Origin of the sequence: Ottowia sp. (assembly GCF_047975795.1) — a bacterium.
Classification (GTDB): Bacteria; Pseudomonadota; Gammaproteobacteria; order Burkholderiales; family Burkholderiaceae_C; genus Ottowia.
On sequence record NZ_JBKEEE010000063.1, the window covers coordinates 1 to 57,067 of the forward strand.

Annotated in this window: 54 protein-coding genes, 1 tRNA gene and 1 pseudogene (1 of these 56 cut by a window edge); 16 read left to right on the top strand and 40 right to left on the bottom strand. The window is 60.4% G+C overall.

The annotated features are described in order from the left end of the window. Positions 1–234: 234 nt before the first annotated feature. Positions 235–636, bottom strand: coding sequence for a hypothetical protein (locus tag ACK5NW_RS09820; protein ID WP_416927523.1), 402 nt, complete (start codon positions 634–636; stop codon positions 235–237). Between the two features lie 93 nt (positions 637–729). Beyond that, positions 730–3,252 (bottom strand): ABC transporter permease, encoded by a 2,523-nt coding sequence (locus tag ACK5NW_RS09825; protein ID WP_416927525.1) that lies wholly within the window; start codon positions 3,250–3,252, stop codon positions 730–732. 325 nt (positions 3,253–3,577) lie between these two features. Here ACK5NW_RS09825 and ubiM point away from each other — a divergent pair, with 325 nt between their 5' ends. Together ubiM and bfr are read left to right on the top strand one after the other, a co-directional pair. Continuing rightward, on the top strand, positions 3,578–4,789 hold the full coding sequence (ubiM, locus tag ACK5NW_RS09830; RefSeq protein WP_416927527.1) for a 5-demethoxyubiquinol-8 5-hydroxylase UbiM: 1,212 nt from the start codon (positions 3,578–3,580) through the stop codon (positions 4,787–4,789). Positions 4,790–4,971: 182 nt separating this feature from the next. Continuing rightward, complete coding sequence (gene bfr, locus ACK5NW_RS09835) at positions 4,972–5,448, top strand: bacterioferritin (RefSeq protein ID WP_416927529.1); 477 nt, start codon at positions 4,972–4,974, stop codon at positions 5,446–5,448. A 110-nt stretch (positions 5,449–5,558) separates the two neighbouring features. Here the strand turns inward: bfr and ACK5NW_RS09840 are convergent, their stop codons facing one another. The 3 genes from ACK5NW_RS09840 to ACK5NW_RS09850 all read right to left on the bottom strand — a co-directional run bounded on the left by ACK5NW_RS09840 (position 5,559) and on the right by ACK5NW_RS09850 (position 8,323). Beyond that, entirely contained in the window at positions 5,559–6,350 is a 792-nt protein-coding gene (locus ACK5NW_RS09840; RefSeq protein WP_416927531.1) for an ABC transporter permease, read from the bottom strand. Continuing rightward, positions 6,347–7,195 carry an ABC transporter ATP-binding protein gene (locus ACK5NW_RS09845; protein ID WP_416927533.1) on the bottom strand — a complete coding sequence of 283 codons (849 nt, stop codon included), beginning with the start codon at positions 7,193–7,195 and terminating at the stop codon, positions 6,347–6,349. Before ACK5NW_RS09845 ends, ACK5NW_RS09840 begins: the two co-directional genes overlap by 4 nt. 99 nt (positions 7,196–7,294) lie before the next feature. Continuing rightward, positions 7,295–8,323, bottom strand: a complete 1,029-nt coding sequence (locus ACK5NW_RS09850) for an ABC transporter substrate-binding protein (RefSeq protein WP_416927535.1) — start codon at positions 8,321–8,323, stop codon at positions 7,295–7,297. Positions 8,324–8,626: 303 nt separating this feature from the next. On the opposite strand from ACK5NW_RS09850, the gene ACK5NW_RS09855 reads away from it, so the two are divergent. The 8 genes from ACK5NW_RS09855 to ACK5NW_RS09890 all read left to right on the top strand — a co-directional run bounded on the left by ACK5NW_RS09855 (position 8,627) and on the right by ACK5NW_RS09890 (position 15,514). After that, positions 8,627–10,897, top strand: coding sequence for a TonB-dependent receptor (locus ACK5NW_RS09855; protein ID WP_416927537.1), 2,271 nt, complete (start codon positions 8,627–8,629; stop codon positions 10,895–10,897). An 18-nt stretch (positions 10,898–10,915) separates the two neighbouring features. After that, on the top strand, positions 10,916–11,605 hold the full coding sequence (locus ACK5NW_RS09860; RefSeq protein WP_416927539.1) for a Fe2+-dependent dioxygenase: 690 nt from the start codon (positions 10,916–10,918) through the stop codon (positions 11,603–11,605). Positions 11,606–11,764: 159 nt separating this feature from the next. Further along, positions 11,765–12,913, top strand: coding sequence for an alpha-hydroxy acid oxidase (locus tag ACK5NW_RS09865; RefSeq protein WP_416927541.1), 1,149 nt, complete (start codon positions 11,765–11,767; stop codon positions 12,911–12,913). A gap of 106 nt (positions 12,914–13,019) precedes the next feature. Continuing rightward, positions 13,020–13,244: a (2Fe-2S)-binding protein gene (locus ACK5NW_RS09870; protein ID WP_416927543.1), complete on the top strand. Its 225-nt coding sequence runs from the start codon at positions 13,020–13,022 to the stop codon at positions 13,242–13,244. 153 nt (positions 13,245–13,397) lie between these two features. Further along, the gene (locus ACK5NW_RS09875; RefSeq protein WP_416927545.1) at positions 13,398–14,138 is read left to right on the top strand and encodes an energy transducer TonB; all 741 of its coding nucleotides are present in this window, start codon (positions 13,398–13,400) and stop codon (positions 14,136–14,138) included. Between the two features lie 7 nt (positions 14,139–14,145). Continuing rightward, positions 14,146–14,865 (top strand): MotA/TolQ/ExbB proton channel family protein, encoded by a 720-nt coding sequence (locus ACK5NW_RS09880; RefSeq protein ID WP_416927547.1) that lies wholly within the window; start codon positions 14,146–14,148, stop codon positions 14,863–14,865. Between the two features lie 6 nt (positions 14,866–14,871). Beyond that, entirely contained in the window at positions 14,872–15,294 is a 423-nt protein-coding gene (locus ACK5NW_RS09885; RefSeq protein ID WP_416927549.1) for an ExbD/TolR family protein, read from the top strand. Between the two features lie 19 nt (positions 15,295–15,313). Beyond that, the gene (locus ACK5NW_RS09890) at positions 15,314–15,514 is read left to right on the top strand and encodes a hemin uptake protein HemP (protein ID WP_416927551.1); all 201 of its coding nucleotides are present in this window, start codon (positions 15,314–15,316) and stop codon (positions 15,512–15,514) included. 116 nt (positions 15,515–15,630) lie between these two features. Here ACK5NW_RS09890 and ACK5NW_RS09895 read toward each other — a convergent pair whose 3' ends face one another. Further along, a complete protein-coding gene (locus ACK5NW_RS09895) occupies positions 15,631–16,320 on the bottom strand; it encodes a sulfite exporter TauE/SafE family protein (RefSeq protein ID WP_416927553.1) in 690 nt (229 codons plus the stop codon). After that, complete coding sequence (hemN, locus tag ACK5NW_RS09900) at positions 16,320–17,702, bottom strand: oxygen-independent coproporphyrinogen III oxidase (RefSeq protein WP_416927555.1); 1,383 nt, start codon at positions 17,700–17,702, stop codon at positions 16,320–16,322. Before hemN ends, ACK5NW_RS09895 begins: the two co-directional genes overlap by 1 nt. A 243-nt stretch (positions 17,703–17,945) precedes the next feature. On the opposite strand from hemN, the gene fnr reads away from it, so the two are divergent. Next, positions 17,946–18,665 (top strand): fumarate/nitrate reduction transcriptional regulator Fnr, encoded by a 720-nt coding sequence (fnr, locus tag ACK5NW_RS09905; RefSeq protein WP_416927557.1) that lies wholly within the window; start codon positions 17,946–17,948, stop codon positions 18,663–18,665. An 88-nt stretch (positions 18,666–18,753) separates the two neighbouring features. Here fnr and ACK5NW_RS09910 read toward each other — a convergent pair whose 3' ends face one another. From ACK5NW_RS09910 to sbcB, 26 genes are all read right to left on the bottom strand, one after another. After that, complete coding sequence (locus ACK5NW_RS09910; protein WP_416927559.1) at positions 18,754–19,245, bottom strand: DUF1178 family protein; 492 nt, start codon at positions 19,243–19,245, stop codon at positions 18,754–18,756. Beyond that, a complete protein-coding gene (locus tag ACK5NW_RS09915; RefSeq protein WP_416927561.1) occupies positions 19,242–19,820 on the bottom strand; it encodes an NUDIX domain-containing protein in 579 nt (192 codons plus the stop codon). The genes ACK5NW_RS09910 and ACK5NW_RS09915 overlap by 4 nt, the downstream gene beginning before the upstream one ends. Before the next feature lie 29 nt (positions 19,821–19,849). After that, entirely contained in the window at positions 19,850–20,152 is a 303-nt protein-coding gene (locus tag ACK5NW_RS09920; protein WP_416927563.1) for a DUF2818 family protein, read from the bottom strand. Positions 20,153–20,166: 14 nt separating this feature from the next. Next, positions 20,167–21,657: an NADH-quinone oxidoreductase subunit NuoN gene (gene nuoN, locus ACK5NW_RS09925; RefSeq protein WP_416927565.1), complete on the bottom strand. Its 1,491-nt coding sequence runs from the start codon at positions 21,655–21,657 to the stop codon at positions 20,167–20,169. A 12-nt stretch (positions 21,658–21,669) separates the two neighbouring features. Next, a complete protein-coding gene (locus ACK5NW_RS09930) occupies positions 21,670–23,145 on the bottom strand; it encodes an NADH-quinone oxidoreductase subunit M (RefSeq protein ID WP_416927567.1) in 1,476 nt (491 codons plus the stop codon). 19 nt (positions 23,146–23,164) lie between these two features. Next, positions 23,165–25,189: an NADH-quinone oxidoreductase subunit L gene (nuoL, locus tag ACK5NW_RS09935; protein WP_416927569.1), complete on the bottom strand. Its 2,025-nt coding sequence runs from the start codon at positions 25,187–25,189 to the stop codon at positions 23,165–23,167. 7 nt (positions 25,190–25,196) lie between these two features. Further along, a complete protein-coding gene (gene nuoK, locus ACK5NW_RS09940; RefSeq protein ID WP_416927571.1) occupies positions 25,197–25,505 on the bottom strand; it encodes an NADH-quinone oxidoreductase subunit NuoK in 309 nt (102 codons plus the stop codon). Next, the gene (locus ACK5NW_RS09945; protein WP_416927573.1) at positions 25,502–26,173 is read right to left on the bottom strand and encodes an NADH-quinone oxidoreductase subunit J; all 672 of its coding nucleotides are present in this window, start codon (positions 26,171–26,173) and stop codon (positions 25,502–25,504) included. Before ACK5NW_RS09945 ends, nuoK begins: the two co-directional genes overlap by 4 nt. 24 nt (positions 26,174–26,197) lie before the next feature. Next, entirely contained in the window at positions 26,198–26,707 is a 510-nt protein-coding gene (nuoI, locus tag ACK5NW_RS09950) for an NADH-quinone oxidoreductase subunit NuoI (RefSeq protein ID WP_416927635.1), read from the bottom strand. A 17-nt stretch (positions 26,708–26,724) separates the two neighbouring features. Then, on the bottom strand, positions 26,725–27,801 hold the full coding sequence (nuoH, locus tag ACK5NW_RS09955; protein ID WP_416927575.1) for an NADH-quinone oxidoreductase subunit NuoH: 1,077 nt from the start codon (positions 27,799–27,801) through the stop codon (positions 26,725–26,727). Then, the gene (gene nuoG, locus ACK5NW_RS09960; RefSeq protein WP_416927577.1) at positions 27,798–29,912 is read right to left on the bottom strand and encodes an NADH-quinone oxidoreductase subunit NuoG; all 2,115 of its coding nucleotides are present in this window, start codon (positions 29,910–29,912) and stop codon (positions 27,798–27,800) included. The genes nuoH and nuoG overlap by 4 nt, the downstream gene beginning before the upstream one ends. A 25-nt stretch (positions 29,913–29,937) precedes the next feature. Next, positions 29,938–31,284, bottom strand: coding sequence for an NADH-quinone oxidoreductase subunit NuoF (gene nuoF / locus ACK5NW_RS09965; protein WP_416927579.1), 1,347 nt, complete (start codon positions 31,282–31,284; stop codon positions 29,938–29,940). A gap of 3 nt (positions 31,285–31,287) precedes the next feature. Then, positions 31,288–31,806, bottom strand: a complete 519-nt coding sequence (gene nuoE, locus ACK5NW_RS09970) for an NADH-quinone oxidoreductase subunit NuoE (protein ID WP_416927581.1) — start codon at positions 31,804–31,806, stop codon at positions 31,288–31,290. Then, positions 31,803–33,056, bottom strand: coding sequence for an NADH-quinone oxidoreductase subunit D (locus ACK5NW_RS09975; protein WP_416927583.1), 1,254 nt, complete (start codon positions 33,054–33,056; stop codon positions 31,803–31,805). The genes nuoE and ACK5NW_RS09975 overlap by 4 nt, the downstream gene beginning before the upstream one ends. A gap of 35 nt (positions 33,057–33,091) precedes the next feature. After that, positions 33,092–33,709 (bottom strand): NADH-quinone oxidoreductase subunit C, encoded by a 618-nt coding sequence (locus ACK5NW_RS09980; protein ID WP_416927637.1) that lies wholly within the window; start codon positions 33,707–33,709, stop codon positions 33,092–33,094. 11 nt (positions 33,710–33,720) lie between these two features. Then, complete coding sequence (locus ACK5NW_RS09985) at positions 33,721–34,200, bottom strand: NuoB/complex I 20 kDa subunit family protein (protein WP_416927585.1); 480 nt, start codon at positions 34,198–34,200, stop codon at positions 33,721–33,723. Between the two features lie 47 nt (positions 34,201–34,247). Continuing rightward, positions 34,248–34,607, bottom strand: coding sequence for an NADH-quinone oxidoreductase subunit A (locus ACK5NW_RS09990; protein ID WP_416927587.1), 360 nt, complete (start codon positions 34,605–34,607; stop codon positions 34,248–34,250). Between the two features lie 57 nt (positions 34,608–34,664). Beyond that, positions 34,665–34,749: transfer RNA gene (locus tag ACK5NW_RS09995), tRNA-Leu, on the bottom strand. Between the two features lie 141 nt (positions 34,750–34,890). Further along, positions 34,891–35,373, bottom strand: a complete 483-nt coding sequence (gene secG / locus ACK5NW_RS10000; protein WP_416927589.1) for a preprotein translocase subunit SecG — start codon at positions 35,371–35,373, stop codon at positions 34,891–34,893. A gap of 38 nt (positions 35,374–35,411) precedes the next feature. Further along, entirely contained in the window at positions 35,412–36,161 is a 750-nt protein-coding gene (gene tpiA / locus ACK5NW_RS10005; protein WP_416927591.1) for a triose-phosphate isomerase, read from the bottom strand. Beyond that, the gene (locus ACK5NW_RS10010; RefSeq protein WP_416927593.1) at positions 36,158–37,177 is read right to left on the bottom strand and encodes an NAD(P)H-quinone oxidoreductase; all 1,020 of its coding nucleotides are present in this window, start codon (positions 37,175–37,177) and stop codon (positions 36,158–36,160) included. The genes tpiA and ACK5NW_RS10010 overlap by 4 nt, the downstream gene beginning before the upstream one ends. 80 nt (positions 37,178–37,257) lie before the next feature. Next, on the bottom strand, positions 37,258–39,492 hold the full coding sequence (pnp, locus tag ACK5NW_RS10015) for a polyribonucleotide nucleotidyltransferase (RefSeq protein WP_416927595.1): 2,235 nt from the start codon (positions 39,490–39,492) through the stop codon (positions 37,258–37,260). Positions 39,493–39,711: 219 nt separating this feature from the next. Beyond that, positions 39,712–39,978, bottom strand: coding sequence for a 30S ribosomal protein S15 (gene rpsO / locus ACK5NW_RS10020; protein WP_416927597.1), 267 nt, complete (start codon positions 39,976–39,978; stop codon positions 39,712–39,714). Positions 39,979–40,088: 110 nt separating this feature from the next. Continuing rightward, positions 40,089–41,054 carry a DMT family transporter gene (locus ACK5NW_RS10025; RefSeq protein ID WP_416927599.1) on the bottom strand — a complete coding sequence of 322 codons (966 nt, stop codon included), beginning with the start codon at positions 41,052–41,054 and terminating at the stop codon, positions 40,089–40,091. A 110-nt stretch (positions 41,055–41,164) separates the two neighbouring features. After that, positions 41,165–41,968: an AraC family transcriptional regulator gene (locus ACK5NW_RS10030; RefSeq protein ID WP_416927601.1), complete on the bottom strand. Its 804-nt coding sequence runs from the start codon at positions 41,966–41,968 to the stop codon at positions 41,165–41,167. 272 nt (positions 41,969–42,240) lie between these two features. Beyond that, a complete protein-coding gene (gene sbcB, locus ACK5NW_RS10035; protein WP_416927603.1) occupies positions 42,241–43,695 on the bottom strand; it encodes an exodeoxyribonuclease I in 1,455 nt (484 codons plus the stop codon). Positions 43,696–44,125: 430 nt separating this feature from the next. Here sbcB and ACK5NW_RS10040 point away from each other — a divergent pair, with 430 nt between their 5' ends. After that, positions 44,126–45,685, top strand: coding sequence for an ArnT family glycosyltransferase (locus ACK5NW_RS10040; RefSeq protein ID WP_416927605.1), 1,560 nt, complete (start codon positions 44,126–44,128; stop codon positions 45,683–45,685). A 120-nt stretch (positions 45,686–45,805) separates the two neighbouring features. On the opposite strand, the gene clpA is transcribed toward ACK5NW_RS10040, so the two are convergent. Further along, positions 45,806–48,151 carry an ATP-dependent Clp protease ATP-binding subunit ClpA gene (gene clpA / locus ACK5NW_RS10045; RefSeq protein ID WP_416927607.1) on the bottom strand — a complete coding sequence of 782 codons (2,346 nt, stop codon included), beginning with the start codon at positions 48,149–48,151 and terminating at the stop codon, positions 45,806–45,808. 120 nt (positions 48,152–48,271) lie between these two features. Further along, positions 48,272–48,649, bottom strand: a complete 378-nt coding sequence (gene clpS, locus ACK5NW_RS10050) for an ATP-dependent Clp protease adapter ClpS (RefSeq protein ID WP_416927609.1) — start codon at positions 48,647–48,649, stop codon at positions 48,272–48,274. A gap of 180 nt (positions 48,650–48,829) precedes the next feature. Between clpS and ACK5NW_RS10055 the strand changes: the two are divergent. Then, positions 48,830–49,030 (top strand): annotated as a pseudogene (locus tag ACK5NW_RS10055) (cold-shock protein); the annotation flags it as partial. 220 nt (positions 49,031–49,250) lie between these two features. On the opposite strand, the gene icd reads toward ACK5NW_RS10055, so the two are convergent. Next, positions 49,251–50,504 (bottom strand): NADP-dependent isocitrate dehydrogenase, encoded by a 1,254-nt coding sequence (gene icd / locus ACK5NW_RS10060; RefSeq protein ID WP_416927611.1) that lies wholly within the window; start codon positions 50,502–50,504, stop codon positions 49,251–49,253. Between the two features lie 371 nt (positions 50,505–50,875). Between icd and ACK5NW_RS10065 the strand changes: the two genes are divergently transcribed. Beyond that, on the top strand, positions 50,876–51,346 hold the full coding sequence (locus ACK5NW_RS10065; protein ID WP_416927613.1) for a DUF192 domain-containing protein: 471 nt from the start codon (positions 50,876–50,878) through the stop codon (positions 51,344–51,346). 1 nt (position 51,347) lies between these two features. Here the strand turns inward: ACK5NW_RS10065 and ACK5NW_RS10070 are convergent, their stop codons facing one another. Further along, a complete protein-coding gene (locus tag ACK5NW_RS10070) occupies positions 51,348–51,956 on the bottom strand; it encodes a hypothetical protein (RefSeq protein ID WP_416927615.1) in 609 nt (202 codons plus the stop codon). Further along, positions 51,949–52,623: a ribose-5-phosphate isomerase RpiA gene (gene rpiA, locus ACK5NW_RS10075; protein ID WP_416927639.1), complete on the bottom strand. Its 675-nt coding sequence runs from the start codon at positions 52,621–52,623 to the stop codon at positions 51,949–51,951. Before rpiA ends, ACK5NW_RS10070 begins: the two co-directional genes overlap by 8 nt. 57 nt (positions 52,624–52,680) lie before the next feature. Between rpiA and ACK5NW_RS10080 the strand changes: the two genes are divergently transcribed. Beyond that, the gene (locus ACK5NW_RS10080; RefSeq protein WP_416927617.1) at positions 52,681–53,748 is read left to right on the top strand and encodes a quinone-dependent dihydroorotate dehydrogenase; all 1,068 of its coding nucleotides are present in this window, start codon (positions 52,681–52,683) and stop codon (positions 53,746–53,748) included. 24 nt (positions 53,749–53,772) lie between these two features. On the opposite strand, the gene ACK5NW_RS10085 is transcribed toward ACK5NW_RS10080, so the two are convergent. Both ACK5NW_RS10085 and ACK5NW_RS10090 read right to left on the bottom strand, forming a co-directional pair. Continuing rightward, a complete protein-coding gene (locus ACK5NW_RS10085) occupies positions 53,773–54,861 on the bottom strand; it encodes a phospholipase (RefSeq protein ID WP_416927641.1) in 1,089 nt (362 codons plus the stop codon). A 111-nt stretch (positions 54,862–54,972) separates the two neighbouring features. Continuing rightward, complete coding sequence (locus tag ACK5NW_RS10090) at positions 54,973–56,145, bottom strand: asparaginase (protein ID WP_416927619.1); 1,173 nt, start codon at positions 56,143–56,145, stop codon at positions 54,973–54,975. Positions 56,146–56,279: 134 nt separating this feature from the next. On the opposite strand from ACK5NW_RS10090, the gene ACK5NW_RS10095 reads away from it, so the two are divergent. Beyond that, positions 56,280–57,067, top strand: partial view of a UvrD-helicase domain-containing protein gene (locus ACK5NW_RS10095; RefSeq protein WP_416927621.1) — the 5' end (the start) only. Its footprint extends 1,603 nt past the window's final position; only the first 788 of its 2,391 coding nucleotides appear in the window; the start codon lies at positions 56,280–56,282; its stop codon lies off the right edge, out of view.

Sequence of the window (57,067 nt, forward strand, 5' to 3'; positions counted from 1 at the left end):
AATCAGGGTCAAGCGAACCAAAAACAGCGCAAAACGATGAGAAATTCAACGCTCGTTTCGCCATGTGAACATTCACGCGTCACCTCGCCCTGCAGCGGGGGTTGTGCAGACCTTCCCTAGCCAAGCCACCCAAACAACCGCAACCACCCCGGCCACAAGCGGGTGCCGCGAGTGATTGTTCAATGCCAGCACACCAAGGCGGCATTGCCCATCAACACGTCTGCATCGCGTGATTCATGGCGCTGCGCCCCGGTCATCCGGTGCAGCGGTCAACGATTCTTTCAGCACGTTTTGGCACATGCCTTCGTACAGTTCCTGCGCAGCGGGGCTGAAACTTGACCAGTCTTCAGGTGCGGCCTGGCGGGCCATGTCTGCAAACTGAAAGCCGAGCGAATTCAGATAACGCTGGGTCGATGGCATCGCATCACGCTTGATCTGCGCCCACTCGGCGGTGAACTTGTCTGCATGCGCTGGAAAGCGCTGCGTGCACGCCAGCAGCAAGGCACGGATATACACGGCGTAGCCACGATCGCGCTCTTCAGCGCGGGCTTGCTCAGGCGTCAGATCAGGCGCGGGTGCATGGGCGCACGCCGTCAGCGCCACCATCATCACAGCACCCTGTGCGGCGCGGATCATGCGAGCGACATGGGCGCGCTGCAAGTTCAGTCGCTGAAAGCGCCATGCCTGCGTACACCAAGCTTGTATCGAACATACCGCCATGCCCTGGCCTTACTCCGCCGCGCGGCGCAGCGTGTCCACCACCGGACGGCGCAACACATCGCGCAAGCCCCACCAGCCCGCTGCCAGCGCCAGCGCCGCACCGGCTGCGCCCCCCACCAGCGGCACCCAGGGCGAGGCGCTCCAGTCAAAGTCGAACGCATAGCGCGCCATGGCCCAGCCCACGGCCATGGCCACCACGCTGGCCAGCACCCCGGCCAGCAGGCCCACGCCCGCCAGTTCCACCCGCTGCACGCTGCCCAGCAAACGGCTGCCCGCCCCCACGGCGCGCATGATGGCGAATTCGCGCGCGCGCTCTTCGCGTGTGGCGGTGACGGCGGCAAACAGCACGATCAGCCCTGCCGCCAGCGTAAAGCCAAACAAAAATTCCACCGCGCGAATCACCTGATCGAGCACGCGCTGCACCTGGGCGATGGTGCTGCTCATGTCCACGTTGGTGATGTTGGGAAACTGGCGCACCAGCGCATGGTCAAAACCTGCCTGCTCAGGCGCACGGTAAGCGGCGATGTAGGTGATCGGCATCTCAGGCATGGCCGCCAGCGGAAACATGGCGAAGAAATTGACGCGCATCGACGACCAATCGACCTTGCGCAGCGAGGTGATGCGTGCTTCGACCAGCATGCCCGCCACGTCAAAGCGCAGGGTGTCCCCCAGCTTCAGATCGAGTGCTTCGGCCAAGCCTTCTTCGATGCTGATGGCACCTGGCTCGTCGGCCTGCCAGCGGCCCGCCACCACCTCGTTGTGCGGGGGCTGCTCGGCCGCGTGCGAGAGGTTGAATTCGCGGTCCAGCAGGCGCTGCGCGCGGCCTTCAGGGTAATCGGCCAACACCACTTCTTTGTCGTTGATGGCCACCAACCGCCCACGAAACATGGGGTACCAGTCCGGCCGGGTGACGCCCGCGTCTTGCAAGGCGGCGCGAAACGCATCGCCCTGGTCGGGCATGACGTTGATGACAAAACGGTTGGGCGCATCGGGCGGGGTGGCCGCGCGCCAGCTATCGACCAGATCGGTGCGCAGCAGCACCAGCAGCACCAGCGCCAGCAAGCCCACCGCCAGACTGCTGACCTGCACCACCGCATACGCCGGACGAGCCGACATTTGCCGCGTGGCCAGCACCAGCCAGCGCGGTGCGGTTTGCTCGTTGACCAGGCGGCGCAGTCCTTTCACCGCCCCCCACGACAGCAGCGCAAACAGCGCCACCGCACCGGCAAAGCCGCCCACGGCAATCAGCCCCAGCGTCAGGTCAGAGCTGACGGCCAGCAACAAGGCCGCAAACCCGGCCACACCCAGCGCCAGCACCGCCAGCGAGGCGGGCCTGAGCTGCCCCACATCGCGCCGAATGACCCGCAGCGGCGGCACCTGCGCCAGTTGCAACACCGGCGGCAGACCAAAGGCCACCAGCAAGGTCAAGCCAATACCCAAGCCAAACAGCACCGGCCACACGCTGGGGGCGGGCAAGGTGGCATCCACCAGCCCTGCCAGCAGCCACACAAACACGTGGTGCACCGCATAACCGGCCAGCACGCCCACAGCGCTAGCCACCAGGCCGACCAGTACAAACTCAACCGCATAGGCGGCGGCAATGCGCCGCTGCGGCAAGCCCAGCACGCGCAGCATGGCGCAGTCGTCCAGATGGCGCGCAGCAAACCCGCGCGCGGCCAGCGCTACCGCCACGGCCGACAGCAGCGCCGCCAGCAGCGCTACCAGGTTCAAAAATTTCTCGGCCCGATCAAGCGTGGTGCGCATCTCGGGGCGGCCGCTGTCCAGCGACTCCAGCCGCACGCCTTGCACGCCGGGCTTGTCCAGCGCCTCTTTCACCCACGCGGTGTAGCGCGCCACGGCGGGCTGCGCGCCCGCCACCGCCAGCCGCCAGGTGATGCGGCTGGCCGGCTGCACCAGGCCGGTGGCGGGCAGATCGGCCGCGTTCATCAGCACGCGCGGCGCAAAGCTCATGAAGCCCGACCCGCGGTCAGGCTCCAGCGCAATCAACTGGCTGATGCGCAAGGCGCTGTCGCCCAGCAGCAAGGTGTCGTCCACACGCAGCGCCAGCGCTTCCAGCAAGGCGGGATCGACCCACACTTGGCCGGGCGCGGGAATATCGCGCGTGGGCGCACCGGTAGAGTCTTGCGCGTTGTGTGCCAGCCGCAACTGACCGCGCAGCGGGTAGCCCGCTTCCACCGCCTTCAGCGACACCAGGCGCGTGCCACCGCCTTGCGCATCGCTGGCGCGGCCCATGGTCGGAAAGCTCAATGTCAGCGCCGTTTGCAAGCCCTGCTGGCGTGCCTGCTCGGCCCATTGCGGATCGGGCAGCGTGTCGCTGACCACCACCGCATCGCCGCCCAGCAACTGGCGCGCATCGCGCTGCAAGCCGCCTTGCAGCCGGTCAGAGAAAAAGCCCACCGCCGTCAGCGCCGCCACCGCCAGCGTCACGGCCACCATCAACATGCGCAACTCGCCCGAGCGCACATCGCGCCACAAATTACGCCAGCCCAAAGTCCAGATTGATACGTTCATACCAGCGACTGTACGCAAAGCCGCCGTCCGGCGCTGAACGGCAGCGTCACACAGCCGCCGCAATCCGTCTGCAACCCGCCTTCAACCCACCTTCAACCACAAGAAAATTGTGGGTACTGCGGCCAGCGGCAGCGCTCAGTGGCGCATGGCACCAAGGCATTAAAACTACGATTTCAATAGCTTGATACGCCATACACACAGGCGCTACAGCCTGTTTGATAGCCAGCGGCGCGTTCACTGCATCACCCGGTCAGCGGGGCTGACCATCCGCAACTTTGATCGTCATCAACCACCCATCGGCCCGCCCCTGCTAGCCTGCCGGGCCATGAACTTCGATCTGCTGATTCTGGGGGCTGGCCCAGCCGGTTTGTGCATGACTCGCGCGCTGTCGGGCCACGGTTTGACCATCGGCGTGGTCGAGCAGCAGCCTGACTCTGCGCTGCGCGAGCCAGCCTTCGATGGGCGCGAGATTGCACTCACCCAGCGCTCAGCCGCCACACTGCGGCAACTCGGGCTGTGGCAGCGCATCGAGCAGACCGACCCCGCCGCACTGTCGCCGCTGCGCGATGCCCAGGTACTCAACGGCGCATCGCCCCACACCATGCGCATCAGCCACACGCTGACCCGGCGCAGCGAACTGGGCTGGCTGGTGTCCAACCACCTGATCCGCCGCGCCGCCTGGGACGCCGCGCAAGAGGCCACCCGCACCCACGGCGACGTGCACTGGTTCACCAGCCAGCCTGTCCGCCAAGCGCGCGTGCAACCCGATGCCGCGCACATCACCCTGGCCGATGGCAGCGCCCACACCGCGCGCCTGCTGATTGCCGCCGACAGCCGCTTTTCCAACACCCGGCGCGCCGTGGGCATTGGTGCCAGCCAACACGACTTTGGCCGCACCATGCTGGTCTGCCAAATGACGCACGAGGCAGACCACGAACACGTGGCCTGGGAATGGTTTGGCCACGGCCAAACCCTGGCCCTGCTGCCCATGAACGACGACCCGGCCACCGGTGCCCACCGCGCCTCGGCCGTGCTGACGCTGCCGCACCAGCAGATCGACGCCATGCTGGCATTGGATGAAGCCGCCTTTGGTGCCGACATGGCGCGCCGCTTTGGTCATCGCCTGGGGGCCATGCAACTGGCCAGCACACGCCACGCCTACCCGCTGGTGGGCGTGTATCCGCACCGACTGGTGGCCCAGCGCCTGGCCTGCGTGGGCGATGCCGCCGTGGGCATGCACCCGGTCACGGCACACGGCTTCAACTTTGGTTTGGCTGGCGTAGAAACACTGTCCGGCCTGCTGCGACAAGCGCATGCCAGCGGCCACGACATCGCCACAACCGACCTGCTGGCCCGCTACCAACGCCAGCACCGGCTTGCCACACGCCCGCTGTACGAAGCCACACGCCTGATCGCCCAACTTTACACCGCAGAATCACCCCCCGCCCGTCTGCTGCGCGAAGCCGCGCTGCGCGTGGCCGAACGCGTCACACCGTTCAAACGCATCGTAGCCGCATCGCTGGCCGGAGGGCATTGAGTGGGTTGAGCCATTTTGCTATTATTAATATAGCCTACAACACTGGTACAGACTGCATTTTTATATTGAAATCCTGCGAAAAAACCAATCACTCGTATTTCTAATGTCCTCACGTTTGGGTTCACCCCAGGTGCTACATAAAATCGCCCGCAATCACACATACCGCCCCCAAGGAGAAAAACATGCAAGGTGATACCCAGGTTATCCAGCATTTGCAAGCCCAGCTCAAAAACGAGCTGACCGCGATCAATCAGTATTTCGTTCACTACCGCATGCTCGACAACTGGGGACTGGAGCGCATGGCCAAGGTGGAATACAAAGAGTCGATTGGCGAGATGAAGCACGCCGATCGCCTGATGGACCGCATTTTCATGCTCGATGGCCTGCCCAACCTGCAAGACCTGGGCAAGCTGCGCATTGGCGAAGACGTGGCCGAAATTTTGCAATGCGATCTGGTGCTGGAAACCGCCTCACAAGCCACGCTGAAAGAGGGCATCACCCATTGCGAGAAGGTGCGCGATTACGTCTCGCGCGATCTTTTGGAAGACATTCTGCAAGACACTGAAGAGCACATCGACCACTTGGAAACGCAAATCGCCCTGGTCGATAAAGTGGGGCTGCCGAACTACTTGCAAAGCCAGATGGGCGAGCAGGATTAAGATGTAAAATCAGCCTATAACGCCCACCCACTAAGCGTTATTAGCTATATATTCAGTAGTAAAATAACCATTGGCCCGCCTTGCTGCCCAAGCCGGGCTGTGGCAGATATTCACAGTTTTTCGGTCTGTCCGCTGCTGGGCCGCCACTTCATCAGGTGGCGTTCAGCCACGCCCACCAGGCCGTCCAGCACCAGCGCAAACACCGTCAGCAGGACGATACCGGCAAACACGGTGTTGATGTCAAAGCTGCCTTCGGCCTGCAAGATCAGGTAACCCACGCCGCTGGCCGAACCTAGGTATTCGCCCACCACCGCGCCCACAAAAGCCAGCCCGACCGAGCTGTGCAGACTGGAAAACACCCAGCTCATGGCGCTGGGCACGTACACATGGCGCATCAACTGGCGTGCGTTGGCCCCCAGCATGCGGGCGTTGGCCAGCACCACCGGACTGACTTCGCGCACACCCTGGTAGACGTTGAAAAACACGATGAAAAACACCAGCGTCACCGCCAGCGCCACCTTCGACCAGATGCCCAAGCCAAACCACATGGCAAAGATGGGGGCCAGGATGACGCGCGGCATGGCGTTGGCCGCTTTCAGATACGGATCGAGCACAGCCGATGCGAATGGCGTCAGCGCCAGCCACAAGCCCACACCCAAGCCCAGCAAGGTGCCGATGGCAAAGGCCAGCAGCGTCTCCAGCAAGGTCACACCCAGGTGTTTGTAGATATCGGCGTCGGTGATGAACCAGCGCCACAGGCGCTCGCCCACTTCCAGTGGCTTGCCAAAGAAAAAGGCCACGTTGTCGGAAGCGTTGGACGAAAAATGCCACACCAGCAAAATCACCGCCAGCAGGCCCAGTTGCCACACGCGCATCAGGCCATGGCTCGTGTGCGGGTTCATGCGGCCTTCCTTTTTTGCTGGTCGTAGCCCTTGAGCACTTCGTCGCGCAGCACAGCCCAAATTTGCGCGTGCAACTGCACAAAGCGCGCCTGATCACGAATTTCAGCCACATTGCGTGGGCGCGGCAGGTCGATCACAAATTCACCAATGAGCCGTGTGGCAGGCCCGGCCGACAGCACCACCACGCGGTCAGACAGGGCAATCGCCTCATCCAGATCATGGGTGATGAACAGCACCGCCCTGCCCTGATCGGAGCCGCTGGCCGACGGGGCGGCCCACAGGTCGAGCAGCTCGTTTTCCATCAACTGGCGGGTCTGAATATCGAGCGCTGAAAACGGCTCATCCATCAAAATGATGTCGGGATCGAGGATCAGCGTTTGCGCCATCGCCACGCGCTTGCGCATGCCACCCGACAGTTGATGCGGATAACGGTCTTCAAAGCCCGCCAGCCCCACCCGCGCCAGCCAGGCACGGCCCAGGCGGTCGGCCTCGGCAGGTGGCGTATCGCGGAACACCAAACCGGCGGTCACGTTGTCCAGCGCGGTTTTCCAGGGCATCAGCGATTCGGTCTGAAACATGTAGCCCGCGCGGCGGTTCAGCCCTTCCAGCGGCTGGCCAAACACCTCGACCCGCCCGCTGGACGGGGCCAGCAAGCCCGCGCCCACGTTCAGCAGCGTGCTTTTGCCGCAGCCCGTAGGGCCAACGACCGAGACAAATTCGCCTGGAGCCACTGCCAGACTGGCGCTTTGCACCGCCGTGTAGCGCTGGCCGGGGGCGTCACGGCTGGTGAAAATGCAGGTGATGTCCTGCAAATCCAGCGCTGGTTTTGGGTTGGAGTTTGGCATTAAAAATCGCCTTCAACGCTAGAAATACAAGCGCTAATAGCCATCAATTTTGAATCACTCAAGCGCTATCGGGCATGCATGCAGGCTGTGCCGCCCAATTCAGGCGTACTTGGCAGCGGCCTTCTTGGCGAAGCTGTTGGTCGCCGTCTGGCCCAAGTCAATCTTGGCGGTCTTGAGCTTGTCGTCAAAGGTTTGCAGCACGCGCAGTGCGGTGGCCGGGCCAGCTTCGGGCATGAGGCCGTCGGGCGAAATAGCTTCACGCACGCGCTCCCAGGCAGCCAGATAGAGCGAACGGTCGCCCAGCAAGAATGACTCGGGCACGGTTTTCACAATCTCGGACGGCCCCGCTTTTTGCAGCCAGCGCAACGCCCGCACCATGACGTTGGCCAGCGCCTGGCAGGTGGCTGGGTTTTCCTGCACAAACTTGACCGGCGTGTACAGGCAAGCTGCGGGCATGGGGCCGCCGTACACCGCCTGCGTGTCTTTCAGGGTGCGGGTGTCGGAGATGATTTTGATGAGCTGATCGCGCTCCAGCATGGTGATGACCGGATCCAGGTTGGCAATGGCGTCCACCTGCCCCGATTTGACCGCCGTAATGGCCCCGCTGGACGCGCCCACGCCGATGAACGACACGTCAGTGGGCTTGATGCCCGCCTTGGCCAGCACGTAGCTGGCCATCATGGCGGTGGACGAGCCGGGTGCGGTCACACCAATTTTCTTGCCTTTCAAATCAGCGATTGACTTGAAGCCTGGCATGGTTTTGGTGGACGCCGCCAGCACGATTTGCGGTGCGCGGCCTTGCAGCACGATGGACTGAATCGGCTGGCGCTTGGCCTGCATGTTGATGGTGTGCTCGTAAGCGCCCGACACCACATCAGCACTGCCGCCCACCAGCGCCTGCAAGGCTTTGGAGCCGCCTGCAAAGTCAGGAATTTCCACCTCCAGCCCTTCGGCCTTGAAGTAGCCCAGTTGCTCGGCCACCGTGAGCGGCAGGTAATAAAACAGATTCTTGCCGCCCACAGCGACGGTGAGCTTGGATTTTTCAGGCTTGGCCTGCGCCCAAACCAAACCCGGCAAGGCCACGGCCGCCGGTGCGGCCAGCAAAGACTTCAAAACAGTACGGCGCATGAGATGTCTCCAAATGTATTCAAACTAGGGAACCGGCGACTTTAGCAAAGCCACACCCAAAGCGCATGACGATTCACATGGCGATTGGCGCACCAGAGACAGGTGCCTCCCGCACCGGTCATTGTTACAAAAATGCAACGTCATACAGAGAATAATCGCAATTCATTTGTATTTGCAAATACACTCCCTTTACTTTTCTTTGCACCAGCCAAGCCTGAATTTCAAGACTCGCCCTTCTCGGCGTGTCCTCAGGCGGTAGCCAGTCCATCCTCTTCTTCGTCTTTTATCAGGGGGCTGTCTGCCATGTCATCTGGCGTTTTCACTTCTTCGCTTGTCTACCGTGATGCGTCGTGCTCGGCAACGCATTCAGCCGCCGCCATCCGCCCCACCGTGTTGCCCCTGGGTGCCATGTTGCTGGCCGGATCGATCCATGCCGGCGCTTTGGCGCAAGAAAACACCACGCTGCCCACCGTCACGGTCAAAGACACCGCCATCGAAGGGGCCACCACCAGCGCCACCCAGTACCGAGCTACCAAGACTGAAATTGGAAAAGGCCAGCAAGAGCTGCGCGACATCCCGCAAAGCGTGACGGTGATGACCGAAAAGCTCATCGATGACCGCAACCTGGACGACTTCCGCGAAGTGTTGCGCACCACGGCAGGCGTGACTTTTCAGGCAGGCGAGACGGGCGAGGAAGACGTGCGCCTGCGTGGCTTTTCGCTCGGGCAGGCCGGTGACATCTACCGCGACGGCCTGCGCGACAGCGCTCTGTATGAGCGCGACACTTTCAACGAAGACCGGGTTGAGGTCATCAAAGGCTCGGCCTCCATGCTGTTTGGCAAAGGCTCGACCGGCGGCGTGGTCAACCAGGTCAGCAAACAGCCCTTTTTGCTGGATCAGCACGAGGTGGAAATGACCCTGGGCCAGGGCGACGAAAAGCGCCTGCATGGCGACTTCAACTTCAAAACAGGTCTGCACGAAGCCTTTCGCCTGAACGTGCTGGCCCACGACGCCAAAAACTGGGGGGCCAAGCAAAGCAAGCTGGGCATTGCGCCCACTTACCGCTGGGGCATTGGCACGCGCGATGAAATTTCGGTCGGCGCGTATTACCTGGACATCGACGGTCGCTCCAGCTACAGCCACCCGTGGTTCATTGAAAATGGCCGCATTCGCACCACCTTGCCCGCGCGCAACTTCTATGGCCTGGCCAGCGACAAACTGGACACCTCGGCCGCCTACGCCACCATCTCGCACACGCACCGCTTTGACCACGGCGGGCAGCTTAAAACCCAGTTGCGACATGGCCGCTACGCACGCGATCTGTGGAGCAGCGTGATCCGCTTTGGCACCACCAATGGCGATCGCACCACCATCGACAACTGGGGCGACAGCACCATCATCACCCGCACGCCCAAGGGACGGCTGGGGCGCAGCCTGCTGACCCAGGTGCAAAGCGATTATTCGGGCATGCACAAAATTGCGGGCATGGATCACCTGATCATGGCGGGCGTCGACTACACCTACGAAGACGCGCGCCGCAACAACAGCTTTGCTGGATCGCAAAGCGGGCTGACCACCACCGTCGACAACCCCAACAACAACGCCTGGCGCCCCGACGAACGGGGTGAACCCAACTACAACACCTTTGATGCGCGCAGCTTTGGCCTGTATGTGCAGGACATGGTGGCCATCACCCCGACCATCAAGCTGGTGGGTGGCGTGCGCATGGATCACTTCAAAAACAAGTACGACACCTATGAGAGCGCCGCCCCCAACGGCACGGTCAACCCGGCGCGCCACTTCTCGCAAGGCGACACGCTGTGGAGTCCGCGCGTGGGCGCGCTGTGGCAGCCCACGGACTGGGCGTCGCACTATGTGTCGTTCGGCACCTCGTACAACACCTCGGGCGACACCTACCAGTTCACACCCGGCAGCCCCAATGCCAACCTGTCGAACACACCGCCCGAGAAAAGCCGCAACTTTGAAATTGGCGGCAAATGGGACTTGTTCGACAAACGTCTGAGTACCGGCGTGGCGGTGTTTTACTCAGAAAAATACAACGAACGCAACACCGACCCTGACAGCGCTGCCACGCAGTTCCTGCTGTCGGGCAAGCGCCACGCCGCAGGCATGGAATTCAACGCTGCTGGCCGCATCACCCCGGCCTGGGAAATGTTTTGGAACCACACCTGGATTCCCAGCGCCAAAATCGACCGCAGCAACCAGCAACTGGCCGCCAGCGGCGGCGGTGCCCAAGTCGAGGGCGACCGTCCGGGCCTGACGCCCAGACACAGCGGCAGCCTGTGGACCACCTACCGCATCATCCCGCGCTTGCGCCTGGGTTTTGGCATCAACTACCGCAGCAGTCAGTACCCCGAAGGCAACCGCGCCGCCAAGGCGTCCGGCTTTGCCACTTACGATGCCATGGCCGAGTACGAGCTGAACGACCACCTGACGCTGCGCCTGAACGTCACCAACTTGACCGACAAGCTGTATGCCGACTCGCTGTATCGCGGCTTTTATTCCCCAGGTGCGCCGCGCCGGGTGCAATTCACGGTCAAGGCCGTGTTCTGATCAACCGGCATACGCACCATGCTGCTGACGCTGCCCCAATTGCTGGCACCCGAAGAAGTCGCGCATATCCGTGCACGACTTCTGGCACCGGAGGCCATCTGGCACGACGGCGCGCGCAGCGCAGGCAGCCAGGCGGTCACGTTCAAACACAACCAGCAGCTGGCGCAAAACTGCCCAGTGTTGCCCGAGTTGCAAGCGCTGGTGCTGGACGCGCTGGGACGCGATCCGCTGGTGTTTTCCGCCGCACTGCCCAAAAAAATCTTCAACCCCCTGTTCAACCGCTATAGCGACAGCGGCCAACATTACGGGGCGCACATCGACGGTGCGGTGCTGCATTCCCAACGGCCCGATCAGTGGGTGCGCACCGACCTGTCGTGCACCGTGTTTCTGGCCGAGCCAGACAGCTACGACGGTGGCGAGTTGGTTATTCAGGACACGCTGGGCACGCAAAGCATCAAGCTGGCCGCGGGCGATGCGGTGCTGTACCCGGGCAACCGACTGCACGAGGTCACGCCCGTGACGCGCGGCGAACGGCTGGCGAGTTTTTTCTGGATTGAAAGCATGGTGCGCTCCGAAGAGCAACGCCACCTGCTGTTCGATATGGACATGGCCTTGCTCAAACTGCGCCAGCGACATGGCGAATCGGACGAAACCCTGCGCCTGTCCGACACTTACCACCGTTTGCTGCGCTTGTGGGCTGATACTTGACCACCCCCGTGGCACTAGGCGCTGCGCGCTGTTTCGCCTTCTCCCTCAAAAGGGCATCGCCCGTGGCCGAGGAAACCCCGACCACGGCAATCCTGGCCTGGCCTGCTTGGCGTTCCTCTGCGGCGATTAGCGCCTTGGTGGCTTAATACACCGTCCATCATGCGAAACACCGCCATTGCAGCGGTTGGCCCAGCCAACATGACGCCGATCAACCACACCACAACCCCCGTCAACCTGGCCGATTACGCCAAACTGGCGCGGGAGCGCTTCACCCCCGCGCTGAACGCGCTTTACAACGGCGGAGCAGGCGATGAACACACACTGCGCGCCAATGCACAAGCGTGGCAACAACTGACCCTCTGGCCCCGTGTGCTGCGCGCTCTGCGCGGCGGGCACACCGCCACCACCGTGGCCGGGCGGCCCATGGCCCACCCGATTTTTCTGGCCCCGGTGGCCTTGCAGCGCCTCGCCCACCCTGATGGCGAAGTGGCCAGCGCACTGGCAGCAGCAGCGCAAGGGGCAGGTTTTGTCCTCAGCACCCAATCCAGCGTTCCGATGGAAGACATCGCCCGCCTGGTGCTGGCCGATACGCAGCGCGGGCCGCTGTGGTTTCAACTGTATTGGCAGCCTGACCGCGCACAGAATCTGACCTTGGTGCAACGCGCTGAAGCAGCAGGCTTCGACGCCCTGGTGCTGACCGTGGATGCCCCCGTACAAGGCGTGCGCGACCAAGAGCGACGCCACCCTTTGCCCGCCTCCACCGGCGTGCACGCTGCCCATGGCACAGCCGCACAGCCGCACACCACAGATCAGCACGCCTATTGCGCTGGTTTGCCCGCCCTGGCCCCCACCTGGGACGACGTGGCCTGGCTGCAAGCGCACACCCGCCTGCCGCTGTGGCTCAAAGGCGTGCTGCACCCTGCCGATGCCTTGCAAGCCGCACAACTCGGGATAGCCGGCTTGATCGTCAGCAACCACGGTGGCCGCACGCTGGACACCACCCCACCAACTGCCGTGGCATTGCCCCACATTGCTGCGGCGCTGAACGGTACTGTGCCCCTGCTGGTAGATGGCGGCATCCGCCGAGGCACCGATGTACTGAAAGCCTGCGCCCTAGGTGCCAGCGGCGTACTTATCGGACGGCCCGTGGCCCATGCCCTGGTCGCAGGCGGCGCGCAAGGCGTGGCCCACATGATCCGTCTGCTGCGCGACGAGCTGGAAATGGCCATGGCCCTCGCAGGCATTCGCCAGTTGTCTGAGGCAGGAGCGGATTTGCTGACCCATACACCCAAACAAAATATCAATTGAAATCAAAAATAAATAGATATTTTCAATTTAAAAAGCAACCAATAAAAATCATTCTCATTTAATATCAGGCCACGTTCTTGATGACCTCCAACGACTAGGCCACACCATGATTGTTTGTGTATGCAACCGGGTTTCTGACCGTGACATCGTGCGTCACGCGCACTCGGGCATGGGCTTTGACGACATCCAGCTTGAGCTTGGCGTGGCCACCTGCTGTGGCCGCTGCGAATCGTGCGCACGCGATCTGGTGGCTCAGTGCAACACCAGCCATCCGGTGGCCGCGCTGCACCATGCGGGCGTGTCCAGCGCCGCTGACAGGGCGCATCCATGAGCATGCTGGCCGTCGTTGGCGCGCTGGCCTTGGTCATGTGCGCTGCCGCCTGGGCCTTGCGTCGTTGATTTTTCTGACTGAATACAAACACCCTCTTTCAAGCTGAACCGGCCCACAGTGCACGGTCTGCTCCCCCGATGATTTGCTGAAAGAATGACTGCTTCCACTTTGTCTGCTCCCCCGCGTCACCCGCTTTTGGGCCGCAACGTCGTCATCATTGGCGGCGTGGTAGCGTTTCACGGCGCGGCGCTGTGGGCCTTGAATCAGGGTCTACTGCGTCCGGCACTGGAAGCCATCGTGCCTGCCCAGATTCTGGTGGAATGGGTGGCTCCGCCACCGCCTCCTGCGGCACCGCCCGCACCGCCTGTGCCGGTTCCGCCGCCACCGGCTCCTGCCCCCAAACCCGTCGTGCGGCAACGGGTGACCCCAAAGCCACGACCTGCGCCCAAGCCTCGGCCTGTGCCAGCACCACAGCCGCTGGCTGTCGCAGAAGCCCCCGCTGAGGCCCCGGTGGTCGCAGCCACTCCGCCAGCGCCGCCCGCACCGCCTGAGCCTGTACCGCCGCCGCCCGCACCACCAGCGCCACCCGCACCGCCTGCCCCTCCAGTGATGGTGATGCCTTCATCGAAAGCAGCCTATCTGAACAACCCGCAACCAGCCTATCCGTCCATGAGCCGCCGTTTGGGCGAATCTGGCCGCGTCATCATCCGCGTGCACATCGGCACCGATGGTCGGGCGATTGAGGCGCGCGTGCAGCGTTCCAGCGGTTTTGACCGCCTCGATCAAGTCGCACTGGAGACCGTGCGCGACCGCTGGCGCTATGTGCCTGGCACGCGCAACGGCGTGCCTGAGGCCATGTGGTTCAACGTACCGATTAATTTTGTTTTGGAGTGAGTGAGCAATGAACAGCAATTTTGGCCTGATGCATGTCTGGGCACAGGGCGACTGGGTCACCCGCGCGGTGTTCAGCATCCTGGTGCTGATGTCTCTTATTTCGTGGGTCGTGATCCTGATCAAGGCGTTGGATGTAGTGCGCGCCAAACGCCAGGCCGCCAAGGTGGAAAGCTTCTGGCATTCGGCCGACATGGCTGAAGGCTTGTCCAAGTTGACGCCCGCTGATGCCAATCCGTTCCGCGATCTGGCTGTGCAAGGCCGAGAAGCGGCCGCCCATCACCGCGCCACCAAAGGGCAGCTGCACGATTCGCTCGACGTGAGCGACTGGATTTCGCGCGCCCTGCAAGGCAGCGCCGATCAAACCGTCACCCACCTGCAAACCGGTCTGGCCATTCTGGCTTCGGTAGGTTCCACCGCGCCATTTGTGGGCCTGTTCGGCACCGTGTGGGGCATTTATCACGCCCTCATGCGCATTGGATCAGTCGGCCAGGCCAGCCTGGATCAAGTGGCCGGGCCAATTGGCGAGGCACTGATCATGACCGCGCTGGGCTTGGCCACCGCCATTCCTGCCGTGCTGGGCTACAACGCACTGGTGCGCGGCAACAAGCACATTCTGTCCAAGCTGGGGCGCTTTGCGCACGATCTGCACGCCTTCTACGTCACCGGCGCACGCGTCACCGCCGCTTCTGGCGGCGATGGCAACGTGGTGTCGATGAAGCGGGGTTAATGCGCCATGGCCGGATACGTCACCGACGACCATGACGAGGTGTTGGGCGAGATCAACATGATCCCGTTCATCGACGTCATGCTCGTGCTGCTCATCATCTTCATCATCACCGTGCCGGTGATGAAACATGCCGTCAATGTGGAGCTGCCCAAGGCCACCAACGAAAAAGAAGTTCTTAAACCAGAAACCGTGCGCCTGTCAGTGCAATCTGACGGCAGCTACTGGATTGACGATCAACCCGTCAGCGACGACGCTCTGGACGCCCGCTTGGCGGCCGAGTCGGCCAAACAGCCTCAGCCCGATCTGCATATCCGCGGCGATAAAGACGTGCGCTACGAACGCGTGGCCCAGGCCATGGCTGCCGCCCAAGTGGCGGGCCTGCGCAAGATTGGCTTTATTACCGAGCCGCCGCCAGCGGCCGCGCCTTGAAATCCCGGAGGTCAACCGCATGACTGTTGCACAACCCAGCACTGCATCATCCGCACGCCCCACTCTCAGCTTGCCGGCACATGCTGCGGCCTCAGCAGCGGCTGCGCCACTGCCCAGCGAACGACTGCTGCGCGGCCGCAAGACCATTGAGATCAACCACAACGGCGAAATCTATCGCCTGCAAAATACCCGTCAGGGCAAACTGATCCTGACCAAATAGCAGTTTCATCGTGGGACGCGCTCACTGCGCGTATTGCCGCAAGCCACACCCTCGTGGAATTAGCCAGCGGATTTTTTTCAACCCAGGAATTGATAAGACCAGACCGCCGTCGGCACTCAAGCCGCATCCGGCACCAAGCACCAAGGTGCTTGGTCGTGCACCAGGCCCATCCACAAGCCCCAAGCCGAGGTCAGCATCAAAGCCAGTCCAGCCAGACGCATGCCCCACGACCCCATACCCGCTGCACCGCCCAGCCGCAGCAGCAGCCACGGCCCTGCCCACAACGACACCCCTGAGCCGATTGCAAACAGCGCCATCATGGCTGCGCCTGATGCCGCATCGCCCGCCAACGCCGCGGTAGTGACCGCCATGTACAGCAAGCCGCACGGCAGCAAAGCCCAGGCCACGCCAAGCCCCAGCGGTGCCACCAGCCCCATCGACTGTGTGGCCGCCCGCACCCGCGCCCACACCCTACGCGCACCGTAATCCAGCCACAGCGGCTGGCGCGCCTGAATCAGCAGCACCAGCCCCAGCAGCACGGCCGCCACGTGCACCATGGTCCAAACCGGACGCAGCGCCGCACTTTGCACGGTCAGCCAGCCCAACCCTTGCATGCTGGCCGCTGCCAATGCCCCCAGCGCCGAATAGCCCAGCAGCCGCCCCAGTTGAAACAACGCGATGGCCCGCCCGCTGCGCGGTGCAGCAGCTTGTCCAATGCCCGCACAGGCTGCGCCGCACATGGCAATGCAGTGCGGCCCGCCCGCCAGCCCCATGGCCAGGGCGGTCAGGGCCAGAGAAGTTTTCATCAAATGATTTTAGAAAACCGCGTGCGCGTGCGATCGGCTTGCAGGTATTTGTCGAACACCATGGCCACGCCGCGCACGAAGAACCAGCCCGTGGCAGTGACCTGGATACCCGTATCGGTCAGCCGCACCAGCCCCTGCTCTTGCATGGCGCGCAGTTGCGCCAGCTCAGGTGCAAAATAGGTTTTGAAGTCGATCAGGTGCGCCAGTTCAATGGGTTCGAACTGCACCTCGCCCTGGCACATCAGCGCCATGATGACGGCACGACGCAGCACATCATCGCGCGAGATGGCCAGGCCGCGCACCACTGGCAAATGGCCTTGGTCGAGCGCATCCTGGTATTCGGCCAGCGTCTTGGCGTTCTGACTGTAGGTGGCCCCAATCTTGCCGATGGCCGACACACCCAGGCCAATCAAGTCGCAATCCGGCTGCGTGCTGTAGCCCTGGAAGTTGCGGTGCAGTCGCCCTTGCCGCTTGGCCACAGCCAAAGCGTCGTCCGGCAATGCAAAGTGATCCATGCCCACATACACATAACCAGCCTCATCAAACGCCGCCAGCGAGCGCGCCAACATGGCCACCTTGTTGCCCGCGCCGGGCAAATCCACGGCGATGATGCGGCGCTGGGGCTTGAAGCGCTCAGGCAAATGCGCATAGGCATACAGCGCAATGCGGTCAGGCCGCAACTCGGCCACCTGGGCCAGGGTACGGTCGAACGACTCAGGCGTTTGCTTGGGCAGGCCGTAAATCAGATCAACGTTGACCGATTCAAAACCCAGCCTGCGCGCCGCCGCCACCAGAGCAAACACCTGCTCGGCAGGCTGCACGCGGTGCACGGCTTTTTGCACCAGCGGATCAAAGTCCTGCACGCCAAACGACAGGCGGTTGAACCCCAGTTCAGCCAGCGTGGCCAAACGTGATTCGTCGATGGTGCGAGGGTCAACCTCGATCGAATATTCACCGCCCGGCACCAAATCAAAGCTGCGGCGCAGCACGGCCATCAACTCACGCAGTTCATCGTCCGACAAAAAAGTGGGCGTGCCACCACCCAGGTGCAACTGGCTGACGCTGTGCCCTGCCCCCATGTGTTGCACGTGCAGATCTACCTCGCGCGCCAGATAGCGCAAATAGGGCGCGGCCCGATCATGGTGTTTGGTAATGATCTTGTTGCACGCGCAGTAATAGCACAGCGACTCGCAAAACGGAATGTGCACATACAGCGACAGCGGCAGCGCCAACGCCGCAGGGCCATCTCGGCGCTGCTCCAGCGCCTGCAAATAATCGGCCTCGCCAAAGGCCTCGACAAAGCGGTCAGCCGTGGGGTATGACGTGTAGCGCGGCCCTGGCACGTCAAATTTGGTCAGCAGTTCAGTGGTAATTGTGGGCATGGTGGCGCTGGCATCGTGGCGCTGGCATCGTGGGTGGTTGAAATCCACCCCGCCGTTAATGTGATGGGATGGGACCTTATTGTCCTTGACTGCGATCAAGTCATGGAATTCGCAGCACCCGTGTTGTCCCTGACCGGCACCCGAATCCGCTCAAACATTGTCTGACGTCAAAATGACAAGCTGCGGCCCGTGCTGGGCCTACAATCAAGCTAAGGCAGCGGCGCATGCCGCTGATTGATGGATATGTCTCTTCACGCTATCAAAGTCGCCTGCTCCAACTGCAATCTTCGCGAGCTGTGCATGCCCGTAGGGCTTTCGGGCAGCGATCTCGACAAACTGGACGATCTGGTGGCCGTGCGCCGCAAAATCAAGCGCGGTACGGCACTGTTTGCCAATGGCGACCGCTTCAGTGCCCTGTATGCCATTCGCACCGGATTCTTCAAAACCACCGTCGCCATTGAAGACGGGCGCGATCAGGTGACGGGCTTTCAAATGGCTGGCGAAGTCATTGGCCTGGATGGCATTGTGAGCGACCGCCACAGTTGCGACGCCATTGCGCTGGAAGACGCCGAGGTCTGCGTCATGCCCTACGAACGCATTGAAGATCTGTCGCGCGAAGTACCCGCCTTGCAGTCGCACGTGCACAAGATCATGAGCCGCGAAATCGTGCGCGAGCACGGTGTGATGTTGCTGCTGGGCAGCATGCGTGCCGAAGAGCGGCTGGCCGCGTTTTTACTCAACCTGGTGCAGCGCCTGCACGCGCGCGGCTTTTCGCAGTCTGAACTGGTGCTGCGCATGACACGCGAAGAAATCGGCAGCTACCTGGGTCTGAAGCTGGAAACCGTCAGCCGCACCTTCTCCAAGTTTGCTGAAGACGGCATCATCGAGGTCAAGCAACGTCACGTGCGCATTCTGGAAACACAAGCGCTGAACAACCTGGTCAACACCCCGGCCTGCCATTGACGTGATCAACCACGATCATTTTGGCGTTTAACGTAGGCAAAAAGCGTAAGCAGCTGTCAAATGCGCAGCAAACTTTAAACTTTTGCCGTTAGTGCAACCGGTCTTTGAAGTCATCCGGCAAAGGCAAGGGCATGACCTCAATGCCTTCGTCCAGCAGATCTTCCGTTTGCGCCAGCGTGGCCTGGCCACGGATGGCGCGCTCATCCGTTTCGCCATAATGCATGCGGCGCGCCTCTTCGGCAAAGCGCTCGCCCACATCTTCGGTGTGCGCCATCACGCGGCGCACCATGTGCATCCAGGCCGCTTGCAGCGCAGCAGGCGGCAGTGACGCCACACTGCTGTCGTTGCGCGTATCGGAAGGTGGCGCAGATGGTGCCGGATGCTCCAACGCGGTGCCTGCGCTTTCCGAAGCCCCGCTCAGATTCAGGCGCGGCGCGCTCAAGCACTTGACCACCGACTTGTCACCGCACAGTGGGCATTCCAGCAGCATTCCGGTCAGTTGGCCCTGAAAATCGTCTTCCGACGAAAACCAGCCTTCAAACGTATGGCCGTGGCTGCATCGCAGGTCCAGCACTTTCATGCACCACCACCTTCAGACTGCACGGCACGCCAATCCAGCGCCCAAGCGCCATGCAGCCAGTTTTGCAGCCACAGGGCACCCACCATGGTTTTGGCGTCGGTCACCTCGCCGGTACGGCACCAGTCCATCAACTGTTCAGACGATGCACTGAACACGTCGAGAAATTCGCCAGCGTCCAACTGCCGCTCACCGGCCGACAGGCCGCGCGCAAACCAAACTTCGATGAATTCGGTGGAATACGCCACCACAGGGTGCAGCACGCCCGCGCGCGCCCATTCACTGGCGATGTAGCCGGTTTCTTCGCGCAGCTCGCGCTGGGCGCAAACCCAAGTGTCTTCGCCTGAATCAATCTTGCCCGCAGGAAACTCAATGATGGTGCGTCGCACCGGATAGCGGTACTGGCGTTCCAGCACAATCTGCGCAGCGCGATCCGACACGGACAGCAGCGGCACAACCATGACGGCACCTGGATGCACCACATATTCGCGCTGAGCGGTTGCACCGTCTGGCAGGCGCACCTGGTCGCGAAAGACATGCAGGAAATCACCGCGCAGCAGCTCAGTGCGACTCAACATCTGCTCTGTCAAATCGTTATATCCGGGCATCATGCACGACGCGCCAGATAGCGCCACACAAAACCAGGGAAGGCCAACGTCAGAAACAACGCGGCCGTCACGGCGTAAAACTCCCATCCTTGCGGATAAATCTGGCCAATGCTTTGCTCAAAAGCCAGGCCGACGCCGCCGACAATGAAATACCACAATACCAGTTCGGCCAAACGCCAAGCCAGCGATTTGCCTGCGTCGGGCAAGCGCAGCACAAGCATCAGGCGTTCGCTGACAAACGGCAAGTTAGCCGCAACCAAGGCCAAAATCACCAATATCCAGACAATGACCGTCTGCGACATCCAGATGCCTAGGCTCAGGTCGACAGCATCTGCACCACGGCGCGGGCGCACAAGGTCATCAAAGCGCCTGGAACCATGCCCAGAATCAACAGCAACGCGCCATTGACCGACAGCGCGGCACGGAAATCCAGTGGTGCGCGAATCGGCTCGGGCACGCCCACCGGATCGTCAAAATACATCACCTTGATGACGCGTATGTAGTAAAACGCGCCGATCAGGGACATCATCACCGCGAACACCGCCAGACCAATGTGGGCCGTGGTACCCGTGCTGATCAAGGCTTGCAGCACCGACAGCTTGGCCTGAAAACCCACCAGCGGTGGAATGCCGGCCAAAGACAGCAGGCAGATCGCCATGATGCCGGCGTAAAGCGGACTGCGCTGGTTCAGGCCCGCCAGATCGGCAATCTCCTCGCTCTCAAAACCCTCGCGTGTCAGCAGCAAAATGATGCCGAAGCTGGCCAGCGTGGTCAGCACGTAGGTCACGATATAGAACATGGCCGAGCTGTAAGCATTGGCCGCGCCCAAGGCGCTGTTGTTGACCACACCAGACATCAAGCCCAGCATGACAAAGCCCATCTGCGCAATGGTTGAATAAGCCAGCATGCGCTTGAGGTTGGTCTGCGCAATGGCCGCCAGATTGCCGATCAATAGTGAAGCCACAGCCAGCACCGCCAGCATCTGTTGCCAGTCAATCGCCAGGGGCAGCAAGCCTTCTGCCAGCAAGCGGATGGCCATCGCAAAAGCGGCCAGCTTGGGCGCGCTGCCAATCATTAGCGTCACCGCCGTGGGTGCGCCCTGATACACGTCCGGAATCCACATGTGAAATGGCACAGCACCAAACTTGAAAGCCAAGCCAGCCACCACAAACACCACTCCAAACACCAGTATCTGCTGGTTGATTTGCCCAGACGACACTGCTTTGAGCACGCCGGTAATGTCCAGCGTGCCCGTGGCTCCGTACAACATGGACATGCCGTACAGCAAAAAACCGGAGGCCATGGCACCCAGAACAAAGTATTTCATAGCCGCTTCAACGGCAACCACATGGTCACGTCGCAAGGCCACCATGGCGTATCCAGCCAGGGTGAGGCATTCCAGACCCAGATAAATGAGCAGGAAATTGTTGGCTGAAATCATGACGTACGAGCCCAGCAGCGACAGCAGACTCAGCACATACCATTCACCACCGCGCAGCATGTCGCGATCCGTGACATAGCTGCGACCATAGATGCAGGTCAGCAGCACCGCAATGGCTGCAAAGCACTTGAGCCAGTTGGCCATCGGGTCACTGACCACCATGCCGCCAAAGCCGTAAATTGTCTGTCCACTGCTTGCGTAATAGCCCGTCAACACCGCCAGCACGGCCAGCGTCATCACCGACAGCACATACGCAGGCATGCGACGACGGCTGTGGTCCATCAAATCCATCAAGGCAATCACACAGGCCATGACCAGGAGCAGTATCTCCGGGTAAATGGCCATCCAACTGAATTTGTCAATCATGTCCTCACGCCCTCAATTCAGCTTGGATACAGCCACTTGCTTGACCAGATTGGTCACCGATGCATCCATGACATCAGTCACGGGTTTGGGATACAGTCCCATCCACAACACAGCCACGGCCAACACCGCCAGCATCACGAACTCGCGGCTATTGATGTCAGACAACTGGCGCACCTCGTCATTGGCCACGGCACCAAAATACACCCGCTTGAACATCCACAAGGTGTAAGCCGCGCCTGAAATCAAGGCTGTGGCAGCCAGCAGGCCAATCCAGAAGTTGAATTCAACGGCCCCCAGAATCACCATCCACTCGCCGACAAAACCGGCAGTGCCCGGCATGCCGCAATTGGCAAACGAAAACAGCAGGGCAAACGCGGCAAATCTGGGCATGGTGTTCACCACGCCGCCATACGCCGCAATATCGCGCGAGTGCACCCGGTCGTACAGCACGCCAATGCACAAGAACATGGCACCAGACACAAAGCCGTGCGCAATCATCTGCACCAAACCACCCGAAATGCCCAGCGGATTGAAGATGAAAAAGCCCAGCGTGACAAAGCCCATGTGCGCCACGGACGAGTACGCCACCAGCTTTTTCATGTCCTGCTGCACCAGCGCGACCAACCCCACATAAATGACGGCAATCAGCGACAGCACAATCATCAGCGTGGCCCATTCGCGCGATGCATCCGGCAGAATGGGCAGCGAAAAGCGCAAGAAACCGTAAGCGCCCAGCTTCAGCATGATGGCCGCCAGCACAGCAGAGCCGCCGGTCGGTGCCTCCACGTGCACATCGGGCAACCAAGTGTGCACCGGCCACATGGGCACCTTGACCGCAAACGCGGCAAACAAGGCGAAGAACAGCAAGGTCTGCGCCGTGTCGCCAATCGGCGTGTTGTGCCAAGTCAGGATATCGAAGCTGCCCCCTGAGATGGTGTACATGTAAATGAAAGCCACCAGCGTCAGCAATGAACCCAGCAGCGTGTACAAAAAGAATTTGAACGCCGCATAAATCTTGTTAGGCCCACCCCAGATACCGATGATCAAATACATCGGTATCAAGGTGGCCTCAAAAAACACATAGAACAGCACGCCGTCCAATGCAGAAAACACGCCAATCATCAGCCCCGACAAAATCAGGAAAGCGGCCATGTACTGGTTGACGCGACGCTGAATCACTTCCCAGCCAGCGATCACCACGATGACGGTGATAAACGCAGTCAGCAACACGAACCACAGCGAAATACCATCCACCCCGAGGTGGTAATTAACGTTGAAGCGTGAAATCCAGGACGTCTTTTCAACGAACTGCATTTGCGCGGTATCGAGGCGAAAGCCGGTGTACAGCGGCAGCGTGATCAAAAAGCTGACCACTGCCCCCAACAGCGCGATCCAACGCACCAACACTGCCTGACCGTCCCGGCCCAGCGTCAGTAGCACCACGCCGAAAATAATCGGCGTCCAGATGGCAAGACTCAACCAACCCATGTTTTTATCCTGCTCTTCATTACTTGCCGTAGAAGACGACGAAATACGTCATCAGCACGAATACACCCAAAATCATGACCAGCGCATAGTGGTACAAAAAACCGGTTTGCAACCGCCGCACCACGCCGGACACCCAGCCCACCAGCTTCCATGAGCCATTGACCACCGCACCATCAATCAGCGCGCGATCACCACCTTTCCACAACCCCGTGCCAAGCCATACAGCACCGCGCGCAAAGATGTTCTCGTAGATCCAATCCATGTAGTACTTCTGGTCAAGCATTTTGTAGACCGGCTGGAAAACATTTTGGATACGTTGCGGCAAACCAGGATTGACCATGTACAGGTAATACGACAACGCCACCCCTGCCACCGCCAGCCAGAACGGCGGTGCCATGAAGCCGTGCAACGCCATGGCCCACCAGCCATGAATGGCTTCAGCCAGTTCAGCCATGGCAGGATGCCGCGCCGCATCGACAAAAATGACGTTGTTGAAAAAGCCACTGAACAACATGGGCATCAATGCGATAGCACCAATGACCACCGAAGGAATGGCCAGCAAAACCAGCGGCACCCAGACCACGGCAGGCGATTCGTGCGGCTTGGCATCGTGACCATGTCCATCATGATGATGGTCGTCATGGTGCGCATCCGGATTCTGGTCGTAGCGCTCCTTGCCGTGGAACACCAGGAAATACAGCCGGAACGAGTAAAACGCCGTGACGAAAACACCCGCCAACACACAGAAATAGGCAAAACCGGCACCCGGTAAATTGCTGGCGTGTACGGCCTCAATGATGGCGTCTTTGGAGTAAAAACCCGCAAAAAACGGCATGCCAATCAAGGCCAAAGAACCCAGCAAGAAAGTCAGCCACGTGATCGGCATGTATTTGCGTACACCGCCCATCCAGCGAATATCCTGATTGTGGTGCATACCGATGATGACCGACCCCGCAGCCAGAAACAGCAAGGCTTTGAAAAACGCGTGCGTCATCAAGTGAAAAACAGCCACCGAATAGGCAGAGGCCCCCAACGCCACCGTCATATAACCCAGTTGAGACAGTGTGGAGTAAGCCACCACCCGTTTGATATCGTTTTGAATAATGCCCAAAAAACCCATGAACAAGGCCGTGATGGCACCTACCACCAAAATGAAGTTCAGCGCAGCGTCGGACAGCTCAAACAACGGCGACATGCGCGCCACCATGAAAATACCCGCTGTGACCATGGTGGCAGCGTGAATCAACGCAGAAATCGGCGTCGGGCCTTCCATCGAGTCCGGCAGCCAAACATGCAAGGGCACTTGGGCCGACTTACCCATGGCCCCAATAAACAAGCCAATGCAGATCACCGTGACCAGCATCCAGTTGGTGCCCGGAAGCATCAGCCCAGCCAATTCACCCGATTTGGCAAATGCCTCGTTGTAATTCAGTGTTCCGGCAAACGCGACGATCAGGCCGATGCCCAGGATAAATCCAAAATCTCCGACACGATTGACCAAAAATGCCTTCATATTGGCAAAAATAGCCGTGGGCTTGTTGAACCAAAAACCGATCAGCAAATAAGACACCAGCCCCACGGCTTCCCATCCGAAGAATAGCTGCAAGAAGTTGTTGCTCATGACGAGCATCAACATCGAAAACGTGAACAGCGAGATGTAAGAGAAAAAGCGGTTGTAACCCGCGTCATCAGCCATATAGCCAATGGTGTAAATATGCACCATCAATGACACAAAGGTCACTACGCACATCATGGTCGCCGTCAGACTATCGACCAGAAAACCAACCTCCATCTTCAGATTACCAATGATCATCCATTCATAAATGGTTTGATTGAAATAGGCCCCGTTGGCGACGACGTTTTTGAGCACAAAAGCCGACAGCAAAAAAGCAATCAGCACGCCACCAATGGTGGCGGTATGCGACGCTACCCGGCCAATGCGATTGCCGCCAAAAGCTGTGCCCAAAATACCCGCAAACAATGAACCCGTCAAAGGTGCCAAAGGCACCGCCAGCAAAGTGGCAGCCGAAAAGGATTGACTCATGACTGGCTTACCCCTTCAGCGAATTGAGCTCATCCACATTGATGCTCGACTTGGCACGGAACAGCAGCATCAAGATGGCCAGACCGATGGCTGACTCTGCCGCCGCCACCGTCAGGATGAAGAATACAAACACCTGCCCATGCATGTCGCCCAGATAATGCGAGAAAGCCACGAAGTTCATATTGATCGACAGCAACATCAATTCAATCGCCATCAACAACACGATCAAATTTTTACGATTCAAGAAAATACCCACCACGGACAACGCAAACAGAATTGCCCCCAAGGTGAGATAGTGCGCCAGCGTTAATGTCATGACTTGTCCCCTTGCACTGGCTGTGAAACCTCTGTTTCGACCGGCACATGTGCCTGGGTGGGTGCCACCTTCAACACGGCCACACGATCACGCGCACGCACATGCACCTGTTTGGATGGATCAATCTTCTTGCTGTCTTTGCGGCCGCGCAGCGTCAACGCAATGGCCGTGATCATGGCTACGAGCAAAATCACCGCCGCAATTTCGACGGGATACAGATATTGGCTGTACAGCAGCATCCCCAATTCTTTGGTATTGGAATACTGCACCGCCTGCTCCGCTGCACCTGCCATGACTTCGGCTGTTGCGGGCGCATCGCCTAATTTGAAGCCCCGAAACAAAACAACGGCCATTTCAAGCGAAATCAAACCGCCAATACCCAAGGCTAGCGGAAAATGCCGCCAGAAGCCTTGTCGTAAATTGTCGATGTGAATGTCCAGCATCATCACCACGAAAAGAAACAACACCATCACGGCACCCAGATAAACCAATACCAGCGTAATGGCCAGAAACTCGGCCTTCAGAAGTAACCAGATGCCCGCCGCTTGTGAGAAAGTCAGCATTAGAAACAACACCGCATGCACCGGGTTGCGCGCAGTAACCACACGGAATGCTGCAAACAGCATCACCGCAGAAAGCAGATAGAAAAAGGCGATTTTGACGTCCATGGTGAATGACCTGTGTGTTCGCCTTCAGCGGTATTTGGCATCAGCCGCTTTGGCTGCTGCAATTTCAGGCTCGTAACGGTCGCCCACGGCCAAAAGCATGTCTTTTGTAAAGTAAAGATCGCCACGCTTTTCGCCGTGATACTCCAGAATTTGCGTTTCCACGATGGAATCCACCGGGCAGCTTTCTTCGCAAAATCCGCAGAAGATGCACTTGGTCAGATCAATGTCATAGCGTGTGGTCCGGCGTGTACCATCTTCGCGCTGGCCTGCTTCGATGGTGATCGCCATGGCCGGGCAAACGGCTTCGCACAGCTTGCAGGCAATGCAACGCTCTTCGCCATTTTCATAACGACGCAAGGCATGCAAGCCCCTGAAGCGCGGCGACAGTGGCGTTTTTTCTTCGGGAAACTGGATCGTGACCTTGCGGCTAAACGCATAGCGCCCGGTCAAGGCCATGCCTTTGACCAGTTCCACCAGCATGAAGCTTTTGAAAAAATCGCGGATCGAAAAAGGTGATGCAGTAACGGAAGTCATGTCTTTATCCTCCGCGCTCAATGCCAGATATTGACAGGGGTGAACATCCAAAAGCCCACCACAAGCAACCAGATGAGCGTGACCGGGATAAAAATCTTCCAACCCAATCGCATGATCTGGTCATAGCGAAAGCGCGGAAATGTGGCGCGAATCCAGATGAACATGGACACCACAGCAAACGTTTTCGCTGCCAGCCACATCCAGCCTGGAACCCAGTCCAAGAAGGCCACTGGAGACAACCATCCGCCCAGGAACATCACCACCGCCAGAATCGATACCAGCCACATGCTGGCGTATTCGGCCAGGAAGAAGATGGCAAAGCCCATGCCCGAATATTCGACCATGTGGCCCGCCACAATTTCGGCCTCACCTTCCACCACGTCAAACGGATGGCGGTTGGTTTCGGCCACGCCGGAAATCAGATACACCACAAATATGGGCAGCAGTGGCAGCCAATTCCAGGACAAAAAGTTCAGCCCCATATTGGCAAACATGCCTTTGCCCTGCCCCATCACGATATCGGTCATGTTCATGCTGCCCGACACCATCAAAACCACCAAGAAGCAAAAACCCATGGCAATTTCGTAGCTGACCATTTGCGCCGATGCCCGCAGCGCACCCAAAAATGCATATTTGGAGTTGGATGCCCAGCCCGCAATGATCACGCCATACACCTCAATCGAGGTAATCGCCATCACCAGCAGCAAGCCCGCATTGACGTTGGCCAATGCCACATCTGGCCCGAACGGAACCACCACCCACGCGGCCAATGCGGGCATGATGGCCAGCAGCGGCGCCAGGAAAAACAAGCCCTTGTTGGCGGCCGTCGGGCGAATGATTTCTTTGGTCAGCAGCTTGACCGCATCGGCAATCGGTTGAAGCAAACCTTTGGGGCCAGTCCGGTTGGGGCCTACGCGAACTTGCATGAAGCCAAGCAGCTTGCGTTCCCACAGCGTGAGGTAAGCCACCGCACCCAGCAGCGGCAACAGCACCGCCACAATTTTGACCAGACTCCAGACCACAGGCCAAGTGACGTCCGTCCACCAAAAGCCCGTCGATAAATTCAGGCCAGTGTTGTAAAGCCAGTCGATCATGCCGCCTCCCCTTTCCGGGCATCGGCCGTTTGTTGCAGCGATGGCGCTCGTCTGACAATGCTGTCGAGCTGATAAATGCCCACCGCAGGAACAGCAATCTCTGCCGCCGACACCACCATAGCGGCCGTTGTGCGATTGCTCAAACGATCCGCAGCCACTGCCCCAAGAGTTGTAGATCCCAAGGCTTGGGCCAGCACTTCCTGCGAGCTGTCAAAGGGGGCTTGAACCACGTCCAGCATGTCCGCCAACACCCGCAACACCTTCCAAGCCGGGCGGGTCTCGCCTTGCGGCCTGACCACGGCGTGAAAACTTTGAACCCGGCCCTCCGCATTGATGAAAGTACCCGAAGTTTCTGTAAATGGTGCGATAGGCAGCAACACATCACTCACATCCAGATTGGCCTTGAACGGGCTGAGCGTGATCACCATGTCGCAACCCGCTAATGCACGCCCAGCCGTATCCGGACCAGGCTCGCAATCCAGCAGCAACGCCGCCTTCAAACCGCTATTCAGCATCTGCGCCGCATTCAAGCCGCCTACCCCCGGCAAAGCGCCCACCACTTGCGCGCCCACCGTATTGGCCGCTTCGGTCAAGTAGCCCACGGTGGCCTGCACATGCTCACCAATCCACTGACACAAAGCCAATAAATTGGACGCCTGCGGGTGGTGCGCTGCGCTGTTGCCCAGCAAGATGGCTTTGCGCTCGCCGGATAACAAAACTTGGGCAATGGCCTTGGCATCGTCCGTGGCTTGACCCTGCACGGGCGATACCACGCCTTGCGCTTCGGCCACGGCAATAGCAATTCCTGCCAACTGCACCGCCCAATCGCTGGGATCGACCACCGCAGCCGCGGCCAAAGGCATGGCCCAGGCGGTATCGCTGGACAACAAATCTGATGAGACCAGTGCAGCCACCGCTGCGCCGTGGCGTGCGGCCTGGCGAATGCGTTGTGCAAATAAAGGATGGTCTTTGCGCAGATTGCCCCCCACCACCAACACGCTTTGCAATTGCGACAAAGTGGCAATGGGTGCGCCCAGCCAGCGCACGCCGTCGGTTTCAGCAAAATCCTGATGGCGCAAACGGTAGTCGATATTCTGGCTACCCAGACCACGCATCAGGCTGGACGCCAAATACAACTCTTCCACCGTGCTGTGCGGGCTGACCAACGCGCCAATGGCACCGGCCCCGTACTGGGATTTGATCTGGCTTAGCCCATTGACGACATATTCCAGAGCGGTTTGCCAATCCACCTCTTGCCATGCACCGCCTTGCTTGAGCATGGGCTTGGTCAGACGTTCTTCGCCGTTCAGCGCCTCATAGGAGAAGCGGTCACGATCGGCGATCCAGCATTCGTTGACCGCCTCATTTTCCAGCGGCACCACACGCATGACCCGGTTGTTCTTGACCTGCACGATCAGATTAGTCCCCGTCGAATCGTGCGGACTTACGCTCTTGCGACGCGACAGCTCCCAAGTGCGGGCGCTATAGCGGAAAGGCTTGCTGGTCAAAGCGCCCACTGGGCAAATATCGATCATGTTGCCCGACAGTTCGGAGTCGACACTGGCACCGATGAAAGTCTCAATCTCGGAGTGTTCGCCCCGGTTGGCCATGCCCAGTTCCATCACGCCTGCAATTTCTTGTCCAAAGCGCACGCAGCGGGTGCAGTGGATGCAGCGGGTCATCTCCTCCATGGAGATCAATGGCCCCACATTTTTGTGGAACACCACGCGCTTTTCTTCTTCAAAGCGCGAGCCTGATGCACCATAACCCACAGCCAAGTCTTGCAACTGGCATTCACCACCCTGGTCGCAAATCGGGCAATCCAGCGGGTGATTGATGAGCAAAAACTCCATCACCGATTTTTGCGCCTTCAGTGCTTTTTCAGACTTCGTGCGCACGATCATGCCCTGCGTGACGGGCGTTGCGCAGGCAGGCAATGCCTTGGGGGCTTTTTCCACATCCACCAGACACATGCGACAGTTGGCCGCGATGGACAGCTTCTTGTGATAGCAAAAGTGCGGAATATAGGTGCCTGCCTTTTCAGCCGCATGCATCACCATGCTGCCTTCAGCCACCTCCACCTTCTTGCCGTCGATTTCTAGTTCAACCATGGGCTTCTCGTCTGGTTCCGTTGGCTCAAGCCGCCTGCTTTTGCGCAGCCTCGATTTTGGCTGCGAACTCATGGCGGAAGTGCTTCATCATGGCGCGCACCGGCATGGCCGCTGCATCACCCAGCGCGCAAATGGTGCGGCCCATGATGTTTTCGGCCACGTTATCGAGTTTGTCCAAATCTTCGGGGTGGCCTTCACCGTCCTGAATGCGATCAACCATGCGTGACAGCCAGCCCGTGCCTTCCCTGCAAGGCGTGCATTGGCCGCAAGATTCGTGCATATAAAAATACGACAGGCGCTTGAGCACTTCCACCATGTCGCGCGAATCGTCCATCACCATCACCGCACCAGATCCCAGCATGGAACCCGCTTTGGCAATGGAGTCATAGTCCATCGTGCACTGCATGATGATGTCAGCAGGCAACACTGGCGACGATGAGCCACCCGGAATCACTGCCTTCAACTGCCGACCACCGCGCATACCACCAGCCAGCTCCAGCAGCTTGGCAAACGGCGTGCCCATGGGAATTTCGTAATTGCCAGGGCGCTCCACATCGCCTTGGATCGAGAAAATCTTGGTGCCGCCGTTATTGGGTTTGCCACACTCCAGATAGGCCTGCGCACCGTGGCGAATGATCCAGGGCGTGGCCGCAAACGTCTCGGTATTGTTGATGGTGGTCGGCTTGCCGTACAAGCCAAAGCTGGCCGGAAACGGCGGCTTGAAGCGCGGCTGGCCTTTTTTGCCCTCCAGCGATTCGAGTAGCGCGGTTTCTTCACCGCAGATGTAAGCGCCAAAACCATGGTGTGCGTGCAACTGAAAGTTGAACGCACTGCCCATCACGCCTTGGCCGAGGTAGCCTGCCTCACGCGCTTGCTCCAGCGCTGCCTCAAAGCGTTCGTACACCTGAAATATCTCGCCGTGGATGTAGTTGTAGCCCACGCTGGCCCCCATTGCGTAGGCAGCAATCGCCATGCCTTCAATCACGGCATGAGGGTTGTACATCAGGATATCGCGGTCTTTGAACGTGCCCGGCTCGCCCTCGTCGGAATTGCAGACCAGATATTTCTGCCCGGGGAAATTGCGTGGCATGAAGCTCCACTTCAAGCCCGTCGGAAAGCCCGCACCGCCGCGCCCCCGCAGGCTTGAACCTTTGAGTTCGGCGATCACCTCATCTTGCGTCATGCCGGGGCCGCCATCGCGCCCGACGATCTTGCGCAATGCGGCATAACCGCCACGCGCTTCGTAATCTTTCAGTCCCCAGTTGGCACCGTCCAGCCCGGCATAAATCTGCGCATCGATGTGGCGGCCATGAAAACAGGTTTCCACCCCTTGGGACTGGAACTGGGCGAGGATGTCTTGCACACGTGCCATGGCTCAATCCTCCGCGTTGCGCAATCCATCAACCAGCTGATCCAGCTTGTCGTTGGACATGAAACTGCACATGTTCCGGTCATTGACCAGCATCACCGGCGCATCACCGCAGGCACCCAGGCATTCGCACGGCTGCACGGTGAAAACACCATCCGGCGTGGTGCCATAAGGCTCGACACCCAGCTTGTCACACAAATGCTGCAAAGCCTGCGGACCGCCCGCAAACATGCAGGGCGCATTGGTGCACACGTTCAGCTTGAAGCGGCCTACGGGCTTTTGGTTGTACATGTTGTAGAAGGTGGTCACTTCATGCACGGCCATGGGCGGCATATCCAGGTATTCGGCCACCGCCAGTTCACTCTCGGGGCTGACCCAGCCCTGCTCTTGCTGCACGATGGACAAACAGGCCATCACGGCCGACTGCTTTTGGTCAGCCGGGTACTTGGCCACCTCACGCGCAAACCGTGTTTGCGTTGCTTCGGACAACTGCGCGGCAGCGGCGGATCGTACAGCGTCGCTCATCGGTCAATTTCTCCAAACACAATGTCCAGCGTGCCAATAATGGCCACGGCATCGGCCAGCATGTGGCCTTTGACAATTTCATCGAACGCCGACAAATGCGCAAAACCAGGCGGGCGAATTTTCATGCGGTAAGGCTTGTTGGCACCGTCGCTGATCAGGTAGATGCCGAATTCACCCTTCGGGTGTTCCACCGCCGCATAAGCCTCGCCTTCGGGCACGTGCATGCCTTCGGTGAACAGCTTGAAGTGGTGAATCAGCTCTTCCATGTTGGTCTTCATCGCCTCGCGTGAAGGTGGTGCCACCTTGTGGTTTTCCACAATCACGGGGCCAGGGTTGGCGCGCAGCCAGTTCACGCACTGCTTGATGATGCGGTTGGATTCGCGCATCTCTTGCACACGCACCAAATAGCGGTCATAGCTGTCCCCTGTCTTGCCTACGGGGATATCGAAGTCCATCTGGCTGTACACGTCGTATGGCTGCGTCTTGCGCAAATCCCAGCCGATGCCAGAACCACGCAGCATGGGGCCAGTCAAGCCCATGTTCAGCGCGCGCTCAGGCGAAATCACCCCAATACCGACCGTGCGCTGCTTCCAGATGCGGTTATCGGTCAGCAGGGTTTCGTACTCGTCAGCCAGCTTGGGAAAACGGTTTGCGAAATCGTCGATGAAGTCCAGCAACGACCCTTGACGGTTGCTGTTCAGCGCATCCATCGCCCGTGCGTTGCGAATTTTGCTGGCGCGGTATTGCGGCATGGTGTCGGGCAAATCACGGTACACGCCGCCCGGTCTGAAGTAAGCCGCATGCATGCGCGCGCCGGACACCGCCTCGTACATGTCGAACAGGTCTTCACGCTCGCGAAAGGTGTAGATCAAGATGGTGGACGAACCGCAATCGTTGCCATGCGAACCCAGCCACATCAGGTGGTTGAGCAGGCGCGTGATTTCAGAAAACAGCACGCGAATGTATTGACCACGGATGGGCACCTCGATGCCCAGCAGCTTTTCAATCGCCAGACAGTACGCGTGCTCATTGCACATCATCGACACATAGTCCAGTCGATCCATATAGGGCAGCGACTGGATGAAGGTCTTGTGTTCGGCCAGTTTCTCGGTGGCGCGATGCAGCAGGCCCACATGGGGATCGGCCCGTTGCACCACCTCGCCATCCATCTCCAGCACCAGGCGCAGCACGCCGTGCGCCGCCGGGTGCTGCGGCCCAAAATTCAGGGTGTAGTTTTTGATCTCAGCCATGGATCGATACTCGACGTGCGCCTTGGCAGCACACGTCAGTGCAGCCCCCCGTAGTTGTCCTCGCGGATCACGCGCGGAGTGATTTCACGCGGCTCGATCGACACCGGCTCGTACACCACACGTTGGCGATCGGCGTCATAGCGCATCTCGACATAGCCCGAGAGCGGAAAATCCTTGCGGAATGGATGGCCTACAAAACCGTAATCGGTCAGGATACGGCGCAAATCAGTATGCCCATCAAACATGATGCCGTACAGATCGAATGCCTCACGCTCAAACCAGTTGGCACCCGTCCACAGATCGGTCACCGTAGGCACCTCAGGAAATTCGTCATCCGCACAGAACACCCGCACGCGCACGCGCTGGTTTAGGCTGACCGACAACAGGTGCGACACCACCGCAAAGCGAGCACCTTCCCAGCGCCCATCGCCATAAGTCGAATAGTCCACACCACACAAATCAACCAGTTGCTCGAACTGACAGCCGGCCGCATCGCGCAAGATTTTCATGGCCGCGTGGTATTGCTCGGCAGCCACGATCACCGTCACTTCGCCGCGCGCCACCTCTGCGTGCCGCACTGCACTGCCCAGCGCTGCCACGATGGTTTCTTTCAGCACCTCTGGGGCAATGGCTGTATTAGCCGTATTGGTCATGGTCATGCTTACTACACCCGCGCAATCGTGTGGGTGCGGCGCACCTTTTGCTGCAACTGGATAATGCCGTACAGCAGCGCTTCCGCCGTGGGCGGACAACCCGGCACGTACACATCCACGGGCACTACGCGATCACACCCCCGTACCACCGAATAGCTGTAGTGGTAATAGCCGCCACCATTGGCGCACGAACCCATCGACAGTACCCAACGCGGCTCGGCCATCTGGTCGTAAACCTTGCGCAAGGCAGGAGCCATCTTGTTGCACAACGTGCCTGCCACGATCATCAGATCCGACTGGCGCGGGCTGGCGCGAAACACCTCGGCACCAAAACGCGAAATGTCGTAGCGCGCCGCTGCCGAGTGCATCATCTCGACGGCGCAGCAAGCCAGCCCAAAAGTCACTGGCCACAGCGAACCCGTCTTGGCCCAGTTGACCAGCGTGTCGGCACCGGTGAGCAAAAAACCCTTTTGCTGAAGCTGTTCATTCATGAGCTGTTTCCCCGTATCTTGTGCAATTTTTGCTGAAGCGCCCAGGATCACTCCCAGTCCAGCGCACCCTTCTTCCATTCATAGACAAAACCCACCACCAAAATGGTCAGGAAGATGAGCACCGCCACAAAACCGGCTACTCCCACGTCCTTGAGCGCCACCGCCCATGGAAAGAGAAACGCGATTTCCAGATCGAACAGGATGAACAAAATGGCCACGAGGTAGTAACGCACGTCGAACTTCATGCGCGCGTCTTCAAACGCTTCAAAGCCGCATTCGTAAGGAGAGTTTTTGGCTGCATCGGGCTTGTGTGGCCGAAGCAGCTCACCCATGCCCAGGCAAATGGCACCAATGGCCAAGCCCACCAGGATGAACAGCAAAACGGGAAGGTATTGTGAGAGATTCATCGGGTATCTTCATTGTCGGTCAGGGTTTCATGGAGCGCCCTGACCACTTCCTATGCTTGGTGCCGTCGGCGAGACTCGAACTCGCACAGCTTTCGCTACTACCCCCTCAAGATAGCGTGTCTACCAGTTTCACCACGACGGCATTGCGTGTCTTGAGGCCGATGTCTGCACTCCAAACACAGACCATCAAGACTCAAAGCGCTTAAGAGTTTACCCGCAAAACCCCGTTTTCCAGAGACAAACCGACACAAAAACCAACCTAAGCCAAGACCTTGCGGCCAACTTACTGGGTGGGGATTTGCGCAGCCCCAGTGGCCGAGGCCGCAGGTGTTGCCGAAGCGGCTGCGCTGGCACCCATGGCCAAACTCGCGCTTGCTGCTGGTGCGCCGGTTGGAATAGCGTCCGCCGCCGATGCGGATGCGGCAATGGCTGGTGCCGATGCCGCCGTTGCCGATGCGTCAGCCGCTGGAGCCACCACCGCAGGCGCATCCAGCACGCTGGAAGAGCCTGTGGTCGAGCCTGTGCGCACACTAAAGCCAAAGTAAGCCAATGCCAGCGTGGCGGCCAGGAATACCGTGGCCAACACCGCCGTGGTACGTGACAAAAAATTAGCGCTGCCGCTGGCACCGAACAGGCTGCCTGATGAGCCACTGCCAAAGGCTGCGCCCATGTCGGCCCCCTTGCCATGCTGCACCAGGATCAAACCGACCATCGCCAGCGCCGACACGATTTGCAGCACCAGCACCAGATTCAATATCAGATTCATCTTTTACTCCAAAATCAATAGCATTCAGCGCTTACCCATCAAGCAGCGGCGGCCACAATGGTCAAAAAATCCGGGGCTTTGAGGGCAGCGCCGCCAATCAAGCCACCGTCGATGTCGGGCTGGCGCAGCAGCTCGGCGGCGTTGGTGGCGTTCATGCTGCCGCCGTACAGAATGCGCACTCGGTCGGCTTGGTCGGTAGCGGCTTTGAGTTGTGCGCGCAGCACCGCATGCACGGCTTGCGCCTGTTCAGGCGTGGCCGTTTTGCCGGTACCAATGGCCCACACGGGTTCATACGCCACCACGATTTCGCTGATGCAATGGCCGTTCAGGTGAATCACCGCCGACAACTGCCGCTTGACGATGAACTCCGTCATGCCCTCTTCGCGCTCGCGCAGGGTTTCGCCCACGCACACGATGGGGGTAATGCCCGCTGCCAACGCACGCTTGACCTTGATGGCCACATGCACGTCGGTTTCGCCCTGGTGCTGACGGCGCTCGCTGTGGCCGACGATGGCGTAACGCACGCCAAAGTCTTTCAGCATGGCGGCCGAGGCATCGCCGGTGAACGCGCCATTGTCGTGCTGCGATACATCTTGCGCGCCCAGGCCGATGGCCGTCTGGCCTGCCAGCAATTGCTGCACCTGTTGCAGGTACACCGCAGGCGGGCACACCACCACATCGCAATCTGGTTCCCGCAGCCCCTGCACCAAGGCTTGCACCAAAGTCTGGTTGGCCGCCAAGCTGCCATTCATCTTCCAGTTGCCTGCAATCAGTTTTTTCTTGCTCATGTTTTGCTCCAGTCCAGCACCACCTTGCCAACCAGTTGGCCACTTTCCATCAAGGCGTGTGCGCGTGCTGCGCCGCTGGGCAAACCGTCCTCGCCTTGCAGCGCGGCAAACACGCTGTGGATTACTGGTTTGACGCGACCTTGCGCCAGCCAGGGCCACACAGTGGCTTGCAGCGCTTGCGCAATCGCGCCTTTGAAGGCCACCGGGCGCGGACGCAGCGTAGACCCCGTGATGGTCAGGCGCCTGCGCAGCATCAGCCCCGCGTTGACTTGCGACTTGATGCCACCTTGCACCGCGATGATGACCAGACGACCATCTTCGGCCAGGCAGTCCACTTCACGCGCCACGTAATCGCCCGCCACCATGTCCAAGATCACGTCCACGCCTTGGCCGTCCGTCAATGCCATGGCCTCAACGGCAAAATCCTGCGTGCGGTAGTTGATGGCGTGATCAGCCCCCAGCTTGAGCGCCTGGGCACATTTGTCGTCCGAGCCTGCGGTGACGATCACCCGCGCGCTTGCGGCCTTAGCCAACTGAATCGCGGTGACGCCAATACCGCTGGTGCCGCCTTGAATCAACAGCGTTTCGCCCGCCTGCAAGCGCCCGCGATCGAACACGTTGCTCCAGACGGTGAAAAAAGTTTCGGGCAGCGAAGCCGCCTCAATATCCGTCAAGCCCTGCGGCACCGGCAGACATTGCGGCACCGGGGCCACGCAATATTCAGCATAGCCGCCACCGGCCACCAGTGCACACACGCGGTCGCCCACGCGCAAGCTGGCAGCAGCCAACGCAGCGGCATCGCCGCTTTCAATCACGCCCGCCACTTCCAGCCCCGGCAGATCGGACGCGCCTGGCGGCACCGGATACTTGCCTAGGCGCTGCAACACGTCGGGCCGGTTGACACCCGATGCACTGACGCGAATCAGCGCCTCGCCCACACCAGCTACTGGCGTGGGGCGCTCGGCGGGCACCAGCACGGCTGGCACGCCATATTCACGGATTTCAATGCACTTCATGGCCAAAACCGGTCTTTGCGCAGATAAAACAAGCGTTGAGAGCTATTTTAAATATAGCAGTCAAGCGCTCACTCACTGCGTTATTGCTGTTGTTGCGGCTGGCCTGCATCAGCATCAGCCGGTGCAGGGCGGCTGTCGCGGTCAGCACGCGGTGGGCGATCACCACCACGGCCTTCACGCGGCGGACGGTCTTCGCGGTCATCACGCGCTGGGCGCTCCAGCAGCGCTTTCATCGACAGCTTGATACGGCCTTTTTCGTCCGTCTCCAGCACCTTGACCTTGACCACCTGGCCTTCCTGCAAATAGTCGGACACTTTCTCGACCCGCTCGTGCGCAATCTGGCTGATGTGCAGCAAACCGTCTTTGCCGGGCAAGATGTTGATCAGCGCGCCAAAGTCCAAAATTTTGGTGACCGGGCCTTCGTAGATATGACCCACTTCGGCCTCGGCGGTAATTTCTTCAATGCGGCGCTTGGCGTCGTCGGCCTTGGCGGCGTCGTTGCTGGCGATGGTGATGGTGCCGTCTTCGCCAATGTCAATGGTGGTGCCGGTTTCTTCGGTCAGCATGCGGATGGTGGCTCCGCCCTTGCCGATCACGTCGCGGATCTTCTCCGGGTTGATCTTCATGGTGTAGAGCTTGGGTGCCCACGAGCTGATCTCGGCGCGTGCCTCGCCCATGGCGTCCTGCATTTTGCCCAGGATGTGCATGCGCGCTTCCTTGGCCTGCGCCAGCGCGACTTGCATGATTTCTTTGGTGATGCCCTGGATCTTGATGTCCATTTGCAGCGCGGTGATACCGTTGGTGGTGCCCGCCACTTTGAAGTCCATGTCACCCAGGTGATCTTCATCGCCCAAGATATCGGTCAGCACCGCAAAACGGTTGTCCTCTTTGATCAAACCCATGGCAATGCCCGCCACGTGCGCCTTCATAGGCACGCCGGCGTCCATCATCGACAGACAGCCGCCGCACACCGACGCCATCGAGCTGGAGCCGTTGGACTCGGTGATTTCGCTGACCACGCGGATGGTGTACGGAAACTCATCGCGTCCCGGCAGCAGCGGGATCAACGCCCGCTTGGCCAGACGGCCGTGCCCCACTTCACGGCGCTTGGTGCTGCCCATGCGGCCCGTTTCGCCGGTGGCAAAAGGCGGCATGTTGTAGTGAAACAAAAAGTGGTCTTCAAACTCGCCGGCCAGCGCGTCGATGCGCTGCGCGTCACGGTCGGTACCCAAGGTGGTGATCACCAGCGCCTGCGTCTCGCCGCGCGTGAACAGCGCCGAGCCGTGGGTGCGCGGCAGCACGCCGTTGCGGATTTCGATCGGGCGCACAGAGCGCGTGTCGCGACCGTCGATGCGTGGCTCGCCCGCCAGAATCTGACTGCGCACGATGCGCGCTTCTTGCTCGTGCAGCAGGTTGTCGAGCTTGACCTCGTCGAACTCTGCGCCCTCATCTTTGAGCGCCATCTTGATGGCCGCATAAGCCTCGCGCACGGCTTGCGTTCGGGCTTGCTTGCTACGGATTTGATAGACTTCGCGCAGCTTGGGTTCAGCCAGTGCGGCCACCTTGGCGATAAAGGACTCGTCTTTGACTTCAGGCGCCCAGGTACCGTTGTCAGCCCACAGCGGTTTGCCCGCTTCGCGCACCAGCTCGTGGATGGCGTTGATGGCAATCTGCCCCTGCTCGTGGCCAAACACCACCGCGCCCAGCATCACGTCTTCACTGAGCTGATACGCTTCGGATTCAACCATCAACACAGCCGCTTCAGTGCCCGCCACCACCAGATCGAGCTGGCTGTTTTTGCGCGCCGCAGGGCCGGGGTTGAGTACGTATTCGCCGTTGACATAGCCCACGCGCGCCGCGCCGATGGGGCCGTTGAACGGAATGCCGCTGATCGACAACGCCGCACTCACGCCAATCATGGCGGCGATGTCCGCGTCTACCTCGGGGTTCAAAGACAGGGTGTGGATCACCACGTGCACTTCGTTGAAAAAGCCGTCCGGAAACAGCGGACGGATCGGGCGGTCGATCAGGCGGGAAGTCAGCGTTTCCAGCTCGCTCGGCTTGGCCTCGCGCTTGAAGAAGCTGCCTGGAATTTTGCCTGCGGCATACGTCTTCTCGATGTAATCGACCGTCAGCGGAAAGAAATCCTGCCCCGGTTTGGCCGTCTTGCTGGCAGCCACGGTCGCCAGCACCACGGTGCCATCGATATTGACCAACACTGCGCCGGTGGCCTGACGGGCGATTTCGCCAGTTTCCATGACGACGGTCTTGTCGCCCCACTGGAAGCTCTTGGTCACTTTGTTGAACATGCTCATGTTCGCTCCTTAATAAATAGCTTGCTACGCAGTATTTACCTGCGATGGAGCCAGATTTGATTCAGAAACACGATGCCATTCCATGAGCCGCCTGCATCCGCACAGAGCGGTTGATGGAATGACACAGCTTCGCTCTGAAAAACTGCTCACTCCGATTGAAAAAAGACAAAAACGCCTGAGCCTTTGGTGAGGCATCAGGCGTTTGTCGCGTTCATGCGCTTACTTGCGCAGACCCAGTTTGGCAATCAAGGCCAGATAGCGATCAGCATCTTTGGCCTTGAGGTAATCCAGCAGCTTGCGGCGACGGCTGACCATGCGCAGCAAGCCACGGCGACCATGGTGGTCTTTGGCGTGCTGCTTGAAATGGGGGGTCAGCTCGTTGATGCGGGCCGTCAGAATGGCGACCTGCACTTCGGGGCTGCCCGTGTCGCCAGCGGCGCGCGCGTTGTCCTGGACCACGGCGGCCTTGTTCTCCTTGGAGATCATGGTGAATATCCTCGTTCCAAATGGTTTGACTTGCGTGGCGGGCCGGAACTGCCCGCCACGTGCGTTATTGCGAAGTGCAAAACCTTGGGATTGTAACCCAGGCGTTCATTTCACCCCCCTGTTTTCTCCTCTTTTTCCTTCTTTCCTTTCTGCTGCACACGCCGCCCGGCCGCCATCCAGTCGGGCGCTGCCGTGATCAGCACCGCCAGCAGCACCAGCGCACACCCTCCCAGTTGTGCGCCCGATACACGCTCGCCCAGCACGGCAGCGGCCAACGCCAACGCGCTAACCGGCATCACCGCCGTCATCAGCGACGCCTCGGCCCCGGCCAGCCGCTGCGACCCGGCAAACCACAACCAAAAACCCAGCACCCCCGGCACCAGCGCGTAATACACCGCTGCACCCACAGCCACGGATGACAACGGCTGCCGCCAAGGCTGCTCCAGCAGCGCCGGAATCACGCACACCGCCAGACCCAGCGCGCTCATGCAAGTCGACAACGCCAGCGGTGGCACTGGCACGCGCAAGCGCTTGTTCACCAAAATGAACGTGGCTTCGCACGCCACCGCGCCCAGCACCAGCGCGTGGCCCAGCAAAGCGGCAGCACCTTCGCCCCGCACCGCTGCCTGAGCCTGGGGCAGAGAAATCACCAACACACCCGCCGTGGCCAGGGCGATGCCCAGCACCAGCGCACGGCTCGGACGCTCGCCCAGCGCCAGCACCGCAAACAGCGCCGCCACCGCCGGCAGCGTGCCTGCCACCACCCCGGCGTCGGCCGCTGGCGCGTAGCGCGTGCCCAGAATCAACAGCACCGTGTAGCCCACGCTGCCCGCCGCCGCTTGCACCAGCAGCAGACCGGCATCTCGACGATCCGGGCGCGGCCATGGTGTGTGCAGCAGGCGCATCAGACCCCACAGCACCGGCGCGGCCACAGCAAAACGCAGCGTAGTGGCGGTAAACGGGGGCAGACCGCTGGCAATCAACCGGCTGGCCACCACGGTGCTGCCTACAGTGGCCATGGCTGCGGCGCATAAAGCCATGCCCAGCCAACGCTGATGGGATGAAAGTTCTTGCATGGAAACTGTCGTTATCGATACTGCAACCTTTACAGGATCGATGCATCCAGGCTGCGTGTCTTGAACGTGGTTGCAGTGCAAGCGGCCTGCAGCACATGATCCGCACAGCGCTACCGGTGCGCCCGCGCGTACTGCCCCGGCGTATAGCCACGAAAACGCCGGAATGCACGTGTCATGTGACTTTGGTCGGCAAACCCGCTGTTCAAAGCCACTTCAGCCACGGACAGGCCTTGCGCCAACTGCGCTTCGGCCACCGCCACGCGCTGTTGCAGCGCCCAGGCGTGGGGTGGCAATCCATAGGCCGCCGCAAAGGCACGCAACAACTGGTAGCGACTCAATCCCGCTTCACGCGCCAAACTGGCCAGGCTGGGCAACACTTGGGCGCAATCGGCCAACTGGTCACGTACCCGTTGCAGGGCCAACATGACCGCTTTCGCACGCACCGGCGCTGGCAGCGCCGTCGTTTTGGGCGCGTGTTGCAGCAAGGCCGCCAGCCACTCTTCCTGCGCCAGCGCGTCGGCACCCCGCGCGGCACTGGCAAACAGGGCCTGGCACAGCGCGGCCACCCTGTCATCACGCAACACAGGGGCTGTCCATTCCAGCGCACCACAGTCAGTACCTGATCCATCGGTGGACAACAAACCAGCATCGAGATACAGCATGTGCCAGCGCCGCCTTTCACCCCCCATCGGCACGCCGTCGTGCACTTCGCCGGGGTTGACGGTGATGACCTCTCCCTGCACCGCCTGCACCGGCCCACGGTCGCTGGCCGATGTCTGACCGCCTTCGGCCATCACACCAATGCCATGCACCGCATGGCTGTGGCGCGCAAAACATCGCCGCGTGTGTGCAGCCACCAGGGTCAAGCCCGGCAGCAGGGCCGTCTGGATTACAAATTCTGCCGTTGCTTTCATGGAATGACCCATCATGCCAGCGGCAATCAATTGGCTTTGCGTCAAGCCCCACTGACTGGCACCGTGTCGGGTGAAACAGTCTGATCTCTACCCAGGCCAGAGTCAGCTTCTTGCCCACCCATGAAGCCGCGGGTGTCTGATAGCTGAGGATGGCCGCTCTTTCCTGCGCAGCTACACGGCACTCGGTTGGTCGGGGTAGATGCCGTATATGAACTGAGCACGCAAGCTGCTGAGCATGCACTACATCCTTACCTGCTCTGAAAAAATATCGCTTATTCCGACAAATCCGACGCCATGTCTTCGCCCCATTCATACAGAGCCTGCAGCACGGTGTGGGCACGATCGTCGTCGGCGTGGCTTTCGGCCAGAGTGTCGATGCGGTCAAAAAAGGCTTGCACGCTCAAAGCGCCGCCCTCACCGCGCAGCAGGCGGGCAGCGCGGTGGGCCTGCCAGCATTGCGCCTCTTCAGTCGACAGGGTGTCCGGGAAATTGCGAGCGCGGTAGCGCAGCAGCAGCTCGGGCAGGCGCTCGTCATCAAAGCCGGTGCGCTCGGCCGCCAGTTCTTGCGGGTTGAGTTTGAGCAGCGCTTCCAGCCGACGCCGGTCGGCGTTACCGACAAAGCCGCCGTACAGGTCTTCGTCCACGTCGGGCACGGTTTGCCCAGCGGGGCGAGCGTACACCTGCGGCCACAGCGCGCTCAAATCGGGCAGCGCGCGCAACTTTTCAGCATGGCGTGCAGCCTGGGCCATGTCGATGCCCCAACGCTCGGCCAGCTCAGGCCGCAGGGTTTTCAGGTGGCTGACGACGATGGGCGATTTGTTCAGGTGCACGCCTTTGATGGGCAAGCGCGCCATGCCGTCGGGCAGATCGGCTGTGGGTGTGAACAGACGCTGGCGCACCTGATCGGGCGTCAGATCGGCCAGCTCGGTCGGGTCGGCGGCCAAGTCCCAGGCCAGCAATTCGTTCTTGTTGGTGGGGTGCATGGCCAGTGGCCACATGACGGCGATGCAACCACCCGCGGCACCAAACATGCCGCTGACGTGCAAAAACGGTCTGGCATCTGCCAGCGTGGTGGGCAGGCCCAACTCGTGCGCCACGCGCTCTTTTTTGCGCAGTTGCAGGCAAAAGTCGAACAGCTTGGGCTGCCGCTGGCGCAACAGGCGTGCCAACGCGATGGTGGCGCGCACGTCGGACAGCGCATCATGCGCATGGTCATGCGTCAGGCCGTTGGCAGCGCTGAGTTTTTCCAGCCGAAAGCTGGGCAAACCATCATCACCGGTGGGCCATTCGATGCCTTCAGGGCGCAGCGCGTAGGCCGCGCGCACCACGTCCAGCAAATCCCAGCGGCCACAATCGTTTTGCCATTCGCGCGCATAAGGGTCGCGCAGGTTGCGCCACAGCATGAATCGGGTGACTTCGTCGTCAAAGCGGATCGAGTTGTAGCCCACGCCGATGGTGCCTGGCTCGGCCAGCAGCGCCTGCACACGCGCGGCAAACTGGTGCTCGGGCAGACCTTTGTCCCTGCATTCTTGCGGGGTGATGCCGGTGATCAGGCACGCCTCAGGTTCAGGCAGCACATCGACGGCAGGATGGCAATACAGCATGGTGGGCTGACCCACCTCGTTCAGATCGGCATCGGTGCGGATGGCCGCAAACTGCGCGGGCCGGTCGCGCCGGGGGTTAACGCCAAAGGTTTCGTAGTCGTGCCAGACAAAAGTGGGGAGCATGAGGATGTGAAGGCGAAAACGGTGATCGACCACGAGCCACACGCTGATAGTGGCTGGTATGACGTGGACAGAAGGCAGGAGAAATGCTTGGCTTAGAGCGTGTTCAACGTCTCAGCGTCAGGGGTGTGGGATGCGGATCGGGATGGGCTGCAAGGCGCAAGGCGCAAACCGCAGCGATACCTGGCGGTATCGCGAGGATTTGCAACGCAGCAGACCGCCCGAGGCCGCGCCCACACACCCGCGCAGAGACTTTGAGCACGCTCTTAGAGGGTTATACAACGCGTCGAGTGATGCACACCGATATTTGATCTGGTGCGTTTGGTCTGGCGTGGACTGGACCGTATCATCAAAGCCAAGGCCCCATTTGAGGTTGCCATGACCGCTTTCAGCACATTGACTTGAAGCGGCAACCACGTTGATTGCTTGTTGAATGCGCCCGGTTTCGTCTTCCGCCTCTTGGCTTGATCGCCCAGCGCCGCACCGCTGGCTGCGCTCGCCGTTGCTGTGGCTGCTGGTTTGGGGCATGGTCGGGTTCGCCGGGCGCGTGGCCATATCGCCTGCCGTGATGTGGGATCAGGCCGAGCAGCTGGTGTGGAGCCAAGAACTTGCCTTGGGCTACGGCCCCCAGCCGCCGCTGTACACCTGGATTCAATGGGGCGTGAACCAGGTGTTTGGCCCCACGGCGCTGGCGCTGGCGCTGCTGAAATTCACGCTGATGGTGCTGACCTTCTGGTTCATGGCGCAGGCCGCGCGGCAATTGATGCCCGAGTCCACCGCCTGGCTGGTGGCCATCAGCCTGTGGTGGCTGCCGGGATTTGAATGGCAGGTGCTGCGCGATCTGACACACACGGTGCTGCTGACTTGCCTGGTGGCCGCCAGTTGGTGGTTGCTGCTGCGGCAAATCCGCCAGCCTGATCGCGCAGGATTTGTCTGGCTTGGTTTGGTGATGGGGCTGGGCATGCTGTCGAAATACAGCTATTTACTGGTCATCGTGGCGACGGTGGGTGCAGCGCTGTCACTGCCCGCGCCGCGCCGCGCCCTGCTCTCGCGCGGCTGGTGGCTGGCGCCACTGGTGGGTTTTCTGGTGGTGGCCCCACACGCCAGTTGGGTTTTGACGCACTGGCACGAAGCCAGCAGTGCCACGCTGGACAAGATGTATGGCGACCCTGAGGTCTCCACCCTGGCAGGCATGGTCAACGGCCTTTGGGACATCTTTCGCCTGAGCCTGGCCGGGGCAGTACCGTTTGCGTTGGTAGTGTGGTGGGCCTTTGGCAAGCGTGCCTGGCGCGATACGCACCCACCTGCCCCAAACGATGCGCCCGCATTGCCGTGGGCAGCGCCATTTTGGCGGCGCTACTTCGCCATCATTTATGTAGGCTTGCTGTCCATGGTTTTTTTGGTGGGCACCACCAACTTTGAAGGGCGCTGGCTGCACCCTTTGCTGTGCGTGGTGCCGCTGACCGCGTTCTCGCTACGCCCATGGCTGGGCCAGCAGCGCCGCGGCGTTCGGCGCAGCGCGGGAGCGGCGTTGCTGATGGCCGTCATTCTGTCGGTGGGCGTGCTGCTCGATTGCTGGGTGGATGCGCGCCTTCGCAACCGGGCTGACCGCTTCAACTGGGACATCGAAGGCATGGCCACCACCTTGCGTGCCGCAGGTTATGACGGCCAGGCCCCCATCGTGGCCAGTCACCACACAGGTGCGGGCAACCTGCGCATCGTTTTCCCCAAGGCCCAGGTCAGTTACTGCAACTTCATCCTGAGCACAGCTCCAGCCTGTGTGCGCACAGCGGTGGACAAAGCAGTGCAAGACGGCACGGGCGTGCTGGTGGTGGCGGTGGAACGCCCGGTACCCGACGCCTGGTGGGCAGGTGCCCAGACCATCGGTGCCAATGTCACCACCGTGCGGCAAACTGGTGTGCCGCTTCGCTGGGCGCGCGCAGACGCCGAACCGCTGACACTGCACTTCTACTGGCAACCGCCAGCGCGATGAACGCTTCGCCGAGCATCAAGACAGGCGCATCTTGGCGGGGGCACCTGAAATTCTCCGCCTGCTCCGCATAAAAAAACCGCAGCCTGTGCTGCGGGTTGTGAGGGTGCAGGTTTTTAGGCTTTAGTCTGCCGCCACTTCTTCTTCAGGTGCCGATGGCTCGACGCCTTTGGAGCGTTCTTTCTTGGGCAGCGGCGCGATGTCGAGCTGCACTTCATCCTTATCGTCCAGATCGACTTCCAGCCGACCGCCATCGGTCAGACGGCCAAACAGCAACTCGTCAGCCAGCGCCTTGCGGATGGTGTCCTGAATCAAGCGCTGCATAGGGCGCGCGCCCATCAGCGGATCAAAGCCTTTTTTGGCCAGCATTTTGCGCAGTGTGTCGGTGAAGGTGACTTCCACCTTCTTTTCAGCCAATTGCTGCTCAAGCTGAAGCAAGAACTTGTCGACCACACGCAGGATGACCTGCTCGTCCAGCGGCTTGAAGCTGACGATGGCGTCCAGCCGGTTGCGAAACTCGGGCGTGAACAGGCGCTTGATGTCGGCCATCTCGTCGCCCGCCTGGCGCGGGTTGGTGAAGCCAATGGTGGCCTTGTTCATGGTCTCGGCACCAGCATTGGTCGTCATGATGATGATGACGTTGCGAAAATCAGCCTTGCGCCCGTTGTTGTCGGTCAGCGTGCCATGGTCCATGACCTGCAACAGCACGTTGAAGATGTCGGGGTGGGCTTTTTCGATCTCGTCCAGCAACAACACGCAATGCGGCTTTTTGGTGACCGCCTCGGTCAGCAAACCGCCCTGGTCGAACCCCACGTAGCCTGGCGGCGCGCCAATCAGGCGGCTGACGGCATGGCGCTCCATGTATTCCGACATATCGAAGCGCGTCAGCTCCACCCCCATGATGTAGGCCAGTTGTTTGGCCGCTTCGGTTTTGCCGACACCTGTGGGGCCGCTGAACAAAAAGGAACCAATCGGCTTATCGCCCCGCCCCAGGCCAGAGCGCGCCATCTTGACGGCAGCGGCCAGTACTTCCAGCGCCTTGTCCTGGCCAAACACCACACTTTTCAGATCGCGCTCCAGCGTTTGCAGCTTGCTGCGGTCGTCGTTGCTGACGCTGGCGGGGGGAATGCGCGCGATCTTGGCCACGATTTCTTCAATCTCGTGCTTACCAATGGTTTTCTTGCGCTTGCTGGCCAAAGCGATGCGCTGGGCCGCGCCGGCTTCGTCGATCACATCGATGGCCTTGTCGGGCAAGTGCCGGTCGGTGATGTACTTGGCCGACAACTCTGCCGCCGCTTGCAGGGCGGCCAGACCGTACTTGACGCTGTGGTGTTCTTCAAAGCGGCTTTTCAGTCCCTTGAGAATGTCCACCGTTTCGGGCACGGTGGGTTCGACCACATCCACTTTTTGAAAGCGCCGCGACAGCGCCGCATCTTTTTCAAAAATACCGCGGTATTCGGTGAACGTGGTGGCCCCAATGCACTTGAGTTGACCGCTGGACAACGCGGGCTTGAGCAGGTTGGACGCATCCAGCGTGCCGCCCGAGGCCGCGCCCGCGCCAATCAAGGTGTGGATTTCATCGATGAACAAAATAGCACCGGACTTGTCTTTCAGCCCCTTGAGCACGCCTTTGAGCCGCTGCTCAAAATCGCCCCGGTACTTGGTGCCTGCCAGCAGCGCACCCATGTCCAGCGCATACACCACGGCGTCCGTCAGCACCTCGGGCACGTTGCCTTCAGTGATGCGCCAGGCCAGCCCCTCGGCGATGGCGGTTTTGCCCACACCGGCTTCGCCCACCAGCAAGGGGTTGTTCTTGCGCCTACGACACAGGATTTGAATGGTGCGCTCGACCTCGTAATCGCGCCCGATCAGCGGATCGATCTTGCCGTCTTTGGCGTTCTGATTGAGATTCACGGTGAACTGCTCCAGCGGCGAGGCTTTCTCGCTTTTTTCGCTGGCCTCAGCTTCGCCCCCCTCGCCTGCATTTGCGCCTTGCTGCTCTTGCGCCGACTTTGAAGCGTCGGGCGGATCGCTCTTGCGAATGCCGTGGGCGATGAAGTTCACCACGTCCAGGCGCGTCACGCCCTGCTGGTGCAGGTAGTACACGGCGTGCGAGTCCTTTTCGCCGAAGATGGCAACCAGCACGTTGGCACCCGTGACTTCCTTTTTGCCATTGCCGGTGCTCTGCACGTGCATGATGGCGCGCTGGATCACGCGCTGAAAGCCCAACGTGGGCTGCGTATCAACCTCATCGGTGCCTGCCACCTGGGGCGTGTTGTCTTTGATGAAGTGGGTCAGCGACTTGCGCAAATCATCAATATCGGCCGCGCAAGCGCGCAGCACCTCGGCCGCGCTGGGGTTGTCCAACAGCGCCAGCAGTAGGTGCTCGACGGTGATGAATTCGTGGCGCTGCTGTCTGGCCTCGACAAAGGCCATGTGCAGGCTGACTTCCAGTTCCTGGGCAATCATGTTGGTCCTTCCTTCATGCCATGGGCTTACAAAGGCCGCATGGCTTCAATCATCACATATGGGGCGAATTGGGGCGGTCTTCAATGCCCCGACTCAAAGCGTTTGAAACTGGTTTTTGCCTCATTCGGCTGGCTCACTCACGCATTGCAGCGGGTGGCCGGCCTGCTGGGCGGCATCCATCACCTGATCGATCTTGGTGACGGCCACATCGCGTGAATACACGCCGCAAACGGCTTTGCCATCGATGTGGATCTTGAGCATGATCTGCGTGGCCGTTTCGAGGTCTTTGCCAAAAAACTGCTGAATCACCACCACCACGAACTCCATCGGCGTGAAATCGTCGTTGAGCATGATCACCTGATGCATCTGCGGCGGTTTAACTTTAAGCGGCACCCGCTCAAGCACCACCTCACCGCCATCATCCGGCCGATGCACAGGCATGGCAGGGCCGCTGGGCTTGGATGGTAATTTGGGAGGTGAAGTTGCCATGAAATCCATTCTATCGACCTCTCATGTCTTGACGCCGCCGTTAACCAGCACGCACCGACATTCAGCCACCCAAAGCCTCATGCCGCCGACAGATTGACAAACACAAAACCTCGATTTGTTGACAAGCCCTGATCTCATGCCGCACACTCTGTCTAGCATTTGATGAGGAAATTGAATAAGGAGAGGTTCATGTCCAACGGTACGGTCAAGTGGTTCAACGATCTCAAAGGGTTCGGATTTATCCAGCCCGACGATGGTGGACCCGACGTGTTTGCGCATTTTTCAGCCATCGACATGGATGGCTTCAAAACACTGAAAGAAGGCGCACGCGTGAGCTATGAAGTGAATGAGGGGCCAAAAGGTCTACTGGCTTTGCACATCAAGGCCGCCACTGGCAGCAACCCAGGCGCTGAAGAGATGGCATCTGCCGCCCCGCAAGCCAGCGACCAGGCACCACTGGCGCACTGATCTTCAGGCAGTCTGAAACACGTACACCGCCTTCACCGCACAAAAAAGCCCGGAACGCCCGGGCTTTTTTGTGCACGTGACCGAACTCATGTGGCGCTTAAATTGCGGAACTCAAGCCCTGCGCAGCCACTTGGCCTGGCATTTACATCTGGGTAATCATTACCTGCCCAAAGCCTGAGCAGCTCACCTGCGTGGCACCGTCCATCAGGCGCGCAAAATCGTACGTCACCTTCTTGCTCTGGATGGCCGCCTCCATCGACGCGATGATTTTGTCCGCTGCTTCTGTCCAGCCCATGTGGCGCAGCATCATTTCAGCCGAAAGAATTTCAGAGCCGGGGTTGACGTAGTCCTTACCCGCATATTTGGGTGCGGTGCCGTGGGTGGCTTCAAAGCAGGCCACTGAATCACTCAAGTTAGCACCGGGAGCGATGCCAATGCCGCCGACCTGCGCGGCCAGCGCGTCAGAAATGTAGTCGCCATTCAGGTTCAAAGTGGCAATCACCGAATATTCGGCTGGGCGCAGCAGAATCTGCTGCAAAAAGGCGTCGGCAATCGAATCCTTGATGACGATGTCTTTGCCCGTCTTGGGATTTTTGAACTTGCACCACGGCCCGCCGTCCATCAGTTCGGCCCCAAACTCACGCTGCGCCAGCGCATAGCCCCAGTCGCGAAATCCCCCCTCGGTGTACTTCATGATGTTGCCCTTGTGCACCAGGGTCACGCTGGGTTTGTCGTTGTCGATAGCGTATTGAATGGCCTTGCGCACCAGGCGCTCAGTGCCCTCAATGGACACAGGTTTGACCCCAATGCCCGACGTTTGCGGAAAGCGAATTTTCTTCACCCCCATCTCGTCGGTCAAAAACCTGATCAACTGGCGTGCTTTGTCGCTTTGGGCTTCCCACTCGATGCCTGCGTAAATGTCTTCCGAGTTCTCTCGGAAGATCACCATATTGACCTTCTCCGGCGCTTTCAGCGGTGAGGGCACGCCCTTGAAATACTGCACCGGACGCAGGCACACGTACAAATCAAGCTCTTGCCGCAAAGCCACGTTCAGCGAACGGATGCCGCCGCCCACGGGCGTGGTCAGCGGTCCCTTGATCGATACCACGTAGTCCTTGAGCACCTGCAAAGTCTCTTCAGGCAACCATACATCTGGCCCGTAAATGCGGGTCGACTTTTCGCCCGCGTACACCTCCATCCAGTGAATCTTGCGTTGGCCGCCGTACGCCTTTTCCACCGCCGCATCCACCACCTTGATCATCACTGGTGTGATGTCCAAGCCCGTGCCGTCGCCTTCGATATAAGGCACGACAGGGTTGTCGGGCACACTCAACGAAAAATCGGGATTGACGGTGATCTTTTGACCACCCTCAGGCACTTTGATGTGCTGATACATGTGATGAGTCTCCGGTAATGACTGGGAAACCTGCGGCCATTGAACTCGGCCAACGAGCCTGCAGTGGGCCAATGATGAACTTTCATTCTAGCTTCGCACTTGGTACCGCACAGGCTCTAAGAGCGTGTTCACAGTCTCTGCGCGGGTGTGTGGGCGCGGCTCCGGGCGGTCTGCTGCGTTGCAAATCCTCGCGATACCGCCAGGTATCGCTGCGGTTTGAGCCTTGCAGCCCATCCCGATCCGCATCCCACACCCCTCACGCTGAGACTTTGAACACGCTCTAACGGAGACTACGTTGAGGCCACGCCATGGTCATACACTGCGTGGGCGACAATGCCTGCCATTGAGCGCCACCATCTTGTTCCGTCCGAATGAAAATCTTTCGCCGCACCCTCTTTGCCCTGGCCTGCGCCGCAGCCGCTCTGCCCGTGATGGCCCAACTCGCTTCCAGTGGTTTGCCTCAGCTCGATTTACAGCGCGTCGCCCTGAATGCAGGCATGCACCGCATCGAAGCGCAAGTGGCTGCCACCCCCGCACAGCGCCAGATAGGCTTGATGCACCGCCAAAACATGCTCGCGCACGAAGGCATGCTGTTCGTGTTTGAACAACCCGGCGTGCAGTGCTTTTGGATGAAGAACACCCTGATCCCGCTGACCGCCGCTTTCGTTGCCGATGACGGCACCATCGTCAATCTGGCCGACATGAAGCCGCTGGATGAAAGCAGCCACTGCTCTGCCAAGCCAGTGCGCTACGTGCTGGAAATGAACCAGGGCTGGTTTGCGCAACGCCACTTAAAGGCCGGGATCAAGCTGCAAGGGTCGATTTTTGGCGCTGCGCCATAAATCACTTTGACCTTGCCCTCGAAATGTGAATTCCATATCCGGAGTGAGAGAGGGAGTTACAACGCAAGTCAGCCTCCAGCGCCCAATCCCCCGCCACTTCATGGCCACAGACAGCCAGCAGCGCAGGAGTTCCAGGGGTGAGCGCGCGGCCATCCAGCGCCCAGCGGTGGCGCAGGGCAAATTCAAAGCCGGGGCGGGCTTGCCTGCAACCGATGTCCTGGGCCGTAAAGTCGGGCGCAAAGTCGTCGCAGGGCACGCCACCAACCAAAGAGCCGGCCACGGGCACCATGGCCCTGCCCTGCTCTGCCGGAAGGAAGTAGCCACGCACCAAACCGTCGGGTTGGCGCAGCACCAGCAGCTTCAGCTTCAAAGCCGCAGGCGCGCCCCTTGGCCGCACGGGTGCGTCCACGGTGATGAAGCTGCCGGGCAGCAGCTTGCTCACGCGCACGCTGGGCAACTCAGGCTCTTGTTGCGGGCCGCGCATGGCCTGCACGCCCACCCACAGCACGGCGGCCACGCCCGCCAGCGCCATGTCGCGCAGCAGCGCGGTGAGCACGGCGCGCTCGCCCCAGCGACTGTTGCGCTCTTCGATCGGTCGAAAATCAGTCAAAGCGCACGGTTTCAACACCCGCAGCGGTGCCCAGCAAGACGATTTGCGCCTTCTGGTGCGCAAACACGCCCACGGTAACCACGCCGGGCCATTGGTTGACGCCGTTTTCAAAGGCCAGCGGGTCGGTGATGTGCAGGCCGCGCACATCCAGAATGTGCTGGCCGTTGTCGGTCACCAGCGGCTGCCCGTCCTTCATTCGCAGCGTGGCCTGACCTCCCAGAGTGCTGAACTGGCGCACGATGCGCTGCGCGGCCATGGGAATCACCTCCACCGGCAGCGGAAACCGGCCCAGCACCGGCACGCGCTTGGATTCGTCGGCAATACAGACAAACTGGCGCGATTGCGCGGCCACAATCTTTTCGCGCGTGAGCGCGGCACCCCCGCCTTTGACCAAGCAGCCGCTGCCATCGATCTCGTCCGCACCGTCGATATAGACCGCGATCTCGCCCACCGCATTGCAGTCAAATACCGCAATGCCCAGCGCCCGCAATCTGGCGGTGGACGCCTCGGACGAGCTGACCGCGCCCGCAATACGATCCTTGATGCCAGCCAGCGCGTCGATGAAATGGTTCACCGTCGAGCCGGTGCCCACGCCCACGATCTCGCCCGCCACCACGTAATCCAGCGCCGCGCGGCCCACCATGGCTTTCAACTCGTCTTGGCGCATCTGCGTCATTTGCGACAATTCCTGCTCAAGTTTTCAATCGGCACACATTATTATCCAATGGCGTTGTTTCCCTACGGTCTGGCACGACCCTTTCTCTTTCACCTCGATCCTGAAGCAGCGCACGAGCACACCATCAACATGCTGGCCCACGGTGCAGGCACGCCACTGCAATGGGCGTGGCGCAATCCCTGCGTCAGTGACCCGCTGGAACTGGCGGGCCTGAAGCTGCCCAACCGCGTTGGTTTGGCCGCCGGGCTGGACAAAAACGCCCGCGCCATCGACGGCCTGGCCGCTATGGGTTTTGGCTTTGTCGAAGTGGGCACCGTCACCCCACTGGCGCAGCCCGGCAACCCAAAACCACGCATGTTTCGCCTGCCCGCACGCCAGGCATTGATCAACCGCATGGGTTTTAACAACGACGGGCTACCAGCATTCGTGAGTCACGTCAAAAACTCTCGTTTTTATAGCAAAAAACGATTGTCTGACGGGTATGAAAGCCCTGTTTTAGGCTTGAACATCGGCAAAAACGCCACCACCCCCATCGAGCGCGCCACCGATGATTACCTGTGTGCGCTGGCCGGTGTGTACCCCTATGCCGATTACGTCACGGTCAACATCTCCAGCCCCAACACCCAAAATCTGCGCGATCTGCAAAGCGACACTGCGCTTCATACCCTGCTTGCAGCCCTGAAGTCACGCCAGGCCGAATTGGCCGAACAGCACGGCAAGCAAGTGCCGCTATTTCTCAAGATCGCCCCCGACCTGAACGATGTGCAAATTCAGGCTATTGCCGACGCCCTGCATCAGCATGCCATTGAAGGCGTGATCGCTACCAACACCACTTTGTCGCGCGAGGCCGTGCAGGGCCTGCCGCATGCGAATGAGGCCGGTGGCCTGTCGGGTGCACCAGTGCGCGAAGCCAGCAATCGCGTGATCCGTGCGCTGCGCGCCGCGCTGGGCGCTGACTACCCCATCATCGGCGTGGGTGGTATTTTGAGCGGGGCCGACGCCGTGGCCAAAATCGAAGCCGGTGCCAACGCGGTGCAAATCTACACCGGCCTGATTTACCGTGGGCCTGCACTGGTGCACGAAGCGGCTGCGGCCTTGCGCGCAATGCGGCGATGATCCAGCCCTTTTACTCTCACCACATCACAACACCTGCACCCGCGCCAGATCGGGCCGCACCAGCCAGTCGGCAAACTCATCGGCCAACTGCTGCGCGGCACTGACGGCAGACGCCCAGGCGAGCACACGTTCAGGGTGGCTCAGGCGCTGAAAATCCGTGCGGTCAGGCAGCTTGCCACCGGGCAATGTGCGCACCCAGTCCGGGCTGGGTGCCAGCAGCAACATGGCGTCCAGCGCTGCCGTGGCGCGGTGGCGGCGACGCCACGGTTTGTCCAGCCAGCCGGGCACCACCGCCTGCTGAAAGTGCGGGTACAACACCAACGGTGATTTTTTTGAAGTGGTGTAGTGCAGGTGCAGGTGGTAATCGGTGATGCCACCATCCCAATACGCGCCCGGCGGCGCACCCGCAATGTCGTGCACCGCTTGCAACACGAACGGAATGGAGCCACTGGCTTGCAGTGCCAGATAAAAATTTTCAGCCGTGAGCAGCACCTGCCGCGTGAGGTAGTCCTGAGTGGCAAAAGGCAACGGTGCGGGTTGACCTGCCGTATCGGCGCGCGAAAACACCACCCGCTCCAGCCAGTGCCCCATGGCGCGTCGGCTGACGGCGTTGGTCAGCGCCGCGCCCAGATAGCCCACTGCCGTGCGCGCCCACCTTTCGCGCCCCAACAGCACGTGGCGGCCACGCGAAGCCAGCACATGCAGCCGATAGCGCCGGTGCGCCAGCAAAGCGGGCACCTGCCCCTCAAACATGGTGCGCAGATTTTGCGCGAAGGCGGCACTGACCTGCGCGGGCGCAGGCAGCTTGCGCCCTGGCGGCGCTGTCATGTCGCCGTGGATGTAGCCGATTTCCAGCGCCTGAAAAGCCGCCACCGGATCCGCCATGCACGCCGCGGCCATGCGCCAAGCGCCAATGCTGGCCCCCACCAGATCCACCGGTTGCGCGCTGCGCACCAGCCACTGGCCAAAAACAAAGCGGTCCAGCGGCCCCAAAATCAAGCCCTTGGGGCCACCGGCAGCGGCTGGAATAACCCCCACATCGGCCGGACGCAAACCGTGCTGCTCGATATGGCGACGTGCCAGCGAGCCAGCGTAAATGTTCAGGGCAGGCAAAGACATGGGCCGACAGCGTAGCAGGCTGCACCTGGCATGCACTGGCGCAAAAAAACCGGGTCAGGCCAAGCCTGAACCCGGTGTGCGCCCATAGCGTGCGTTAGGTACGCATCAATATTCCCAGAACATGCGTTGCAGCTCTTTGGTGCTGTTGGGTTTTGTGAGGGCCAGCATGGTCAGCAGGCGGGCTTTTTCGGGGCGCATGTCATGCGCCACCACCCAGTCGTGCTTGTCGTCAGGCTGCTCGGCATTGCGCAGCACAAAGCCATAAGGCACGCGCGCCGCACGCACCACCAGCAGGCCTTTGCTGCGCGCTGCTTGCAGCGCGGGCACCATGTGCTTGGCCACCGAGCCATTGCCCGTGCCCGCATGCACGATGGCCTTGGCACCACTGGCCACCAGCGCGTCCACCGGCACGCGCGAGACGTTGCCGTAGCCATAGACGATCGGCACGTCGGGCAGTTTGTCGATGCTGTCGATGTTGAATTCCGAGTTCATGGTGTGGCGCTTGATGGGCGCACGGAACCAGTAATTGCGCCCTTCCACCACCATGCCCAGCGGCCCCCACTGGCTGACGAAGGCGCTGGTCTTGATGTTGATGTCCTTGTTGACATCGCGCCCGCTTTGGATTTCGTCGTTCATGGTCACCAGCACCCCCTTGCCTTCGGCGTCCTGGGCAGCGGCCACGCTCACGGCGTCGGTCAGGTTCAGCGCGCCGTCGGCCGACAGCGCGGTGCCTGGCCGCATGGAACCTACCACCACAATGGGTTTGGCGGTGTGCACCGTCAGGCTCAAAAAATAAGCGGTTTCAGCCAGCGTGTCGGTGCCGTGGGTGATGACGATGCCGTCCACGTCGTCCTGTTTGGACAGCGCCGACACGCGTTTAGCCAGTTGCAGCAGGTGGTCGTTGGTAAAGCTTTCCGAGGCGATCTGGAACACCTGCTCGCCACGAACGTTGGCCACCTTGGACAGCTCAGGCAACCCCGCCAGCAGTTTGTCGACCGGCACCTTGGCGGCGCTGTAGGTGGCGCTGTTCATGGCCGAAGCACCAGCACCGGCAATGGTGCCGCCGGTGGCCAGCACCACCACGTTGCGCAGACCGGGGGTGGCCGCCGCAGCGGCAGGTGCCGCCGCAGCGGCTGTGGTCACGGGCGCTGCGGCGCTTTGCTGTGTGGGCGACTGCGCGCATGCGCCCAGCGACAGGCTGATGGCCAGAGCCAGCGCGCTCCAGCCACGGCCGGGACAATAAAAACGGGCGCTCAGAGAACGGGCGGTCAAAGTCATGTGAGGTACTCGAAGTTGTTGGGGGAGCCATCATAAAACTGACCGCCCGTTATCCCAAAGCGGGCAACCGAAAAACATCGCCAGGCCCTCTGCCTTTGCCCAACCCGCCGCCTGCCGCTGCCTACAATCCGGCGATGCCTGCCCACCATGAAAGACCACCCGTCGCCCCTTCGCCTTTGCTGGACGGGCTGAACCCCGAGCAGCGCGCCGCCGTCACCTTGCCGCCCGAGGCTGCGTTGATTCTGGCCGGGGCGGGTTCGGGCAAGACCCGCGTGCTCACCACCCGCATTGCCTGGCTGCTGCAAACCGGCCAAGTCTCGCCCGGCGGTGTGCTGGCGGTCACCTTTACCAACAAGGCCGCCAAGGAGATGACGGCGCGCCTGACCGCCATGCTGCCGCTGAACGTGCGCGGCATGTGGATCGGCACCTTCCACGGCCTGTGCAACCGCTTCTTGCGTGCGCATTACCAACTGGCGCAATTGCCGCAGGCGTTTCAGATTCTGGACGCGCAAGATCAACTGTCGGCCATCAAGCGCCTGGTCAAGCAACACGGCATCGACGATGAACGCTTTCCACCCAAGCAGTTGCAGTGGTTCATTGCGGGTTGCAAAGAAGATGGTCTGCGCCCGGCAGATGTCGAAGTGCGTGATGCCGACAGCCGAAAAAAAGCCGAGATCTACCAGCTTTATGACAACCAGTGCCAACGCGAAGGCGTGGTTGATTTTGGCGAGCTGATGCTGCGCAGCTACGAGCTGCTGCGCGATCACGAAGCGCTGCGCCTGCACTACCGGCGGCGCTTTCGCCACCTGTTGATCGACGAGTTTCAAGACACCAACCGGCTGCAATACGCATGGATCAAGCTGATTGCCGGTCTGCCCGCAGAAGGCAGCCTTGAAAACGGCCGCGGCGGTGCCGTCATGGC

Coding starts and splice junctions, on each gene's coding strand:
- ACK5NW_RS09820 (WP_416927523.1), bottom strand. CDS start 636: ATGATCCGCGCCGCACAGGGTGCTGTGATGATGGTGGCGCTGACGGCG.
- ACK5NW_RS09825 (WP_416927525.1), bottom strand. CDS start 3,252: ATGAACGTATCAATCTGGACTTTGGGCTGGCGTAATTTGTGGCGCGAT.
- ubiM (WP_416927527.1), top strand. CDS start 3,578: ATGAACTTCGATCTGCTGATTCTGGGGGCTGGCCCAGCCGGTTTGTGC.
- bfr (WP_416927529.1), top strand. CDS start 4,972: ATGCAAGGTGATACCCAGGTTATCCAGCATTTGCAAGCCCAGCTCAAA.
- ACK5NW_RS09840 (WP_416927531.1), bottom strand. CDS start 6,350: ATGAACCCGCACACGAGCCATGGCCTGATGCGCGTGTGGCAACTGGGC.
- ACK5NW_RS09845 (WP_416927533.1), bottom strand. CDS start 7,195: ATGCCAAACTCCAACCCAAAACCAGCGCTGGATTTGCAGGACATCACC.
- ACK5NW_RS09850 (WP_416927535.1), bottom strand. CDS start 8,323: ATGCGCCGTACTGTTTTGAAGTCTTTGCTGGCCGCACCGGCGGCCGTG.
- ACK5NW_RS09855 (WP_416927537.1), top strand. CDS start 8,627: ATGTCATCTGGCGTTTTCACTTCTTCGCTTGTCTACCGTGATGCGTCG.
- ACK5NW_RS09860 (WP_416927539.1), top strand. CDS start 10,916: ATGCTGCTGACGCTGCCCCAATTGCTGGCACCCGAAGAAGTCGCGCAT.
- ACK5NW_RS09865 (WP_416927541.1), top strand. CDS start 11,765: ATGCGAAACACCGCCATTGCAGCGGTTGGCCCAGCCAACATGACGCCG.
- ACK5NW_RS09870 (WP_416927543.1), top strand. CDS start 13,020: ATGATTGTTTGTGTATGCAACCGGGTTTCTGACCGTGACATCGTGCGT.
- ACK5NW_RS09875 (WP_416927545.1), top strand. CDS start 13,398: ATGACTGCTTCCACTTTGTCTGCTCCCCCGCGTCACCCGCTTTTGGGC.
- ACK5NW_RS09880 (WP_416927547.1), top strand. CDS start 14,146: ATGAACAGCAATTTTGGCCTGATGCATGTCTGGGCACAGGGCGACTGG.
- ACK5NW_RS09885 (WP_416927549.1), top strand. CDS start 14,872: ATGGCCGGATACGTCACCGACGACCATGACGAGGTGTTGGGCGAGATC.
- ACK5NW_RS09890 (WP_416927551.1), top strand. CDS start 15,314: ATGACTGTTGCACAACCCAGCACTGCATCATCCGCACGCCCCACTCTC.
- ACK5NW_RS09895 (WP_416927553.1), bottom strand. CDS start 16,320: ATGAAAACTTCTCTGGCCCTGACCGCCCTGGCCATGGGGCTGGCGGGC.
- hemN (WP_416927555.1), bottom strand. CDS start 17,702: ATGCCCACAATTACCACTGAACTGCTGACCAAATTTGACGTGCCAGGG.
- fnr (WP_416927557.1), top strand. CDS start 17,946: ATGTCTCTTCACGCTATCAAAGTCGCCTGCTCCAACTGCAATCTTCGC.
- ACK5NW_RS09910 (WP_416927559.1), bottom strand. CDS start 19,245: ATGAAAGTGCTGGACCTGCGATGCAGCCACGGCCATACGTTTGAAGGC.
- ACK5NW_RS09915 (WP_416927561.1), bottom strand. CDS start 19,820: ATGTTGAGTCGCACTGAGCTGCTGCGCGGTGATTTCCTGCATGTCTTT.
- ACK5NW_RS09920 (WP_416927563.1), bottom strand. CDS start 20,152: ATGTCGCAGACGGTCATTGTCTGGATATTGGTGATTTTGGCCTTGGTT.
- nuoN (WP_416927565.1), bottom strand. CDS start 21,657: ATGATTGACAAATTCAGTTGGATGGCCATTTACCCGGAGATACTGCTC.
- ACK5NW_RS09930 (WP_416927567.1), bottom strand. CDS start 23,145: ATGGGTTGGTTGAGTCTTGCCATCTGGACGCCGATTATTTTCGGCGTG.
- nuoL (WP_416927569.1), bottom strand. CDS start 25,189: ATGAGTCAATCCTTTTCGGCTGCCACTTTGCTGGCGGTGCCTTTGGCA.
- nuoK (WP_416927571.1), bottom strand. CDS start 25,505: ATGACATTAACGCTGGCGCACTATCTCACCTTGGGGGCAATTCTGTTT.
- ACK5NW_RS09945 (WP_416927573.1), bottom strand. CDS start 26,173: ATGGACGTCAAAATCGCCTTTTTCTATCTGCTTTCTGCGGTGATGCTG.
- nuoI (WP_416927635.1), bottom strand. CDS start 26,707: ATGACTTCCGTTACTGCATCACCTTTTTCGATCCGCGATTTTTTCAAA.
- nuoH (WP_416927575.1), bottom strand. CDS start 27,801: ATGATCGACTGGCTTTACAACACTGGCCTGAATTTATCGACGGGCTTT.
- nuoG (WP_416927577.1), bottom strand. CDS start 29,912: ATGGTTGAACTAGAAATCGACGGCAAGAAGGTGGAGGTGGCTGAAGGC.
- nuoF (WP_416927579.1), bottom strand. CDS start 31,284: ATGGCACGTGTGCAAGACATCCTCGCCCAGTTCCAGTCCCAAGGGGTG.
- nuoE (WP_416927581.1), bottom strand. CDS start 31,806: ATGAGCGACGCTGTACGATCCGCCGCTGCCGCGCAGTTGTCCGAAGCA.
- ACK5NW_RS09975 (WP_416927583.1), bottom strand. CDS start 33,056: ATGGCTGAGATCAAAAACTACACCCTGAATTTTGGGCCGCAGCACCCG.
- ACK5NW_RS09980 (WP_416927637.1), bottom strand. CDS start 33,709: ATGACCAATACGGCTAATACAGCCATTGCCCCAGAGGTGCTGAAAGAA.
- ACK5NW_RS09985 (WP_416927585.1), bottom strand. CDS start 34,200: ATGAATGAACAGCTTCAGCAAAAGGGTTTTTTGCTCACCGGTGCCGAC.
- ACK5NW_RS09990 (WP_416927587.1), bottom strand. CDS start 34,607: ATGAATCTCTCACAATACCTTCCCGTTTTGCTGTTCATCCTGGTGGGC.
- secG (WP_416927589.1), bottom strand. CDS start 35,373: ATGAATCTGATATTGAATCTGGTGCTGGTGCTGCAAATCGTGTCGGCG.
- tpiA (WP_416927591.1), bottom strand. CDS start 36,161: ATGAGCAAGAAAAAACTGATTGCAGGCAACTGGAAGATGAATGGCAGC.
- ACK5NW_RS10010 (WP_416927593.1), bottom strand. CDS start 37,177: ATGAAGTGCATTGAAATCCGTGAATATGGCGTGCCAGCCGTGCTGGTG.
- pnp (WP_416927595.1), bottom strand. CDS start 39,492: ATGAGCATGTTCAACAAAGTGACCAAGAGCTTCCAGTGGGGCGACAAG.
- rpsO (WP_416927597.1), bottom strand. CDS start 39,978: ATGATCTCCAAGGAGAACAAGGCCGCCGTGGTCCAGGACAACGCGCGC.
- ACK5NW_RS10025 (WP_416927599.1), bottom strand. CDS start 41,054: ATGCAAGAACTTTCATCCCATCAGCGTTGGCTGGGCATGGCTTTATGC.
- ACK5NW_RS10030 (WP_416927601.1), bottom strand. CDS start 41,968: ATGAAAGCAACGGCAGAATTTGTAATCCAGACGGCCCTGCTGCCGGGC.
- sbcB (WP_416927603.1), bottom strand. CDS start 43,695: ATGCTCCCCACTTTTGTCTGGCACGACTACGAAACCTTTGGCGTTAAC.
- ACK5NW_RS10040 (WP_416927605.1), top strand. CDS start 44,126: ATGCGCCCGGTTTCGTCTTCCGCCTCTTGGCTTGATCGCCCAGCGCCG.
- clpA (WP_416927607.1), bottom strand. CDS start 48,151: ATGATTGCCCAGGAACTGGAAGTCAGCCTGCACATGGCCTTTGTCGAG.
- clpS (WP_416927609.1), bottom strand. CDS start 48,649: ATGGATTTCATGGCAACTTCACCTCCCAAATTACCATCCAAGCCCAGC.
- icd (WP_416927611.1), bottom strand. CDS start 50,504: ATGTATCAGCACATCAAAGTGCCTGAGGGTGGTCAAAAGATCACCGTC.
- ACK5NW_RS10065 (WP_416927613.1), top strand. CDS start 50,876: ATGAAAATCTTTCGCCGCACCCTCTTTGCCCTGGCCTGCGCCGCAGCC.
- rpiA (WP_416927639.1), bottom strand. CDS start 52,623: ATGCGCCAAGACGAGTTGAAAGCCATGGTGGGCCGCGCGGCGCTGGAT.
- ACK5NW_RS10080 (WP_416927617.1), top strand. CDS start 52,681: ATGGCGTTGTTTCCCTACGGTCTGGCACGACCCTTTCTCTTTCACCTC.
- ACK5NW_RS10090 (WP_416927619.1), bottom strand. CDS start 56,145: ATGACTTTGACCGCCCGTTCTCTGAGCGCCCGTTTTTATTGTCCCGGC.